This window comes from Streptomyces sp. NPDC001852 (genome assembly GCF_042891825.1).
GTDB lineage: Bacteria > Actinomycetota > Actinomycetes > Streptomycetales > Streptomycetaceae > Streptomyces.
This window is the reverse complement of record NZ_JBIATN010000004.1, coordinates 167774-225174: the sequence shown is the minus strand read 5'-3', so window position 1 is coordinate 225174 and position 57401 is coordinate 167774. Positions and strand designations below refer to the sequence as shown.

At 70.4% G+C, this 57401-nt stretch carries 51 protein-coding genes and 2 pseudogenes (2 of these 53 running past the window's edge); 13 read left to right on the top strand and 40 right to left on the bottom strand.

Features of this window, described 5'->3' with window-relative positions:
- From ACFYZB_RS08975 to ACFYZB_RS08950, 6 genes and pseudogenes are all read right to left on the bottom strand, one after another.
- Positions 1–907: the 5' portion of a phosphotransferase gene (locus tag ACFYZB_RS08975; protein WP_388756055.1), read on the bottom strand. It extends 47 nt beyond the left edge of the window; 907 of the gene's 954 nt are visible here — the first part of the coding sequence; its start codon is at positions 905–907; the stop codon falls past the left edge of the window.
- A 165-nt stretch (positions 908–1072) separates the two neighbouring features.
- Entirely contained in the window at positions 1073–2011 is a 939-nt protein-coding gene (locus ACFYZB_RS08970) for a LysR family transcriptional regulator (protein WP_388756053.1), read from the bottom strand.
- Between the two features lie 299 nt (positions 2012–2310).
- Entirely contained in the window at positions 2311–3030 is a 720-nt protein-coding gene (locus ACFYZB_RS08965; RefSeq protein ID WP_388756051.1) for a helical backbone metal receptor, read from the bottom strand.
- Positions 3030–3599, bottom strand: coding sequence for a helix-turn-helix domain-containing protein (locus ACFYZB_RS08960; RefSeq protein ID WP_351206572.1), 570 nt, complete (start codon positions 3597–3599; stop codon positions 3030–3032). The genes ACFYZB_RS08965 and ACFYZB_RS08960 overlap by 1 nt, the downstream gene beginning before the upstream one ends.
- Before the next feature lie 376 nt (positions 3600–3975).
- Positions 3976–4347, bottom strand: a pseudogene (locus ACFYZB_RS08955) (glycine betaine ABC transporter substrate-binding protein); the annotation flags it as partial.
- A gap of 5 nt (positions 4348–4352) precedes the next feature.
- Positions 4353–4706: pseudogene (locus ACFYZB_RS08950) on the bottom strand (ATP-binding cassette domain-containing protein); the annotation flags it as partial.
- A 143-nt stretch (positions 4707–4849) separates the two neighbouring features.
- Here ACFYZB_RS08950 and ACFYZB_RS08945 point away from each other — a divergent pair.
- Both ACFYZB_RS08945 and ACFYZB_RS08940 read left to right on the top strand, forming a co-directional pair.
- On the top strand, positions 4850–5788 hold the full coding sequence (locus ACFYZB_RS08945) for a 5'-3' exonuclease H3TH domain-containing protein (RefSeq protein WP_388756048.1): 939 nt from the start codon (positions 4850–4852) through the stop codon (positions 5786–5788).
- A gap of 106 nt (positions 5789–5894) precedes the next feature.
- Positions 5895–6740, top strand: a complete 846-nt coding sequence (locus ACFYZB_RS08940) for a siderophore-interacting protein (RefSeq protein WP_388756046.1) — start codon at positions 5895–5897, stop codon at positions 6738–6740.
- A gap of 13 nt (positions 6741–6753) precedes the next feature.
- Here ACFYZB_RS08940 and ACFYZB_RS08935 read toward each other — a convergent pair whose 3' ends face one another.
- The 5 genes from ACFYZB_RS08935 to ACFYZB_RS08915 form a co-directional block, all read right to left on the bottom strand.
- Positions 6754–7686, bottom strand: coding sequence for a 5'-nucleotidase (locus tag ACFYZB_RS08935; RefSeq protein WP_388756043.1), 933 nt, complete (start codon positions 7684–7686; stop codon positions 6754–6756).
- 34 nt (positions 7687–7720) lie between these two features.
- A complete protein-coding gene (locus ACFYZB_RS08930; RefSeq protein ID WP_388756041.1) occupies positions 7721–8497 on the bottom strand; it encodes an ABC transporter permease in 777 nt (258 codons plus the stop codon).
- Positions 8494–9501, bottom strand: a complete 1008-nt coding sequence (locus ACFYZB_RS08925) for an ATP-binding cassette domain-containing protein (protein ID WP_388756038.1) — start codon at positions 9499–9501, stop codon at positions 8494–8496. The genes ACFYZB_RS08930 and ACFYZB_RS08925 overlap by 4 nt, the downstream gene beginning before the upstream one ends.
- 168 nt (positions 9502–9669) lie before the next feature.
- Positions 9670–10341, bottom strand: coding sequence for a helix-turn-helix transcriptional regulator (locus ACFYZB_RS08920; RefSeq protein WP_388756035.1), 672 nt, complete (start codon positions 10339–10341; stop codon positions 9670–9672).
- A 57-nt stretch (positions 10342–10398) separates the two neighbouring features.
- The gene (locus tag ACFYZB_RS08915) at positions 10399–10980 is read right to left on the bottom strand and encodes a GNAT family N-acetyltransferase (RefSeq protein WP_388756032.1); all 582 of its coding nucleotides are present in this window, start codon (positions 10978–10980) and stop codon (positions 10399–10401) included.
- A 66-nt stretch (positions 10981–11046) separates the two neighbouring features.
- Here ACFYZB_RS08915 and ACFYZB_RS08910 point away from each other — a divergent pair, with 66 nt between their 5' ends.
- Positions 11047–12048 (top strand): RluA family pseudouridine synthase, encoded by a 1002-nt coding sequence (locus ACFYZB_RS08910; protein WP_388756029.1) that lies wholly within the window; start codon positions 11047–11049, stop codon positions 12046–12048.
- On the opposite strand, the gene ACFYZB_RS08905 is transcribed toward ACFYZB_RS08910, so the two are convergent.
- The 16 genes from ACFYZB_RS08905 to ACFYZB_RS08830 all read right to left on the bottom strand — a co-directional run bounded on the left by ACFYZB_RS08905 (position 12026) and on the right by ACFYZB_RS08830 (position 28555).
- Positions 12026–13513 carry a cytochrome P450 gene (locus tag ACFYZB_RS08905; RefSeq protein WP_388756026.1) on the bottom strand — a complete coding sequence of 496 codons (1488 nt, stop codon included), beginning with the start codon at positions 13511–13513 and terminating at the stop codon, positions 12026–12028. The two genes, ACFYZB_RS08910 and ACFYZB_RS08905, sit on opposite strands and share 23 nt — an antisense overlap.
- Positions 13514–13575: 62 nt before the next feature.
- The gene (locus tag ACFYZB_RS08900; RefSeq protein WP_388756023.1) at positions 13576–14196 is read right to left on the bottom strand and encodes an ATP/GTP-binding protein; all 621 of its coding nucleotides are present in this window, start codon (positions 14194–14196) and stop codon (positions 13576–13578) included.
- Positions 14177–14602 (bottom strand): DUF742 domain-containing protein, encoded by a 426-nt coding sequence (locus ACFYZB_RS08895; RefSeq protein WP_388756020.1) that lies wholly within the window; start codon positions 14600–14602, stop codon positions 14177–14179. The genes ACFYZB_RS08900 and ACFYZB_RS08895 overlap by 20 nt, the downstream gene beginning before the upstream one ends.
- On the bottom strand, positions 14599–15003 hold the full coding sequence (locus ACFYZB_RS08890; protein WP_351206596.1) for a roadblock/LC7 domain-containing protein: 405 nt from the start codon (positions 15001–15003) through the stop codon (positions 14599–14601). The genes ACFYZB_RS08895 and ACFYZB_RS08890 overlap by 4 nt, the downstream gene beginning before the upstream one ends.
- Positions 15000–16667 carry an ATP-binding protein gene (locus tag ACFYZB_RS08885; protein ID WP_351206598.1) on the bottom strand — a complete coding sequence of 556 codons (1668 nt, stop codon included), beginning with the start codon at positions 16665–16667 and terminating at the stop codon, positions 15000–15002. The genes ACFYZB_RS08890 and ACFYZB_RS08885 overlap by 4 nt, the downstream gene beginning before the upstream one ends.
- Positions 16668–17004: 337 nt before the next feature.
- Positions 17005–19857 carry a DEAD/DEAH box helicase gene (locus ACFYZB_RS08880; protein WP_351206600.1) on the bottom strand — a complete coding sequence of 951 codons (2853 nt, stop codon included), beginning with the start codon at positions 19855–19857 and terminating at the stop codon, positions 17005–17007.
- An 87-nt stretch (positions 19858–19944) separates the two neighbouring features.
- On the bottom strand, positions 19945–20889 hold the full coding sequence (gene tatC / locus ACFYZB_RS08875; protein ID WP_351206602.1) for a twin-arginine translocase subunit TatC: 945 nt from the start codon (positions 20887–20889) through the stop codon (positions 19945–19947).
- Between the two features lie 47 nt (positions 20890–20936).
- A complete protein-coding gene (gene tatA, locus ACFYZB_RS08870; protein WP_388756015.1) occupies positions 20937–21221 on the bottom strand; it encodes a Sec-independent protein translocase subunit TatA in 285 nt (94 codons plus the stop codon).
- Positions 21222–21460: 239 nt separating this feature from the next.
- Positions 21461–21655 carry a hypothetical protein gene (locus ACFYZB_RS08865; protein ID WP_351206606.1) on the bottom strand — a complete coding sequence of 65 codons (195 nt, stop codon included), beginning with the start codon at positions 21653–21655 and terminating at the stop codon, positions 21461–21463.
- A 10-nt stretch (positions 21656–21665) separates the two neighbouring features.
- Positions 21666–21926 (bottom strand): hypothetical protein, encoded by a 261-nt coding sequence (locus tag ACFYZB_RS08860; protein WP_228619074.1) that lies wholly within the window; start codon positions 21924–21926, stop codon positions 21666–21668.
- A gap of 182 nt (positions 21927–22108) precedes the next feature.
- The gene (locus ACFYZB_RS08855; protein ID WP_388756013.1) at positions 22109–23101 is read right to left on the bottom strand and encodes a helix-turn-helix transcriptional regulator; all 993 of its coding nucleotides are present in this window, start codon (positions 23099–23101) and stop codon (positions 22109–22111) included.
- Between the two features lie 16 nt (positions 23102–23117).
- Positions 23118–24119, bottom strand: a complete 1002-nt coding sequence (locus ACFYZB_RS08850) for a helix-turn-helix transcriptional regulator (protein WP_388756010.1) — start codon at positions 24117–24119, stop codon at positions 23118–23120.
- 179 nt (positions 24120–24298) lie between these two features.
- Positions 24299–24670 carry an FKBP-type peptidyl-prolyl cis-trans isomerase gene (locus ACFYZB_RS08845; RefSeq protein WP_351206614.1) on the bottom strand — a complete coding sequence of 124 codons (372 nt, stop codon included), beginning with the start codon at positions 24668–24670 and terminating at the stop codon, positions 24299–24301.
- A gap of 109 nt (positions 24671–24779) precedes the next feature.
- The gene (locus tag ACFYZB_RS08840; protein ID WP_388756006.1) at positions 24780–25781 is read right to left on the bottom strand and encodes an FKBP-type peptidyl-prolyl cis-trans isomerase; all 1002 of its coding nucleotides are present in this window, start codon (positions 25779–25781) and stop codon (positions 24780–24782) included.
- Between the two features lie 143 nt (positions 25782–25924).
- Complete coding sequence (pafA, locus tag ACFYZB_RS08835) at positions 25925–27286, bottom strand: Pup--protein ligase (RefSeq protein WP_351206618.1); 1362 nt, start codon at positions 27284–27286, stop codon at positions 25925–25927.
- A gap of 9 nt (positions 27287–27295) precedes the next feature.
- Positions 27296–28555 carry an MFS transporter gene (locus ACFYZB_RS08830; RefSeq protein WP_388756521.1) on the bottom strand — a complete coding sequence of 420 codons (1260 nt, stop codon included), beginning with the start codon at positions 28553–28555 and terminating at the stop codon, positions 27296–27298.
- A 94-nt stretch (positions 28556–28649) separates the two neighbouring features.
- Here ACFYZB_RS08830 and ACFYZB_RS08825 point away from each other — a divergent pair, with 94 nt between their 5' ends.
- Positions 28650–29678, top strand: a complete 1029-nt coding sequence (locus ACFYZB_RS08825) for a LacI family DNA-binding transcriptional regulator (RefSeq protein ID WP_388756004.1) — start codon at positions 28650–28652, stop codon at positions 29676–29678.
- 73 nt (positions 29679–29751) lie between these two features.
- Here ACFYZB_RS08825 and prcA read toward each other — a convergent pair whose 3' ends face one another.
- The 6 genes from prcA to arc all read right to left on the bottom strand — a co-directional run bounded on the left by prcA (position 29752) and on the right by arc (position 35787).
- Complete coding sequence (prcA, locus tag ACFYZB_RS08820; RefSeq protein WP_351206622.1) at positions 29752–30504, bottom strand: proteasome subunit alpha; 753 nt, start codon at positions 30502–30504, stop codon at positions 29752–29754.
- A 62-nt stretch (positions 30505–30566) separates the two neighbouring features.
- Positions 30567–31412, bottom strand: a complete 846-nt coding sequence (gene prcB, locus ACFYZB_RS08815; protein ID WP_351206624.1) for a proteasome subunit beta — start codon at positions 31410–31412, stop codon at positions 30567–30569.
- The gene (locus ACFYZB_RS08810) at positions 31364–31597 is read right to left on the bottom strand and encodes an endonuclease VII domain-containing protein (protein ID WP_388756519.1); all 234 of its coding nucleotides are present in this window, start codon (positions 31595–31597) and stop codon (positions 31364–31366) included. The genes prcB and ACFYZB_RS08810 overlap by 49 nt, the downstream gene beginning before the upstream one ends.
- Before the next feature lie 287 nt (positions 31598–31884).
- On the bottom strand, positions 31885–32103 hold the full coding sequence (locus tag ACFYZB_RS08805; protein ID WP_023551933.1) for a ubiquitin-like protein Pup: 219 nt from the start codon (positions 32101–32103) through the stop codon (positions 31885–31887).
- 172 nt (positions 32104–32275) lie between these two features.
- Positions 32276–33787, bottom strand: coding sequence for a depupylase/deamidase Dop (gene dop, locus ACFYZB_RS08800; protein WP_388756000.1), 1512 nt, complete (start codon positions 33785–33787; stop codon positions 32276–32278).
- A 233-nt stretch (positions 33788–34020) separates the two neighbouring features.
- Positions 34021–35787, bottom strand: coding sequence for a proteasome ATPase (gene arc, locus ACFYZB_RS08795; RefSeq protein WP_351206630.1), 1767 nt, complete (start codon positions 35785–35787; stop codon positions 34021–34023).
- Positions 35788–36298: 511 nt separating this feature from the next.
- Here arc and ACFYZB_RS08790 point away from each other — a divergent pair.
- Complete coding sequence (locus tag ACFYZB_RS08790; protein WP_069781832.1) at positions 36299–36601, top strand: ferredoxin; 303 nt, start codon at positions 36299–36301, stop codon at positions 36599–36601.
- A gap of 19 nt (positions 36602–36620) precedes the next feature.
- Here ACFYZB_RS08790 and ACFYZB_RS08785 read toward each other — a convergent pair whose 3' ends face one another.
- From ACFYZB_RS08785 to ACFYZB_RS08775, 3 genes are all read right to left on the bottom strand, one after another.
- Positions 36621–37202 (bottom strand): hypothetical protein, encoded by a 582-nt coding sequence (locus ACFYZB_RS08785; protein ID WP_388755997.1) that lies wholly within the window; start codon positions 37200–37202, stop codon positions 36621–36623.
- Positions 37203–37445: 243 nt separating this feature from the next.
- Positions 37446–38348: a tRNA (adenine-N1)-methyltransferase gene (locus tag ACFYZB_RS08780; protein ID WP_351206636.1), complete on the bottom strand. Its 903-nt coding sequence runs from the start codon at positions 38346–38348 to the stop codon at positions 37446–37448.
- A 38-nt stretch (positions 38349–38386) separates the two neighbouring features.
- Positions 38387–40090, bottom strand: coding sequence for a site-2 protease family protein (locus ACFYZB_RS08775; RefSeq protein WP_388755994.1), 1704 nt, complete (start codon positions 40088–40090; stop codon positions 38387–38389).
- Between the two features lie 263 nt (positions 40091–40353).
- Here ACFYZB_RS08775 and ACFYZB_RS08770 point away from each other — a divergent pair, with 263 nt between their 5' ends.
- Both ACFYZB_RS08770 and ACFYZB_RS08765 read left to right on the top strand, forming a co-directional pair.
- Entirely contained in the window at positions 40354–41364 is a 1011-nt protein-coding gene (locus tag ACFYZB_RS08770) for a RecB family exonuclease (RefSeq protein ID WP_388756516.1), read from the top strand.
- Between the two features lie 14 nt (positions 41365–41378).
- Positions 41379–42050 carry a response regulator transcription factor gene (locus tag ACFYZB_RS08765; RefSeq protein WP_228618649.1) on the top strand — a complete coding sequence of 224 codons (672 nt, stop codon included), beginning with the start codon at positions 41379–41381 and terminating at the stop codon, positions 42048–42050.
- 72 nt (positions 42051–42122) lie between these two features.
- On the opposite strand, the gene ACFYZB_RS08760 is transcribed toward ACFYZB_RS08765, so the two are convergent.
- The 4 genes from ACFYZB_RS08760 to metH form a co-directional block, all read right to left on the bottom strand.
- Positions 42123–43700, bottom strand: coding sequence for an ABC transporter substrate-binding protein (locus ACFYZB_RS08760; RefSeq protein ID WP_388755990.1), 1578 nt, complete (start codon positions 43698–43700; stop codon positions 42123–42125).
- A 93-nt stretch (positions 43701–43793) separates the two neighbouring features.
- A complete protein-coding gene (locus tag ACFYZB_RS08755; protein WP_388755987.1) occupies positions 43794–45398 on the bottom strand; it encodes an ABC transporter substrate-binding protein in 1605 nt (534 codons plus the stop codon).
- Positions 45399–45831: 433 nt separating this feature from the next.
- Positions 45832–46533, bottom strand: coding sequence for an HAD family phosphatase (locus tag ACFYZB_RS08750; protein WP_351206646.1), 702 nt, complete (start codon positions 46531–46533; stop codon positions 45832–45834).
- A gap of 185 nt (positions 46534–46718) precedes the next feature.
- Complete coding sequence (gene metH, locus ACFYZB_RS08745; RefSeq protein ID WP_388755983.1) at positions 46719–50234, bottom strand: methionine synthase; 3516 nt, start codon at positions 50232–50234, stop codon at positions 46719–46721.
- Between the two features lie 275 nt (positions 50235–50509).
- Between metH and ACFYZB_RS08740 the strand changes: the two genes are divergently transcribed.
- The 6 genes from ACFYZB_RS08740 to ACFYZB_RS08715 form a co-directional block, all read left to right on the top strand.
- Positions 50510–51274, top strand: a complete 765-nt coding sequence (locus tag ACFYZB_RS08740) for an IclR family transcriptional regulator (protein ID WP_351206650.1) — start codon at positions 50510–50512, stop codon at positions 51272–51274.
- A gap of 342 nt (positions 51275–51616) precedes the next feature.
- Complete coding sequence (locus ACFYZB_RS08735; RefSeq protein WP_388755979.1) at positions 51617–52411, top strand: MIP/aquaporin family protein; 795 nt, start codon at positions 51617–51619, stop codon at positions 52409–52411.
- 62 nt (positions 52412–52473) lie between these two features.
- Positions 52474–54012 carry a glycerol kinase GlpK gene (glpK, locus tag ACFYZB_RS08730; protein WP_388755977.1) on the top strand — a complete coding sequence of 513 codons (1539 nt, stop codon included), beginning with the start codon at positions 52474–52476 and terminating at the stop codon, positions 54010–54012.
- A gap of 48 nt (positions 54013–54060) precedes the next feature.
- Entirely contained in the window at positions 54061–55677 is a 1617-nt protein-coding gene (locus ACFYZB_RS08725) for an FAD-dependent oxidoreductase (RefSeq protein ID WP_388755974.1), read from the top strand.
- 330 nt (positions 55678–56007) lie between these two features.
- Entirely contained in the window at positions 56008–56679 is a 672-nt protein-coding gene (locus ACFYZB_RS08720) for a FadR/GntR family transcriptional regulator (RefSeq protein ID WP_388755972.1), read from the top strand.
- A gap of 188 nt (positions 56680–56867) precedes the next feature.
- Positions 56868–57401: the 5' portion of a PAC2 family protein gene (locus tag ACFYZB_RS08715; RefSeq protein ID WP_351206660.1), read on the top strand. 450 nt of this gene lie beyond the right edge of the window; the window shows 534 of its 984 coding nt (coding positions 1–534); the start codon lies at positions 56868–56870; its stop codon lies beyond the right edge, outside the window.

Genomic DNA, 57401 nt, shown 5'->3' with positions numbered 1-57401 from the left:
GTTGGAAGGGGCGCAGGGTGGGCAGGCCCGGCGGTGCCGGGTTCAGGGAGCTGCGCAGGAAGTAGCCGGTGAGGCCGGCCAGCGCGGCGGTCACGGCGTCCGGGTCGGCCTCCCGGCCCAGCGGGTGCGCGGTGAACACCTCCTCCGGATCGGGCCCGCCCTGCGCCCGCACGCACGGCAGCATCACGAGCAGGTCGAACCAGGGCGCGGCACGCACGGCGTGCGGCCAGTCCACGAAGGTGACGCCTCCGTCGGCCGTGAGCAGCACATTGTCCGCGCGCAGGTCGGCATGGGTCAGGGTGTCCCCCCAGGCGCCCTCGGCCCAGCCGGCCTCCAGCGCGGCGAGGTCGGCCAGATGGCCGGCGGTCCAGGCGCCGAGCCGGTCGCGCACGTCCCCGGCCTCGCCGCCGAGCAGCCGGCGCCAGCCGTCGAAGGTGCCGGCCAGCTCCTCGGCGACGGGCGGGACGTCGAGGGGGCACGGCGTGCCGGTGCGGCCGAGCGCGGTCACGGCGTCGAGCACCCGGCGCAGCTCGTCCGGCCGCCAGGGCACGTGCGGCTGGCGCCCGGCCACCTCCTCGAAGACCAGCGCCACCCAGGTGCCGTCGTCGTACGTCCCGAGCAGCCGGGGCGCGGGTACGGCGGCCGGGAGCGCGGCGGCGATCCGGGCCTCCCGGCGGTGCAGGCCGGGGCTGTGCGGATTGGCGTCGCCGCTCACCGCCTTGACGAATCCGGTGCCGCCCGCCGCGGTGCGCACCCGCGCGGCCACGCCGGGCGAGAAGCCGCCGCGCTGTGTCTGCGACCGTACGACCGGCGCCCCGAGCACCTCGCCGACGGCGTCACGGACGGCGGCCGGGAGGTCTTCCCAGGGGGCACGGACGCCTGCGGCGGGCGGGGCGGTGAGAGTCATGCGCAGCATGGTGCCGGATCGCTGCGCGGCCCGACCAAGGGTTTTCGGCGCGGGTTCGTCGTGGCGGCGGGCGGGTTGGCGCCGCAGGGGGCGTGGATCGCTGCCGGGTGCGGGCCCGTTGTGGCTGGTCGCGCCCACGCGGCGGAGCCGCATATCGGCACAGCTTCACCCCCGCGTCAGCGACAGCAACTCCCGCGCCGGGCCCGTGGGCCGGTGGCCCGTCGGCCAGACCGCGCGGAGCTCGCGGTGCAGGGAGACGCCCTCCACCGGGATGCTGACCAGGCGCCGCATCGCCAGCTCCTCCCCCACCGCCAGTTCGCTGAGGACCGAGGGGCCCGCGCCGCTGACGGCGGACGCCTTGACCGCCGTGGTGGAGGACAGCTCGATCAGGGGCCGGGCGAGCCCGCCGAGCGCCGCGTCCAGGACCTGCCGGGTGCCGGAACCGCGCTCACGCAGGATGAGCGGGGTGCCCGCCAGCTCCTGCGCCGTCACGGGGCGCCGACGGCGGGCCCAGGGGTGGCCGGGCGCGGTGACGACGATCAGGCGGTCGCGGGCGATGACGGCGGAGTCCAGCCCCGTCGGGACCGACAGACCCTCCACGAACCCGAGGTCCGCCTCCCCGGCGAGCAACAGTTCCGCGACCTTCGCCGAGTTGCCGGCGAGGAGGGACACCGCCGTGTCGGGCCGCTCGGCGTGCAGCGCGAGGAGCCAGCCCGGGAGCAGGTACTCGGCGATGGTCATGCTCGCCGCGACCCTGAGGCGCGAGTCCCGCCGGTCCCGCAGCGCCCGCGCCCCCGCGTCGAAGGCCGCCGCCGCCTCGACCACCCGGCGGGCCCAGTCCGTCACCAGGGCGCCCGCGTCCGTGAGCCGGGAGCCGCGGGGCGAGCGGTCGACGAGGGCCACGCCCAGTTGCCGTTCCATGGAGCGGATCCGGCTGCTGGCGGCGGGCTGGGTGATGCCGACCTCGCGCGCCGCCGCACCGAGACTGCCCAGCCGCGCCACCGCCAGCAGCAGCTCCAGCGCCGCCAGATCGGGCACCCGGTGCGCCAGCGACGCCGTGCGGTCCGGTTCCGTGCGCTCTCGCTGCCCCTCCACCTCACTCATAAGACCAGCTTATGCCCTGACAGAAGAGAACTCCCTGGTCAGGCGCGGACAGGGGGCAGGACCGTGGGACCACGGTCCGGGACCAGGCCCGCGCCCACCTGCTGGGCGCGGCCGCAGCCCCCCCGCTGAGCGATCCTGCAGAGCGCACAGGGTCGGAACGCGGGCAACTCCCTGCGAGGCCCATCGCCTTCTCGCCCGGCACACCGGTCCGGCGGTCCACGACGCGCCGGCCCTCGGGCTGTACACCCTGCTCGCCGTCGCCTGGGCGGCGGCCGCCACCCGCACCGTACGCGGTCTGCTCAGCGGTGAGCTGCTCGCAGCGCCTCGGACAGCACCCGGGGCGCCTCGGCCAGCGACGGGCCGTACCAGGTCAGGTGCCGCCCGCTGACCAGGGCGCAGGCCAGACCGGGGAAGGCCTCCGGGCCGTCGTCGGCGGCGAAGCGGTAGGGCTCGTCCGGCAGCACCACCAGGTCCGGGGCTGCTGCCCGCAGTTCGTCCAGGGGGACGCGGGGATAGCGGTCGGGATGACCGGCGTACACGTGGTCGACGCCGAGCCGGGCCAGGACGTCACCGGCGAACGTGTCCCGGCCGAGGACCATCCAGGGCCGGCGCCACACCGGTACGACCGCGGTCCTGCGTCCGACCGGCTCCGGCAGCGCGTCCCAGGCCGCCTGCGCCTCCTGAAGCCAGCAGGGCCGCCCCGGCGCACCACACGCGCCGAGCACCCGTGCCAGCTCGGCGAAGGCCTGCGGCACGCCGCGCACCTCGGTGACCAGCACCTCGAGGCCCGCCGCGCGCAGGGCGTCCAGGTCCGGGGCGCGGTTCTCCTCCTCGTTGGCGATCACGAGATCGGGGGCGAGGGCGAGGACGCGGTCGAGCCCGGGGTTCTTCGTCCCGCCGATCCGGGCGGCGTCGAGGCCGGCCGGGTGGGTGCACCAGTCGGTGACGCCGACGAGGACTCCGGGCAGGGTGACGGCCACGGCCTCGGTGAGGGAGGGGACCAGGGAGACGACCCGCACTAGCGGGACCGGTCCTGCACGGCCTCGATGTGCTCCGCCACGGCCACCACGATCACCCGCGTGTCCGGCACCGTCGCCCGCCACCGGTGCCGCACGCCACCCGTCAGATACAGGGTGTCGCCGCGACCGAGGCGGTACGCACGCCCCTCCGCCTCGATCTCCACCGCGCCGTCGGCGACGTACATCAGCTCGTCGTTGCGGTGCTGGAACTCACGGCCGGCATCGTGGTCGCCGGTGAACTCGGAGGCGTGCAGCTGATGGTGGCCGCGCACCAGGGAGCGGGTCCGGGGCGCGAGGTCGCCCTCGGCGGCCGGGTCGGCGCGGACGACGTCCACGCTGGCCGCCGGGTCGGCGGCGGCGAGGAGTTCGACGGCCGTCGTGCGCAGGGCGTCGGCCAGCTTCTCCAGTGAGGTACGGCTGGGACGGGCCCGGTCGTTCTCGACCTGGCTGAGGAAGGGCACTGACAGACCGCTGCGCTCGGCCACGACGGCAAGGGTCAGCTCCAGGGCACGGCGGCGCCGCCGGACGGCCGCGCCCACCCGCACGGGCTGTTCTTTGTGGTCGCCCATCGCTCCGGCTCCCTCCCTCGCTCGTCGTGCCGCTGTACGGGTGCCCGGCTCGGGGCACACCTCCTCCGATGACTTCTCTGCACCCTACGCATGTTCGGCAAACCGTTTCACGCCGCCGCCACATACCCGACATGCTGCCGAGTCCCCCACCCTCATGGTTCGCGCCAGGGTGACGGGCCTCCGGCTGGTCCTGGGCGGGTTCGGGCCAGGGTGCATATGCCGACCGGCAGGGGCGGGAGCCCAGGCCGGGGCCAAGGGTCGTCACCAAACGTGATTGGCCGGATCCTTGCCGTACCGGTGAAGTGCGCCTGAAGAACCCGAAGATACCGCGAGGGGCGGGCCAGTCGTCAGGTCACCCGGCCGCCAGGCTCCCGGCTCACCCGGTGGCCTGGCTCCCGGCGTCCTTCCCGGCGACCGGGGCCCACTTGTCGACCAGGCCGGGGTGCTCGCGCAGCCAGGCGCGGACGGCGTCCTGCTCCTTGCCCTTGCCGGCCTGCTGGATCCGCGCCTCCAGTCCGGTGAGCTGCTTCTCGGTCCTGGAGAAGCCCTTCAGCCAGCGGCCGACCTGCGGGTTGTCCCGGGCGAAGCCCTTGCGGGCCAGGGTGTGCACGCCGTCTCCGCCGCCCCAGGCCCCCCGGGGGTCCTCGAGCTTCTTCAGGTCGTAGTCGCTGTAGGCCCAGCGCGGGGACCACAGGGTGACGACGACCGGCTGCTTCCTGGCGTAGGCGCGCTTGAGCTCGGCGAACATGGGCGCACGCCCTGCACTTCCAGGCCGTAGGCGGCGTTGTCGCGGACGCTGCGGTGCGAGAACAGCGCGAAGTACTGGAAGACCATGCTGATCTTCTTCGAGCGCAGCTCGCGCAGTTCGCGGGCGGTGAGCGCGGTCAGGTCCTGGCCGTCGAATCGGACGCTGCCGGCGGTCGGCTCCAGGAGGCCGTTGAGCATGCGCAGGAAGGTGGACTTGCCGGAGCCCGACAGGCTCATGACGACGAAGATCCCGCCCGCCTCGACGCGGAAGGAGGCGTCGATCACGGCGGTGGTGGTGCCGTCGGCGCGCAGCTCCTTCCTGTCCGCGCCCTGCCGCAGGCGTTCCACCGCTCGGTCCACCTCACAGGGTGGGTGCGGCCGGCCCGGGCCCGCGTGCCGGTGACCCCGCCGGCCGGCGCGGCGCGCCTCACGGAGCGGCCACGCCGGAGGTGGCCGCTGTCGCCGACCGGGTGACTGTCGGTGCGGTGCGGCATGATGCGAACGTGACCGGACGACTCATGCTCCTCGACACCGCATCGCTGTACTTCCGCGCCTATTTCGGCGTCCCGGACTCCGTGAAGGCACCGGACGGCACGCCCGTGAACGCCGTGCGCGGGCTGCTGGACTTCATCGACCGGCTGGTCCGGGACCACCGGCCGCAGCAGCTGGTGGCCTGTATGGACGCCGACTGGCGGCCGCAGTGGCGGGTGGACCTCATCCCCACCTACAAGGCGCACCGGGTCGCCGAGGAACACGAGGGCGCGCCGGACGAGGAGGAGGTGCCGGACACCCTCTCCCCGCAGGTACCGGTCATCGAGGACGTGCTGGACGCGCTCGGCATCGCCCGGGTCGGCGTCGCGGGGTACGAGGCGGACGACGTGATCGGCACGTTCACCGCGCGCGCCGAGGGCCCGGTGGACATCGTCACCGGTGACCGGGATCTGTACCAGCTGGTGGACGACGCGCGCGGCATCCGGGTGCTCTATCCGCTGAAGGGCGTCGGCACGCTGCAGCTGACCGACGAGGCGGTGCTGCGCGAGAAGTACGGGGTCGACGGGCGGGGGTACGCGGACCTGGCGCTGCTGCGCGGCGACCCGAGCGACGGCCTGCCGGGCGTGCCCGGGATCGGCGAGAAGACGGCCGCCAAGCTGCTGGCCGAGTTCGGCGACCTGGCCGGGATCATGGCGGCGGTCGACGAGCCACGGGCCAGGCTCACGCCGTCGCAGCGCAAGCGGCTCACCGAGGCCGCCCCGTACGTCGCGGTGGCGCCGAAGGTGGTGCGGGTGGCGGACGACGTTCCGCTGCCGGACGTCGGCACGGCGGTGCCGCGCGCCCCGCGGGACCCGGCGGCGCTGGAGCAGCTGGCCGTGCGATGGGGGCTCGGCGGCTCCCTGCAGCGGCTGCTGACCACGCTCGCAGAGGGGCCGGCAGTGACCCCTTGACCGAAATATTCCGGCAAAGGGCTCTGCAGCGGGCCTCGGGAAGGAGCCGTCACCACGGAGCGGGATGCTAACTTAGGTAAACCTAACCATCTTGCTGGAGGTCGTGATGGCAGAGCGTCCGGTACGAAAGCCGCGCAAGACCCGTACCGCCCATGTGGTCCGCACCGAGCGGCTGACCCCGCACATGCAGCGCGTGGTGCTCGGCGGCGAGGGCCTGGCCGACTTCGCGGCGGACACCTGCACGGACCACTATGTGAAGCTGCTCTTCGGCCCCGAGGGCGTGACCTACCCGGAACCCTTCGACCTGGAGCGGATCCGCGCGGAGTTCCCGCGGGAGCAGTGGCCGGTGACCCGGACCTACACCGTGCGCGCCTGGAACGCCGAACAGCGGGAGCTGACCCTGGACTTCGTCGTCCACGGCGACGAGGGCCTTGCCGGCCCGTGGGCCACCCGGGTGCAGCCCGGTGAGACCGTGCGCTTCATGGGCCCGGGTGGTGCCTACGCCCCCGATCCCGCGGCCGACTGGCATCTGCTCGCCGGCGACGAGAGCGCGCTGCCCGCGATCGCCCGGTCCCTGGAGGCACTGCCCGCCGGCGCCCGCGCCCATGCCTTCGTGGAGGTCTCCGGCCCCGGGGAGGAGCAGAAGATCGACTCCGATGTGCAGGTCGTCTGGCTGCACCGCGGGGACCGGCCGGTCGGCGAGGCACTGCTGGAGGCCGTACGCGCGCTCGAGTTCCCCGAGGGCCGGGTGCACGCGTTCGTGCACGGCGAGGCGGGTTTCGTGAAGGAGCTGCGCCGGCTGCTGCGGGTCGAGCTGGACATCCCGCGCGAGGACCTGTCGATCTCCGGCTACTGGCGCCTGGGTCACAACGAGGACGGCTGGCAGGCCTCCAAGCGGGAGTGGAACGCCCGTATCGAGGCCGAGCAGGAGAGCGGCGCGGCGGCCGCCTGAGAGCGACGCCCGCTCAGGTCTCGTTGATCCTGCCGAACGGGACGTGCACGCTCGGCGTGGTCCGGGACGTGCTCTGCAGGTGTGTCACCTGGTCGTCGAAGAAGATGTGGGGTCTGAGCACCTTCATGACGGCGCCCTTCTCGATGCCTCCGAGGAAGAAGGCGCCGTTGACCGTCACGCCCCACTGCTTCAGGCTCCGCACGGCCCTCTCGTGCGCCGGCGCGGCGCGCGCGGTCACGATGGAGACGTGGACCCGGCTCGGATGGTCCGGGTCGGTCCTGCGCCGCTCCTCCTCCCGGCGCTGTATCCGGTTCACACCGGCGAGGAAGTCCCGCAGCGGTCCCGGGTCGTGCGGGGTCGCCGCGTTCCGGGTCTCGTGCGCGCGGAACTCCTCCAGCCCGCCGGACTGGTACACCTGCTCGGCGGCGTCACTGGCGAGCACCCCGTCGAAGTCGAACGCGATCCGCAGTTCCCGGTCGGCCGGGTCGTCCGCGTACGACGATCCGAGCACATGCCCGGCCGGCAGGCCGGCCGCCACCGCCTCACGCACGTCGTCGCCGTTCGCGGACAGGAACAGGGACATGTTCAGCGCGGTCATGAACGCGTACGGCGCCCTGCCCTGCATGAACACCGCCCGGCTGACCGGCAGTTCATGGGCCTCGATCGACCGCATGACCCTCAGGCCCGTGTCGGGGTCGTTGCGGGAGAGGATGATGACCTCGACGAGCGGGTCTCCCGGCTCGCCGAGGTCGTTCAGCGACAGCAGCCTGCGGATGAACGCGAACGCGACCCCGGGCCGGAGCGTGTCGTCCACGTTCTCCTCCTGGTAGGCCCGGTAGGCCTCCTCGCCCTGCTCGCGGAAGACCGCGTCCGACTCCCGCAGGTCGAACAGGGCGCTGGAGGCGACACCGACGACGAGCCGGTTCGCGAGGTCGTAGGGCGGCATCCCTCCATCATCACACCGGGCACCGCGTTCGCGTTCACACCGAGCGCTGGTACGAGCGGAAGGTGCGGATCGACAGCCAGACCGCCGCGACCGCCAGCGCGAGCAGCGCACCGCCGCGGGTGAGGACGCCACCCCAGTCGGGATGCTCGGACATCGCCGAACGGCCCGCCACCATGGCCCAGTCGAGCGGGTTGAAGTCGGCGATGTGCCGTATCCAGCGGGGCATCTGGGCGGGTGCCATGAAGGCGCTGGAGAGGAAGGTCAGCGGCAGCAGCAGGAAGGTGTTGATGCCGATGATCGACTCCCGTTCGCGCACGAGCATGCCGAGCGCGTTGGACAGGGCCCCGAAGACCGTGCCGAGCAGGACGGAGGCGAGGACCAGGATCGCGACGCCGGCGGCGCCGCCGGGGTAGTCCGCGCCGCCGAGCAGGCCGAGCAGCACGATGACCACCGACTGGAACGCCGTGACCAGACCGTTGTTGACGACGTTGCCGTTCATCAGCGCGGCCCGGCTGACCGGGGTCGTCAGGAACCGGTCCAGGGTGCCGCGCTGGATCTCCTCCAGGGTGCCCATGCCGGCCCACATGTTGGAGCTGAGCGCACTCATCACCACCACGCCCGGCACCAGGTAGTCCAGGTACGAGGTGGTGCCGAAGCCGCCCAGTTCGACGACCTTCCTGAACAGGCTGCCGAACAGGAACAGCCAGATCACCGGCTGGATCAGGGTGATGACGGCGTAGGCGGGCTGCCGGGCGAACACCCGCAGCTGACGCTGGGTCATGTACCAGGTCTGGGTGAGGGCCTGGCTCATCGCGCACCTCCGGCGGGCACGGCCGCGGTCTCGGCCTCCGCCTCCGCGTACCGGCGGCCGGCGTGGCGCAGATAGACGTCGTCCAGCGAGGGCCGGGCGACGGTGGCCGAGGAGACGGTGACCCCGGCCCGGTCCAGCGCGGCGAGCAGGGCGGGCACCGTGGCCGCGCCGTCGTCGGCGCGGACGCTGATCCGGCGCCCCTCGCACAGCGCCTCGTGCACCCCGGGCAGCGCGGTCAGGGCGCCCGTGAGCAGGGTGCGGCCGGCCTCGCCGACCGGCTCGCCCAGCTCCAGGTGGACGGCGTCGCCGCGCAGTTCGCCCTTGAGGACGTCCGGGGTGCCCTCGACCACGATCCGGCCGCGGTCGACGATCGCGATGCGTTCGGCGAGCCGGTCGGCCTCCTCCAGGTAGTGCGTGGTGAGCAGGATGGTCAGCCCCTCCTCGCCGGCCAGCCGGCCGATCTCCTCCCACATCGCGGTGCGCGCCTCCGGGTCGAGGCCGGTGGTCGGCTCGTCCAGGAAGAGCACCTCGGGCCGGTGGACCAGCCCGAGGGCGACGTCCAGGCGGCGCCGCATGCCGCCCGAGTAGCCCTTGACCGGCCGGCGGGCGGCGTCGGCGAGGGTGAACCGCTCCAGCAGTTCCTCCACCCGGCGGTTCAGCGCGTTGCCGGTCAATCCGTAGAGGCGGCCCTGGAGTTGCAGGTTCTCCCGGCCGGTCGCGACCGGGTCGGCGCCGGACTGCTGGGCGACCACGCCGATCGCGCGGCGCACCCGGTCGGGGTGGCGCAGCACGTCGTGCCCGGCGACGGTCGCGGTGCCGGAGTCGGGGCGGGCCAGGGTGGTGAGGATCTTGACGGTGGTGGACTTGCCGGCGCCGTTGGAGCCGAGGAGTCCGAAGACGGTGCCCGGTGCCACGGTGATGTCCATGCCGTTCAGTGCGGTGACGTCACCGGGATAGCTCTTGACGAGCCGGCGCGCCTCCACTGCGGGCGCACGGGTGTTCATGACGACTGCTCTCCTGCGTGTGTGAGGGATGGAAGATCCGCGTGAAGAGCGCCGGGCTATCCTGGGTGTGCCGCACCTCGATGGCCCGGAGCCGCCGCACGGCGGATCCGTTTCGGGGTTCGAGACCCCGGCGGAGCTGCTGCAACAGCCCCGCCGGGGTCGTTCTTCTCAGCTGAAGTCCGCGGGCAGCTCCCCCGTTTCATGGAAGTGCCGCCATGCCTCGACGCCCGGCAGGGAGCCCTTCCTGATCTCTTCCAGGAAGCCGCGGACCCACTCCGCCTGCGCGAGGATCATGTGCAACTGGTACTCGGTCTCGACGAGGAAGAGCCGCGGCAGCGTCTCGTACAGCTTCTCCAGCCCTCCCCGTGCACTGGCGGCCTGGACCTCCAGGGCCCTGAGCCGCTCCTGCAGCAGCCGCACCACCTCGTCGGGGTGCAGCGCGCCCATGAGGGACAGGGCGGTCTCGAAGATCGGATACTCCTTCGCGGGGACGGCGATGAGGTCCGACAACCACTCGGTCATCTCCTCACGACCGGCCGCGGTGAGCCCGTACACCGTGCGCTCGGGGCGGTTGCCCTGCCGCTCCACGTCGGTCACCTCGACGAAGCCGTGCTTTTCGAGGTTCTGCACGACCGTGTAGAGCGAGCCGTAGTTGATCTTGGTGCTGGTGTCCTTGCCCTGGCGGCGCAGGGTCTGGGCGATCTCGTACGGATGCATCGGCTTCTGCCACAGGGTCACCAGGACGGCGAGTGCCAGCGGATTGCCGAGCCTGCGGCGCTTTCCCGGCACGGCCACCACCTCGTTCCGCCACCTCGTTCTCGAATATCCGTAGCCGAACATATCGCGTCTGCTCGCGACGGTCAATGTTCACGATGTATCGCGTATGGATCACTTCGCTCAGTCGCCGCGCACACGCGCGTGCAGGTGCATGTCGTGCCAGCCGTCGGGATGGAGCAGGGCGCTGCGCCTGGTGCCCTCGGCGGCGAAACCGGCCTTGGCGGCCACACGGCAGGAGGCCTCGTTGGCGGTGGCGTGCGAGAGCTCGAGGCGGTGCAGACCGATCTCCTCGAACGCCCAGCGGGACAGCGTGGTGGTGGCCCGGACCGCGACCCCCCGGCCCCGCGCCCGTGCCACCGTCCAGTAGGCGACCTCGGCGCAGCCGTCGCCGAGCAGGATCTCGCGCAGCGCGACCCGGCCCAGCAGTTCACCGGTGTCCGCCTCCACGACGGCCCACTGGGCCTCGTGTTCGGCCTCCCAGCCGCTGCGCCACTGGATGATCCAGCCGGTGACCTCCTCCTCGGAGTCGGCCGCCTTGATGTGCCACTGGTGCATCAGCGGGTCCTGGAAGGCGGCGAACACGGCGGGCGCGTCCCGCTCCTGCCAGGGGCGCAGCAGCAGGCCGTCGCCGGTGGGAAGGCTGGGCTGAGGGATACGGGCGAGGGTGCCGGCCGGAACGACCGGGCTGGTGAGATACGGCATGCCCCGCATCCTGCCGACCGCACGGCCGTCGGCCCACCGACTTTCCGCCTCGTACCCTTGACCCCGATGAGACGCCGTACGCCACCCCCGCCCGCCCCGCTCCCCCAGCGCGACGGGGTCGACCCCGTGCGGGTGCGGCTGCCGCGCGGCGGGACGTGGGCCACCGTGCGGGAGCATCTGGTGGAGCGGCTGACGGGTGCCGCGCCCGGCATGGTCGAGGCGATGTTCGACGCCGGGCTGATCGTGGGCGCCGACGGGCGCGCGGTGGCGGCGGACGCGCCGTACGAGCCGGGGATGTTCGTGTGGTTCCATCGCGAGCTGCCCGCCGAGGTGCCGGTGCCGTTCCCGGTGGAGGTCGTGTACCGCGATGCGCACATCGTCGTCGCAGACAAGCCGCACTTCCTCGCCACGACCCCGCGCGGCAGCCATGTGGCCGAGACCGCGCTGGCCCGGCTGCGGCGCGAGCTGGACATCCCGACGCTGACCGCCGCCCACCGCCTGGACCGGCTCACGGCGGGGCTGGTGCTGTTCACCGTGCGGCCCGAGGAGCGCGGGGCGTACCAGACACTGTTCCGGGACCGCCGGGTACGCAAGGAGTACGAGGCGATCGCGCCGTACGACCCCTCGCTCGCCCTGCCCCGGACCGTGCGCAGCCGGATCGTGAAGGAGCGCGGGGTGCAGGCGGCCCGGGAGACCGAGGGCGAGCCGAACGCGGAGACGTACGTCGAGCTCGCCGGCCACCGGGGCGGCCTTGGCCACTACCGGCTCGTCCCGGCGACCGGACAGACCCATCAGCTGCGGGTGCATCTGAACGCGCTCGGCGTGCCCATCCTCGGCGACCCGCTGTATCCGGACGTGACCGACCCGGTACCGGCCGGTGACTTCCGGCGTCCGCTGCAACTGCTCGCGCGGAGGCTGGAGTTCACCGATCCGGTCACCGGAGCGGAGCACACGTTCGTCAGCGGACGCGTGCTCCGGGCCTGGGAGTCGTACGACGGCTGGGACAGCGTCCCGCGCCCCCTGGGGCGCTGCCCCGACGGTTCGGCTACTCGCCCCGCCACCAGTTGAGCAGCCGCCGCCAGATGCCCCGGGGGCGCGCCGCCGGAGCCGGAGCCGTGGGGTAGGGCTCGGGGACGACGGGACGCGGGGCGGTGGGGCGGGACTCGACGGCCGCCGGCTGCCCGGCGGGCGGCGGGAGGGGCTGCCCGGTGCGCTGCGGCGGGACGGGCACGGGCCCCGGCATGACGTTGACGTCCTGCTGCGGCTTCGGTTCGAAGCGCACGGGCAGGGACACCAGGTGCCGGGAGGCGATGGACGAACGCCAGCGCAGGTCCTCTTCGGGGCAGTCGAGCTGGATGTCGGACAGGCGGATCAGCAGCGCGTCGACGCCGACGTCGGCGATGGCGCGGCCGATGTCCTGGCCGGGGCACTCGTGCGGGCCGCCGCCGAAGGCGAGGTGGGAGCGGTTGCCCTGCATGCTCGCCGACAGGTCGGGACGGATGCGCGGGTCGAGGTTGCCCGGCGCGGGCGCGAAGAGCAGCCCGTCGCCCTTGCGGATGCGCTGCCCGCCCAGCTCGGTGTCCTGCTTGGCGTAGTAGCCGAGGACGGTGCTGAAGGGCGGCTCGTCCCACAGGGACTGCTCGATCGCCTCCGGCACGGTCATCTGGCCGCCGCTGAGCTGGGCGCGGAAGCCCGGCTCGGTGAGGACCATGCGCAGCGCGTTGGCGAGGAGGTTCGCGGTGGCCTCGTAGGCCGCGAAGAGGACGAGCCGCAGGTGTTCGCGGACCTCGTCGTCGCTGAGCCCGGCGGGGTGGGTGATGAGGTGACTGGTGAAGTCCTCCTCGGGCCGGGCGCGGCGCCGGGTGGTGAGCCGGCTGAGCGCGTCCATGACGTAGGCGTGGCTCTGGATGGCGGTCTCGGTGCCCTTCAGGGCGTCCCGGGCGGCCTGCACCATCCGGTCGTCGTACTCCTCGGGCATGCCGAGGATCTCGCACATGACGGCCATCGGCAGGTGCTCGGCGAACTGGGACACCAGGTCGGCGCGGCCGCGTTCGCAGAAGCTGTTGACCAGGCCCTGGGTGTGGCGCCCGATGTGGCGGCGCAGGGTGCGGTGGTCGATGGTGACCATGGCCGCGGTGACCGCCGCGCGCAGCCGCTCGTGCTCGTCGCCCTCGGCGTGCGAGCAGATCGGCTGCCAGGCGATGTGCGGCATGAGCGGGTGGTCGGGCTTGACCATGCCCTCCACGAGCGGGGTCCAGATCCGGCTGTCGCGGGTGAACAGGGAGGGGCTGCGCACCAGGTGCTGGTTCTCGGCGTGCCCGAGGACCACCCACATCGGTACGTCGTCGTGCAGCAGCACCGGGGCCACGGCGCCGTGCTGCTCCCGCAGGCGCTCGTAGAGGTCGTCCAGGTCCTCGGCGTCGGGGCCGTAGAGCCGGTGCAGTCCGCCGGGGCCCAGGCGGTGCGCGGGGCAGCCCGGCGGCGGTGCGGGGGTGGGGTCTGTGTCGGTCAGGGACGGGGATTCAGACGTCACGGTCTCGCTCCGGAACGAAAGGATGTGGGGGACGAAAGGGTGTGTGGGTCGGTCGGCCGGGGTCAGACGAGGGCGCGGGACAGGGCGATCGAGTGCAGGAAGCGCATCAGGGTCATCAGTACGTCCTTGCTGGAGGCCCGGCGGCGTACGTCGCACTCGATGATCGGGATCTCCGGGGTCAGGTCGAGCGCGGTGCGCAGTTCCTCGAGCGGGTAACGGGGCGCGTCCGGGAAGGAGTTGACGGCGACGACGAAGGGCACGCCGCGCTCCTCCAGGCGGCCCATGACGTCGAAGCTGACCTCCAGGCGCCGGGTGTCGATGAGGACGACCGCGCCGAGCGCGCCCTCGAACAGCCCGTTCCACAGGAACCAGAAGCGCTCCTGGCCGGGCGTGCCGAAGAGATAGAGCACCAGCTTCTCGGAGACGCTGATGCGGCCGAAGTCCATGGCCACGGTGGTGGCCGTCTTGGTCTCGGAGCCGTAGTTGTCGTCCACGCCGATGCCGGCCTGGGTCATGGTCTCCTCGGTGGTCAGCGGTCTGATGTCGCTGACGGAACCGACCATGGTGGTCTTGCCGACACCGAAGCCGCCCACGATCACGATCTTCACCGCGGTCTCGGCCGTGTGCGGCAGATGGTCCTCGGCGCGTGGTCCGGGGACGGTGTCAGAGCCGTTGAAGTCCATGCATCACCGCTTCGAGGAGTGAACGGTCGGGGAGCGCCCGGCGGACGACCGGGGCGCGCACCTGTACCAGTTCGGCCGTGATCAGCTCGGTGAGCAGGACGGTCATCGCGCTGAACGGCAGGTTCAGATAGGCCGAGAGCTCGGCCACGGACAGGGGGTTGGCACAGAGCCGCAGGACGGCGGCCTGCTCGGGTGAGGCGGCCATCTGGGGCGCGTCGCGCGCCACGATCAACGTCACGAGGTCGAGTTCGGCACGTGCGCCGTCCTCGGAACCGGCGACCGTGTAGAGCCGTTCGGGGTTCTTGGGCTCGGCCTCGCCGTCGGCCGGCTTGGGATCCGGCGTCTGTGGCCGCGGAGGCGGGGGTTCGGGCTTCGGCTCGCGCCGTTTGCGTCGTGGAGGAGTCATACGCCCTGCCCGTTCCGCCGGGGCGGACTGGTGAGATGGGCGCCGATCCGGACGACGAGGTCGCGCATCATGCCGCTCATCCGGCCCGGCTCGCAGGTCACGTCGGCGAGCACGGCGAGGTAGGCGTTGTCGCCGGCGTTCATGAGGTAGAAGTAGCCGCCGTCGATCTCGAAGACGACGACCTGCATGTCGCCGGCGCCGGGGAGTTCCTTGATGATGGCGCCGGCCAGGCTCTGCACGCCCGCGCAGGCGGCGGCCACCCGGTCGGCGGCGTCGGGGTCGCCGCCGTAGCGGGCGATGCGCAGTCCGTCCGCGGAGAGGACCACGATCATCTCGATGCCCGGCACGCCGTCGTTGAGCTGCTTGAGCATCCAGTCGATGTTGCCTCGCTGCTGGATCACTTGAGGTCCCCCTCGTCGTCGGCCACGGTGGCGCCCTCGACGGGCTCGTCCGCATAGTCGTTGAGCAGGTGCACGTACTTCTCCGGGTGCCTGGTGAAGTCGGTCAGTTCGGGACCGGTGGCGCCCTCGGGCATGCCCTTGCGCAGGCCGTTCCAGAAGTCCTCGATCCCCTGGCCGATCGGCCGCTCCATGAGCTTCTTGCGCTGGGGGTCGATCTCGGGCTCCGGTTCGGGCCTGGGCTGCGACCAGATGCTGGGCCTGCCCTCGCGTTCGGCCTGCTCGACCTCGGCCGCCTCGGCGAAGCGCTGGCTGATCGGGGTCTTCATCCGGCTGCGGCGCTGCGGCAGGCCGCCCGCGGTCCACTCGGTGACCACGGGGACGTCGTCCTCCATGGAGATCCCGGCGGGGATCTTGGGGCTGGTGGGGCGGCGCCTCTTCGGCGGGCGCTTGGGGCCCTCGACCGCGCCGAGCGCGGGGATCGGGGTGCCGGTGGCGCCGATGCCGTGGGCGGCGCCGACACCGGGCTCGGTGGTCGTCATCACGCGCGGCACGACGAGGATCGCGCGGCAGCCGCCGTAGGCGGAGGCCCGCAGCGAGATCTCCATGTCGAACATCTTGCAGAGGCGGCCGACGACGGCGAGGCCGAGGCGCGGGTTCTCGCCGAGGTTGTGGGCGTCGTCGAGGTTCTTGGCGTCCTCGATCATCTTCTCGATGCGGGCCCGGGACTCCTCGGTGAGGCTGACACCGGCGTCCTCGATCTCGATGGCGATGCCGGCCTGCACCTCGGTGGCGGTGACGTGCACCTTGGCCGTGGGCGGCGAGTAGCGGGTGGCGTTGTCGAAGAGCTCGGCGGCGGCGTGGATGACCGGCTCGACGGAGGTGCCCTTGATGTTGATGTTGACGATGGAGTTCAGCTGGATGCGGCGGTACTCCAGGATGCGCGACATGGCTCCGCGCAGCGTGCTGTAGAGGGAGACCGGCAGCGGCCACTGGCGGCCGGGACGGCCGCCGCCGAGGACGGAGATGGTGTCGGCGAGGCGGCCGATCAGCGAGGTGCCGTGGTCGATGCGCAGCAGGTCGTCGAAGACCTCGGGGTTGCGGCCGTGGTCCTCCTCCATCTCCCGCAGTTCGTTGGACTGCTGGTGGACGATGGCCTGGACGCGGCGGGCGATGCTCACGAAGGAGCGCTCGGTGGCGTCGCGCATGGTGATCTCGCGGTCGGCCCCGCGCATCGCGGCGCGGAACATCTCCCGGTAGTTGTCGGGCAGGCTGCGCAGTTCGGGGTCGACGTCGTAGCCGTTGACCATCACGTCCCGCAGCGGTTCTCCGGCCCGCAGCCGCAGATGGCCGTGGGGGATGATCTGGGTCGCGAAGCGCCCCATCAGATCGTCGTGGGCGGCGAGCCGGTGTTCCAGATACGCGGTGTGACGGGCGTGCTCGGCCCGTTCCTCGCGGAGACTGCGGCCGCGGCGGACGGCCTCCGAACCCGTGGCGAGGATCAGCAGCAGGGCCACCGCCCCGACCACGCCGACGGCGATCCGGGCCGACGCCGGCCCCATTGCTTCGGCCGCACCGGTCGCGGCGGCCATCAATATGGCCGGCGGCAACAGGACGCGGGCATAAGGACGTTCACGGCCACCGGGAGGCTTCTGAACACTCACCATGGATGCCTTCTGAGATGAATCGGCTGGGTGTCGGGGGAGCTTTTGGGGGGAAGGTTCATGGAACTGTCGGGATCTATCGCATGTTTGGGAACAGGCGCACGAATTCACCTCAACTCGGTGCGCCGCGGGCGAGCTTAGTCCGACCGGATCATCGCCGTGTCATATTCGGCAAGCACCTGAAATGGCCCGTGCGACAGGAGTACGCTCGACTCCATTTACACGCTCGGCTTCTATTCGAACACGTTCGGTCACGGCGTACGGGCATGCGAAAGTGACTCACCGTGATAAGTGAAAGGGGGGCCGAAACGGCCCCCCTGCCGGCACCGGGCGGTGCGGGTCACCCCACCGACGAGTAGGCGACAACCCCCCGCAGCAACTGATCGACCGCCTTGCGCGCAGCCTTCGCCACGGTCGAGTCCTGCGCGGGAGCCGCCGCGGAGATCTGGCCCAGCACGTCGATGACCTGCTTGCACCACCGCACGAAGTCGCCCGCGGGCATCTCCGCCTCGCGCAGCACCTCGTCGAGCCCCTTGCCCGAGGCCCACATGTACGCGGCCCAGGCGAAGCCGAGGTCCGGCTCGCGCTGCCCCACGCCCTCGGTCTGGTTGATCCGGAACTCCTCCTCCAGACCGTCCAGCCGGCCCCAGATCCGGACCATCTCGCCGAGCGCGGCCTTCGCCCTGCCCGAGGGCAGCTTGGGCGCCATCGCGTCGTCGCCGACCCGCGCCTCGTACACCAACGCCGAGGCGCAGGCGGCGAGTTCGGCCGGGTCGAGCCCCTCCCAGACCCGCTCGCGCAGGCATTCGCTGGCCAGCAGGTCGAGTTCGCCGTACAGCCTGGCCAGGCGCTTGCCGTGCTCGGTGACCTCGTTGCCGCGCAGGTAGTCCAGCTCGGTCAGCAGGGCCACGATCCGGTCGAAGGTCCGTGCGATGGTGTTCGTACGGCCCTCGATGCGCCGCTCCAGCTGCGAGGTGTCGCGCAGCAGCCGGTGGTAGCGCTCGGCCCAACGGGCGTGGTCCTCACGGTCGTTGCAGCCGTGGCAGGGATGCGCGCGGATCGCCGTGCGCAGGCGGGCGATCTCGCGGTCGTCGGCGGCCTGCGAGCGCTTCTTGCGGGCCCGCTCCGGCGGGATGTGCCCGGCCTTGGTGCGCAGCGCGGAGGCGAGGTCCCTGCGGGACTGCGGCGAGCGCGGGTTGAAGGACTTCGGAATCCGCATCCGGTCCAGCGGCTCGACCGGCACCGGGAAGTCCATCGACGCCAGCCGCTTGACCTGGCGTTCGGCGGTCAGCACCAGCGGGCGGGGTCCGTCGTAGTGATCGTAACCGCGGTGGCCGTTGGAGCGGCCGGCCGGGAGACCCGGGTCCAGTACCAGCGCCAGACCGGCGTACTTGCCGGTGGGCACGTGGATGACGTCGCCCGGCTTGAGCCTCTCCAGGGCCACGGCCGCCTCCGCCCGGCGCTGGTTGGCGCCCTGCCGGGCCAGCTCGGTCTCGCGGTCCTTCAGCTCGCGGCGCAGCCGCGCGTACTCCTCGAAGTCGCCGAGATGGCAGGTCATGGAGGCCTTGTAGCCGGCCAGGCCCTCCTCGTTGCGCTGCACCTGGCGGGAGATCCCGACGACCGACTTGTCGGCCTGGAACTGCGCGAAGGAGGTCTCCAGCAGCTCGCGGCTGCGATGCCGGCCGAACTGCTCGACCAGGTTGACCGCCATGTTGTACGACGGCTTGAAGCTGGAACGCAGCGGGTACGTGCGCGTGCCCGCGAGACCGGCGAGGTGCTCGGGACTCATACCGCGCTGCCACAGCACGACGGCGTGGCCCTCGATGTCGATGCCCCGGCGGCCGGCGCGGCCGGTGAGCTGGGTGTACTCGCCCGGTGTGATGTCGGCGTGCTGCTCGCCGTTCCACTTGACGAGCTTCTCCAGCACCACCGAGCGGGCGGGCATGTTGATGCCGAGCGCGAGGGTCTCCGTCGCGAACACCGCCTTGACCAGGCCGCGTACGAACAGCTCCTCGACGACCTCCTTGAACGTCGGCAGCATGCCCGCGTGGTGGGCGGCGATACCGCGCTCCAGGCCCTCCAGCCACTCGTAGTACCCGAGGACGTGCAGGTCCTCCGGCGCGATGTGGGCGGTGCGCTCCTCGACCAGGGCACGGACCTGTTCCCGCGCCTCCTCGTCGTTCAGTCTCAGGCCCGCGTACAGGCACTGCTGGACGGCGGCCTCGCAGGCGGCGCGGCTGAAGATGAAGGTGATGGCCGGGAGCAGGCCCTCGGAGTCGAGGCGCTCGATGACCTCGGGCCGGCCGGGCGTCCACACGCGCGAGCGCTGTCTGCGCTCGCGCTCCCGGTCGGCCTCGCGCATCGCGCGGCCGCGTCTGCGGTCCTGGTACGACGGCCGGGTCGCCTCCATGCGGGCGAGGCGGGCCAGGTCGGGGTTGACGGCCTTCTTGTGGCCCTCGCCCTCCTCGAACAGGTCGTACATCCTGCGCCCGGCGAGGACGTGCTGGAACAGGGGCACGGGCCGGTGCTCGGAGACGATCACCTCGGTGTCGCCACGGACCGTGTCCAGCCAGTCACCGAACTCCTCCGCGTTGGAGACGGTTGCCGACAGTGACACCAGCGTCACCGACTCGGGGAGGTGGATGATCACCTCTTCCCAGACGGCGCCGCGGAAGCGGTCGGAGAGGTAGTGCACCTCGTCCATGACCACGTAGCCGAGGCCGAGGAGGGTCTGGGAACCTGCGTAGAGCATGTTCCGCAGGACCTCGGTGGTCATCACGACCACCGGTGCGTCGGAGTTCACGCTGTTGTCGCCGGTGAGCAGGCCGACCTTCTGGGTGCCGTAGCGACGGCACAGGTCGGAGTACTTCTGGTTCGACAGCGCCTTGATGGGTGTCGTGTAGAAGCACTTCTTGCCCTGCTGCAGGGCGAGGTGGACGGCGAACTCGCCCACGATCGTCTTGCCCGAGCCGGTGGGGGCGGCCACCAGTACGCCCTTCCCCGCCTCGAGCGCCTGGCAGGCCTCGATCTGGAAGGGGTCGAGGCCGAAGTCGTACATCTCGCGGAAGGACGCGAGCGCGGTGGCCTGCTCGGCTGCCCGCCTGCGGGCTGCCGCGTACCGCTCGGCCGGTGAGAGGTCCTCTGTCATCGTGCTTTCGAGCGTACCGGGCCCCACTGACAACAGGACGATCATTATCCGGAACGTGGGTTGATCGGCAAAGACCGATGCCCCCGTCCCTCAGGGGCGGGGGCATCGTGCGCGGTGCGTGGGGCCGCGGGCTCAGGTCACGTCGTCGTAGCCGTTGACCCGGTCCGTGCCCGTCTGCTCGGGCAGGGCGCGGGCGGCCGGGACGGGCTCGACCTCGCCGATGTCCTCGGGGGTGAGGTCCAGCTCGGAGGCCTCGTCGTCGGCGGGACCCTCCGCCTCGCGGCGGGCCCGGCGCCGGTCGTTGAGCAGCGAGAAGGCCACGGCGATGAAGAACAGCCCCCAGATCGGCGCCGCCAGCGCCAGCATCGTGCCCGGGTCGGGGCTCGGCGTGGCCACGGCCGCGAAGGCGGCGATGCCGACGATCATGCCGCGCCACCAGCCGAGCATCCGCTGACCGGACAGGATGCCGGTCAGGTTGAGCATCACCAGGAGCAACGGCATCTCGAAGGCGAGACCGAACACCACGACCATGCGCGTGACCAGGTCGAGGAGCTCGTCCAGCGGGAGCAGGTTCTCCGTACCGGACGGCGTGAGGTCGACCAGGAACTTCGCCGTCACGGGCAGCACGTGGTAGGCGAGGTAGCCGCCGACCAGGAAGAGCGGGAAGCCGAAACCGACGAACGCGTAGGCGTACTTCTTCTCGTGCCGGTGCAGGCCCGGCGCGACGAACGCCCACAGCTGGTAGAGCCAGACCGGCGCCGCCAGCACGACACCGGCCGTCAGCGCGGTCTTCAGAGCCAGGGTGAACGGCCCCAGCAGGCCGCTGACCGTGATGTGCGCGCAGTGGGCGTTCTTGCTCTTGGCCAGTTCCCCGAAGGACTGCCCGCAGCCGACCGAGTCGAGCACCGGCCGGGTGATGAAGTTGATGATGTCCTTGTAGAAGAAGGCCGACACCACCGCGACCACGACGATCGCCAGGATGCCCTTCGCGAGCCGGTTGCGCAGCTCACGCAAGTGATCCGCGAGCGGCATCCGCCCCTCGGGATCCTTCTCCTTAACGCGGGCAGACTTGAGCAACCCACATCCTCATCTCGTGCAGCGGACCGGATGCTCCGGTCCTCCCGTCAGCGCTGGGTCGTGTCCGTCGGCTCGTTGACCGGCCGGGAGCTGGTCACGTCACCGGGCGCGGCCTGGATCGTGCGCTGAGCCGGGGTCTGCTCCTCCGCGGGCTGGGCGGGGGTGGTGGACGGCTTGCCCTCGTCCTTCATCGCCTTGGCCTCGCTCTTGAGGATGCGCGCGGACTTGCCGAGCGAGCGCGCCATGTCCGGAAGCTTCTTGGAGCCGAACACGAGGACGATCACCAGAACCAGGAGCACCAGGTGCCACGGCTCAAGTGCGTTGCGGAACATAAGTCTTCACCTTCTCACTGAGGCGGGGCGGCGGGGCTGTCCGACCGGTCGGACAAATGTCCGAGCATCGTGCTGGCAGCGATCGTATCGCCCGGGGGTGAACGTAGGACAATCCCCGTGCGTACTCCCGCTCCCTCTGCGGACCGCGCCTCGTTCTCCGGGCCGCGATCAGCAGCGTACCTGGACGGGCCGGTCGGGTGACAGGGCGAAGTGACCCAAAGCGCACGCTCCTGCAGGTATCACAGCGCATCCACGGCCCGGGCCGCGCGGCCCGCCGCCCGCTCCAGGTCCTCGGCCGCCCGGTTGATACGGCGCGCGGAGTCCGCGACCTGCAGCCCGAGACGCCGCGCCTCCAGGAAGACCCGGACGGCGAGCACCCCCAGCACCGCGAGACCGAGGAAACCCAAAGCTACCGCGCACATCGGCCAGAACATGACGTCGAGACTAGACGGTCGTGTGCAGGCGCAGCGTGCGGACCCCGCCGCCGGTGAGCAGCTCGACGATGCGCTCCCCGGCGGGCTTGCGCACGGCGGCACCGCACTCGGGGCAGGTGAACGAGTAGAACGTCGTCCGGCTGGTGGCGCCGATGGCGAGGCGCAGCGCGCTCGCGGCCAGTTCGAAGCGGCCCCGGCAGTCCGGGCAGCCCGCCTTGAACACCACGGGGACCGCTCTCCTCATCCCGGCGAAGGCGGCCGCCACCGTCATCTCACCCACACCGGACACCGGAGACTCGCTCACAGGCCTCGCTCCTTCTCGTGGTCCTTCACCGGCCGTCGATGCAACGTCGTCGGCTGCGGCGCCGTCGTGGCCGGTCGCGCCCGCGCGGCGGTAGCCGCAGGTCGATACAGTCCCCCGCCCCTGCGGGCGCTCCACAGCGCCCCGGCGGCTCATTCCGACGGCGCCGTGTCGTACGCCGCCAGCGCCTGTGCCGCCGCCCTGCGGGCGCTCTCGGCCAGCTCCGGCGGGGAGACGATCCGGCCGTCGCGGCCGAGTCGCAGCGCCAGCCGGCGCAGGGAGGCCGGATCGGGGGTGCGCAGAGTGATACGCAGCCCGCCGTCGGGAAGCTCATCGGCGGCGTCGTGCGGGTAGTACTCGGCCACCCAGCGGCCGCCCGGGCCGACCTCGACCACGACCTCCGGATCCTCGGCGGCCGGCTGCACCAGGGCCTCGGAGAGGTCGCGCAGCTCCATCTCGGGGGGCGCGGACGGCTCGTCCAGGATCCGGATCTCCGCGACCCGGTCCAGCCGGAAGGTGCGCCGCGCCTCGGAGCGCCGGCACCAGGCCTCCACATAGGTGTGGCCGACGCTGACCAGCCGGATCGGGTCGATCTCCCGCTCGGTGACCTCGTCGCGGGCCGGGGAGTAGTAGCGGATCCACAGCCGGCGGCGCTCGGAGATCGCCCGGTCGACGTCGGCGAAGACGCCGCCCTCGGACTCGAAGGTCACCGACAGCCGCGCGCTGGCGCCGGCGGCCTCACCGGCGGCGGCCTCCACCTTCGCGGTGGCCCGCAGCAGGGCCTGCCGGTCGCCCTCGCGCAGGCCCGGCAGGGTCGAGACCGCCCGGGCGGCCACCAGCAGCGCGGTGGCCTCGTCGGCGGCCAGCCGCAGTGGCTCGGCCGCCTCCTCGCCCAGCGCGGCCGGGTTGTGCCACCAGATCCGCTCCCCGTCGGTGTCGATGTCCAGCAGATCGCCGCCCCGGAAGCTGGTGCCGCACATCGGCAGCAGATCGAGGTCGGCGACCAGCTCGTCCTCGGTGATGCCGAAGGCGCGCGCGACGTCCGCGATCCGGGCGCCGGGCCGCTCCCTGAGATAGGTCACCAGGGAGAGCATCCGCCGGGTCTGGTCGATGGCGTTCACGGGCCTGACCGGTTTGCCTGCCACAGTCCTGCTCCCCCTGTCAGCCCTTGGCCACGGCACGCAGCCGGTCCACCACGTCCGCGCGCAGCTCGGCCGGCTCCACCACCACCACGTCCGGCCCGAACTCCACCAGCCAGGCGTCCAGGCCGTGCCCGTACGGAATCTCCAACTCGTCCCAGCCGTCCCCGAGTTCCCGCACCCCGATGGCCTTCGCCCGAAGGGGGTAACCAGCACCGGAACGCAGCCGGATCAGGGCCGTGCCGTCGGCGATCTCGCCCGCCCAGCTCGCCACCGTCTCGCGCACGGTGACGACGTCGGGCACGGCAGCGGTGAAGCCCGTACCGCGCGAACGCACCCGCCCGGTGATCCTGGAGAGCCGGAAGACGCGCTCGGCACCCCGGTCACGGTCGAAACCGGCCAGGTACCAGTGCCCGCGCCAGCACTCCAGCGCCCACGGCTCCACATGCCGGGGCTCGGGGCGGGCGGCTGAGGCCTTGCGGTAGTCGAAGACGACCGGGCGGCGGTCCCGGCAGGCCAGCATCAGCGGCTCGAAGGCGGCCTCGTGCACCGGGATACGGGGCTCCAGCGCGCCGTGCGCCTCGTACGGGTCGACATCCTCGGGCAGCCCCGCGGCGCGCAGCTTCTGCAGGGCGCCACTGGCCGCGCCGGCGAGACGGGCCTGCTGCCACACCTTCGCGGCGAGACCGAGCGCCGCGGCCTCCTCCGCGTCCAGCGTGATGGGAGGCAGGCGGTTGCTGTCCCGGCGGGCCAGGTAACCGACCTCGCCGTCCAGGTTCTCCACCGTCTCGATGACCAGGCCCAGCTCGCGCAGGTCGTCCTTGTCCCGCTCGAACATCCGGTTGAAGGAGTCGTCGCTGCCCGCTGCGCCCTTTTCCGGCCTGGAGGCCACGCCTCTTTCCGGCCTGGAGGCCTCCACGTAAGCCTCGATGGAATCGCGCAGCTCGCGCTTGCTGAGCGGCCGCCGTGTGCCGAGCAGACACAGCGCGAGGTTCATCAGCCGCTCGGCCTTGGCAATGGCCATCGACGCCCTTCACCTTTCCTATGGTGCTTCCGACCGATGACCGTACCGCTCCCGGGTGCGGTGGCAAAAGCCGAGGGCCCATGCCCGGACAGGCATGGGCCCCAGCTGATCGGAACCGATCGGATACGGCCGGTCGATCAGGTTGGATCACGTGCGGATCACAAGGAACCGGGCCGGGATCAGACGCCCAGCAGGTCCACCACGAAGATCAGGGTCTCGCCCGGCTTGATCGCCGGGGTCGGGCTCTGGTTGCCGTAGGCGAGGTGGGCCGGGATGGTCAGCTGGCGACGGCCACCGACCTTCATGCCCTGCACACCCTGGTCCCAGCCCGCGATGACACGGCCGGCACCCAGCGGGAAACGGAACGGAGTGCCACGGTTCCAGCTGGCGTCGAACTCCTCGCCGGTGCTGAAGGCGACACCCACGTAGTGGACGGTGACGGTCTGACCCGCCTGCGCCACCGGCCCGTCGCCCTCCCAGATGTCCTTGATCTCGAGGTCCGCCGGGGGCTCGCCACCCGGGAAGTCGATCTCGGGCTTATCGATGCTCACGTCAAAAGCTCCTGCTTGTGTACGACACGAAACGCGGACAGTCTTTCATCTCCGCACCCCCGACACCCGCCACGGACACCAGCTTCCCCACCCGCCACGGACCACCCGCTCACATTGCCGCGAGGATGTCCACCGTGTAGACGAGCGTGGAGTCCTTCTTGATGACCCCGCCGGGTGGAACGGTGGCGTAGCCCAGCGCCGGCGGCACGACGACCAGCACGCGGCTGCCCACCTTCTTGCCGGTCAGCCCCTGCGCCAGACCCTTGACCAGCTGCTCGATCTGCCCCAGCGGGAACTGGCTCAGCCGCCCCGACCCGTACGTCCGCTCGAAGGTCTTGCCGCTCTCCCAGACCAGACCCTGGAACTGGCACAGGACCGTCTGGTCCGCCCTGAGCTCCGGCCCGTCGCCCTCCAGGACGTAGGTGGACACGAGCTTCCTCGGCGGGCCGGCCTTCGGGACGGTGACCTTGGGCACCTTGCCGTCGGTGTTCGTGGCGACCTGCGGCAGCGCCGTGTCGCTCTGCGGGACCGGCTTGCCGTGCGAGGAGCTCTTGGAGTTGAAGACATCGATCAGGTCGACGACGAAGACCATCGTGTCGGTGCCCTTGATGCCCGCCTGCGGTTGCCCCGACGTGCCGTAACCCCAGGTGGGCGGCACCGCCATCAGGACGCGGCTGCCGGCCTTCCTGCCCGCCAGCCCGTACCGCCAGCCGTCGATGCTGCTGCCCTGGGCGAGCTGAATGACCAGCGGGGTCTTGCGGTCGTAGGAGTTGTCGAAGACCTTGCCCGTGTCCCAGATCTGACCCAGGTAGTTCGCCTGGACGAAGTCGTTCTCCGCGACCGTACGACCACCGCCCGCGATCACCGTCCGCACCGCCAGGTTCTTCGACGGCTCGCCCGGCCCCTTGGCCACGGTCGGCTTCTCACCGAACTTCGTGCCCGCCGTGATGGCCGGCAACGGCCCCTCCACGATCTTCGGCGGAGGCACCGTCGACACCGACGGCGACGGCGACGGCGAGACACCGGCCTTGCCGGAACCGGACTTGCCGCACCCGGCGAGCGTGACCAGTCCTGCGGGAACGGCAGCGAGAAGAAGCGAACGTCGGCGCACGGAAGAGCCTCGTAATCGGTCGATCTTGCGGATGGCGTGCGCGCAACTCTACGACGCGACACGGGCGCCGTACCGGAAACGTACGACGCCCGTGTGGCGTTCCGGCAATTCGCCCCCGAAACGCTTGACCCACCCGCTTTCGCCTACATTCCGGCGATCAGCTTCTCCACCCGGTCGTCCACCGAACGGAACGGGTCCTTGCACAACACGGTCCGCTGCGCCTGGTCGTTGAGCTTCAGATGCACCCAGTCGACCGTGAAGTCCCTGCGCTGCTCCTGCGCCCGCCGGATGAAGTCACCGCGCAACCGCGCCCGAGTGGTCTGCGGCGGAACCGACTTGCCCTCGAAGATCTTCAAGTCGTTGCAGACCCGGGCCGCCTGACCCTTCTTCTCCAGCAGGTAGTACAGACCCCGACGACGATGGATGTCGTGGTAGGCGAGGTCTATCTGCGCGACCCGCGGATGCGACATCGTCATGTTGTTCTTGGCCCGGTACCGCTCGATGAGCTTGTACTTCATCACCCAGTCGATCTCGGTGGCGATCCGGTCCAGTTCCTCGGCCTCGATCGCGTCCAGCGTACGGCCCCACAGCTCCAGGACCTGCGCGACCGTACCCGTGCGGATCCCCCGGCGGTCGCAGAAGTCCACCGCCTTGTCGAAGTACTCCCGCTGCACCTCCAGCGCCGACGCCTCCCGGCCGCTGGCCAGCCGCACCTTGCGCCGGCCCGTGATGTCATGGCTGACCTCACGGATCGCCCGGATCGGGTTCTCCAGCGTCAGGTCACGCATCACCGTGCCCGCCTCGATCATGCGCAGCACCAGGTCCGTCGCACCGACCTTCAGCAGCATCGTCGTCTCGGACATGTTCGAGTCACCCACGATGACATGCAGCCGGCGATACCGCTCGGCGTCCGCATGCGGCTCGTCACGCGTGTTGATGATCGGCCTCGAACGGGTCGTCGCCGACGACACACCCTCCCAGATGTGCTCCGCACGCTGACTCACGCAGTACACGGCACCGCGCGGCGTCTGCAGCACCTTCCCCGCACCGCACAGCAGCTGCCGGGTCACCAGGAACGGGATCAGGATGTCCGCGAGCCGCGAGAACTCCCCGTGCCGGGCCACCAGATAGTTCTCATGGCAGCCGTAGGAGTTGCCCGCGGAGTCGGTGTTGTTCTTGAACAGGTAGACGTCGCCCGCGATCCCCTCCTCGTGCAGGCGTCGCTCCGCGTCCACCAGGAGTCCTTCGAGAATGCGCTCGCCGGCCTTGTCGTGGGTGACCAGTTCGATCACGTTGTCACATTCGGGTGTCGCGTATTCCGGATGTGAGCCCACGTCGAGATAGAGCCGGGCGCCGTTTCGCAGAAAGACATTGCTGCTGCGGCCCCATGACACGACACGGCGGAAGAGGTACCGCGCCACCTCGTCAGGAGACAGGCGCCGCTGTCCCCTGAACGTGCACGTGACACCGTACTCGTTCTCCAGCCCGAAAATGCGGCGGTCCATGACTGAACATTACGCCCGATCCCCCGAGCTGAAACGGGGTTCGACAGCACGATTTGGATCATTTTCCGGTGAACACGCAACCACCCCGCCCCGCACGGGAGCTGCGAGGACCCGCCCCGCCGCGAGCAGCACCAGCAACGACACCGCCCCCGCCGCACCCGGAACCGCGAACCCCCACACCGTGCCACCGGCCTGGACCACCGGCCCCGCCACCCCCGTCCCCACCGACGCACCCACCGTGAACGTCGTCACAAGCCAGGAGAACGCCTCGGTCACCGTCCCGCCCGGCGCGTGCCGGTCCACGATGATGAACGCACAGGCGATACACGGCGCGAGAAAGACCCCCGAGACCACCGCGAGCAGCACCATCGCCACCGCCCCCGGAGTCAGCAGCAACGGCAGATAACACACCGCCAGAAGAGCCACCAGCACCCGAAGTCGCCGCTCCGGCGAACCCGCCCACCGCCGCGCCCCGTACACCGTGCCACCGGCCAACGCACCCAGACCCAGCCCCGCCATCATCCAGCCGTACACCGCGTCACCGCCATGACCATCGGCGTACGACACCGACGCCACCGTGATCGAGCCCAGCGCGATCCCCACGAACAGGAAGGCCCCCAGCAGGACCAGCAGTCCCGGCGAGCGCAGCGCACCGAGCCAGTGGGCCTCGCGCGGAGCCGACCGCCACGCACGCGACGGCGGCGAGACCACCACGGACAGCGCACCCAGCACGCCCAGCGCGTTCAGCACCAGCAGCGCCGCGCGCGCGTCCCACAGCGACACGCACAGCGTCACCAGCAGCGGCCCGACCGTGAACATGACCTCCTGCGCGATCGCGTCCATGGCGTACGCCGTGTGCACCTGCTCCTCCCGGCCCAGCACCGACGGCCACAGCGCACGCAGGCCCCCCTCCAGCGGCGGCGTGAACAGACCGGACGCCGCCACGGCCACATACGCCAGCGGCAGCCGACCGGTGCCCGAGAACGCGAAGACCGCCATGGACAGGGCCGCAAGGACCGCCGCCGGCAACTGGACGCGCGGCTGCCCGTGCAGATCCACCAGCCGGCCCAGCACCGGCTGACCCACGGCATTGGCGACGCCGTAGACCGCGGCGAGAGCACCCGCAAGGCTGTACGTGCCACCCTCGGCACGGACGAACAGCACCAGGGCGATCGCGGCCGTCGCGTTCGGCAACCGGCCCACCAGCGTGCCGGTGAGCAGCCTCAGCGCATGCCGCGCCCGGAGTATCTCCAGATAACCCGTGGCCATGAGCCGCCCTCCAGCCTCACGTTTTACGTATAACCTCGCTTCCCATACGTACCATGTGCGCTGTTCACACGTCCACACGAAGAGGCAGGCCCAGGTGGCACCCAGCAGCACGCGACCCACCAGCCGGGACGTCGCCCAGGCAGCCGGCGTCTCCCAGGCAGCCGTCTCCCTCGTCCTCGGCGACAAGTGGCGCGGCCGCGTCTCCGCCACCACCGCCGAACGGGTCCGCGACGCCGCACGCCGACTCGGCTACCGCCCCAACCTCGCCGCCCGCAACCTACGCCTCGGCCGCACCCGCACCGTCCTGCTCGTCGTGCCGGCCCTGACGACAGAGTTCTTCGCCGGCGTCTACACCGGTGCCGCGCGCGTCGCAGCCGAAAACGGCTTCGGAGTCGTCCTCTACCCCTCCCCCGAAGGCATCGGCCCCGCCCGCGACCCCTTCGCCTCCGCACAAACCGCCCTCGACGGCGTGATCGCCTCCTCCATGGCCGCCGACGCCCTCACCGCCATCCGCGGCGACCAACTCCCCCTCGTCATGCTCGACAGCGACCCCGAAGGCAGCCTCGGCGCCGCCACCGTCAACCTCGACATCACCGACGGCATCCGCCAGATCACCGAACACCTCCTGGCCCTCGGCCACCGCCGCATCCTCCACCTCGCCGCCGACGTACCCTCCTGGACCTTCGAGATCCGGGCACGGGAACTCGCAGCGCGCATGGCCGCCCTACCGGGAACCGACGTGCGGACCGCCCGGGCCCCCATCTCCATCGAAGGAGCCCTCACCGCAACCCACACCGCACTCACCGCCCCCGGCCCCCGCCCCACCGCCGTCGTCTGCGACGACGACAAACTCGCCGCCGGCGCCTACAAAGCCCTCCGCCGCCTCGGCCTGCGCGTCCCCGACGACATCTCCGTCACCGGCGTCGACGACCTCGGCCTCGCCACCGCCATCGACCCCGAACTGACCACCGTACGACTCGACGCCGAACTCTTCGGCGAACACGGCATGCGAGCCCTGCTCGCCGTCCTGGAGGGCCGGGAGCCCCCAAGCGGGGACATCCCTGTCCACCTCGTCGTCCGCGGCTCCACGGCCCCGCCACCGGCCGCGCAGGCGCCCCGCTGACGCACCAGAACGCCGTGTGCCCCGGCCAGAACACCAGCCGGGGCACACGACAGCAGGCAAACAGGGCGCCAGGTCACTCCTCCTCGGAGTCCTCCTCCTCAGAAGTCTCCGCCTCGGAGGCCGCACCTTCCGCCGCCAGCAGACGCGACAGCTGACGACCCACGATCCGCTTGAACTTCCGCTTCTGCGGCCGCGTACGGTCCAGCACCGCCACCTCCAGACGCTCCGCCGGAATCTCCCGCTCACTGCCGTTGGTGTCACGGGACAACGCCTGCACGGCCAGCTTCAGCGCCTCCGCCAACGACATGCCGTCCCGGTGACGCTGATCCAGGAAACTGCTGATCTGCTCGGCGTTGCCACCCACCGCCACCGAACCGTGCTCGTCCACGATCGACCCGTCATGCGGCAACCGATAGATCTGGTCACCCTCCGGGGTCTCCCCCACCTCCGCCACGACCAGCTCCACCTCGTACGGCTTCTCAGCCGCAGACGAGAAGATCGTGCCGAGCGTCTGGGCATAGACGTTCGCCAGACCACGAGCAGTCACATCATCACGGTCATAGGTGTAACCCCGCAGGTCCGCGTACCGCACACCACCGATCCGCAGGTTCTCGTACTCGTTGTACTTACCGGCGGCCGCGAAACCGATCCGGTCATAGATCTCGCTGAACTTGTGCAGCGCACGGGACGGGTTCTCACCGACGAACACAATGCCGTCGGCAAACTGCATGACCACCAGGCTGCGGCCACGGGCGATGCCCTTCCGGGCGTACTCCGCCCGGTCGGCCATGGCCTGCTGGGGTGAGACATAGAACGGCGTCGACACCGGTTATCCGTCCCTTTCTGTCATGATCACTGGATCACCTTCGATAAGAACCGGGCCCGCACTCAGAGCAGAGCGGCCTTCGGACCGTCCGGCTCCTCCAGGCGCTTCTGCAGCACCGCACGAGCGAGCTCGGACGACTCCTCCTCCGTCAGCCGGCGGAAACCGTCCTCGGTGATCACGGTGATGATCGGGTAGATCCGGCGGGCGACATCGGGACCACCGGTCGCCGAGTCGTCGTCAGCCGCGTCATACAGAGCCTGCACCACCAGCGTGGTCGCCTGCTCCTCGCTCAGATCGTCACGGAACAACTTCTTCATCGCACCGCGCGCGAAGATCGAGCCCGAACCCGTGGCCGCGAAGTTGTGCTCCTCACTACGGCCACCCGTGACGTCGTACGAGAAGATCCGCCCCTTCTCGCGGTCCAGGTCGTACCCGGCGAAGAGGGGGACCACGGCCAGGCCCTGCATGGCCATACCCAGGTTCGAACGGATCATCGTCGACAACCGGTTCGCCTTGCCCTCCAGCGACAACTGAGCACCCTCGACCTTCTCGAAGTGCTCCAGCTCCAGCTGGAAGAGCTTCACCATCTCCACGGCCAGACCGGCGGTGCCGGCGATACCGACCGCCGAGTACTCGTCCGCCGGGAACACCTTCTCGATGTCCCGCTGAGCGATGATGTTGCCCATGGTGGCCCGACGGTCACCGGCCAGTACGACACCACCGGGGAAGGTCACCGCCACGATGGTCGTGCCGTGCGGCGCCTCGATCACCCCCTGCGTGGGTGGCAGCTGCCGGTTGCCGGGCAACATCTCCGGCTGGTGCTCGGACAGGAAGTCCATGAAGGAGGAGGACCCTGGCGTCAGGAAGGCAGCTGGTAGACGCCCGGTGCCACGAGAGTTGGCTTCCACAAGTTTCCTTCCAGATAGGCGGCGGCTCGGCGTACGACTTCGGGGTCGTCCCTCAACAGGCCGAGGCCGGAATTGCAGTTGAAGCACAGTACGCCACGGACCCTACCCGTCTTGTGGCAGTGATCCACATGCACAGCAGGGGCAGTGAGACAGATCGGGCACAGGCCTCGCTGGGAGACGATCATCGCGTCGCGCTCGTCTTCGGTGAGGCTGTCTCCACAGCCCTGACAGTGCTTGTGACCGTCTGGGACGGCTCCGCGCGGTGGAACTGTCCTGCCCATGGCCGGCCGGCGCTTGCGGTCGGCCTCAGCCGAACACTCGCGGCAACGGTGCTGCAAGCCGTCAAGATTGCCTCGCTTGGCCGCGAAGGCTGCGCGCGGCTTGGCTTCTCCGCACCGCGCGCAGCGCTTCACTTCCGGCTCCCCCAACACACCCGATCTCCGTTCGCCTTCGATTCGAAGGAAAAAGGGCCTTACTGCCCACCCTTCTGAACGAAGGATCGCACGAAGTCCTCGGCATTCTCCTCGAGGACATCGTCGATTTCATCGAGGACGGAGTCCACGTCATCGCTCAGCTTCTCGTGCCGCTCCTTGAGGTCCTCCGAAGCCTGCGCGTCCTGCGCCTGCTCCTCGACCTCCTCGGTCGCGCGCGTGGCCTTCTGCTGACCGCCGCCGGTGTCCTTGGTTGCCATAACCCTCACCCCGCTCAGTTCGCCTGCCGATCGGTGATGATCAGACCCTACAAGCCGGGTCCGACATCGGCCCCGCAGTTTCTCCAACGTACGGGGGCCACCCCGATGATTCCCGGCGGGCCGGGTTTCCACCCTGCCCGCCGGGGCCGCACCGGGTGCCCCCCTGGCCCGCTCAGCCGCCTGACAGGACCCTGACCAGGTCTTCTGCGGTGCGGCAGCGGTCCAGCAGTTCCTTGACGTGATTTCGCGTTCCGCGTAGTGGTTCCAGGGTTGGGACGCGCTGGAGCGAGTCCCGGCCGGGGAGGTCGAAGATGACCGAGTCCCAGCTGGCCGCGGCGACGTCGTCGGCGTACTGCTCCAGGCAGCGTCCGCGGAAGTAGGCGCGGGTGTCCTCCGGCGGCGTGGTGCGGGCCTTGTCGACCTCGGACTCGTCCAGGAGGCGCTTCATGCGGCCGCGGGCCGCGAGGCGGTTGTAGAGGCCTTTCTCGGCGCGTACGTCGGCGTACTGGAGGTCGACGAGGTGGAGGCGGGCGGCGTCCCAGTCGAGGTTGTCGCGGCGGCGGTAGCCCTCCATGAGTTCGCGTTTGGCGACCCAGTCGAGTTCGCCGGCGAGGCTCATGGGGTCGTTCTCCAGCCGGGTGAGGGTGTCTTCCCAGCGGGTGAGGATGTCCTTGGTCTGTTCGTCGGCGTCGGCGCCGTAGCGTTCCTCGACGTATTTGCGTGAGAGCTCGTAGTACTCCATCTGGAGTTGCACGGCGGTCAGGGTGCGGCCGCTGCGGAGGGTGACCAGTCGCTTGAGCTTGGGGTCGTGGGAGACCTGGTGGAGGGTTCGTACCGGCTGGTCGACGGCCAGGTCCACCGCGATGAAGCCGTCCTCGATCATGGACAGGACCAGGGAGGTGGTGCCCAGTTTGAGGTAGGTGGAGATCTCGGAGAGATTGGCGTCGCCGATGATCACGTGGAGGCGGCGGTACTTTTCCGCGTCGGCGTGTGGTTCGTCCCGGGTGTTGATGATGGGGCGTTTCAGGGTCGTCTCGAGGCCGACCTCGACTTCGAAGTAGTCGGCGCGCTGGCTGATCTGGAAGCCGTGTTCGTGGCCGTCCTGGCCGATGCCGACGCGGCCGGCGCCGGCGAAGACCTGGCGGGAGACGAAGAAGGGGGTGAGGTGGCGGACGATGTCTGAGAAGGGGGTTTCCCGCTTCATCAGGTAGTTCTCGTGTGTGCCGTAGCTGGCGCCCTTGTTGTCGGTGTTGTTCTTGTAGAGGTGGATGGGCTGGGCGCCGGGGAGCTGGGCGGCTCGTTCGGCGGCCTCGGCCATGATGCGTTCGCCGGCCTTGTCCCAGAGGACGGCGTCGCGGGGGTTGGTGACTTCTGGGGCGCTGTATTCGGGGTGGGCGTGGTCGACGTAGAGTCGCGCACCGTTGGTGAGGATGACGTTGGCGAGGCCGATGTCCTCGTCGGTGAGCTGGCTGGCGTCGGCGGCCTCCCGGGCGAGGTCGAAGCCTCGCGCGTCGCGTAGCGGGTTCTCTTCCTCGAAGTCCCAGCGGGCCCGGCGGGCCCGGTGCATCGCGGCTGCGTAGGCGTTGACGATCTGGGATGAGGTGAGCATGGCATTGGCGTTGGGGTGGCCGGGGACGGAGATCCCGTACTCCGTCTCGATGCCCATTACTCGCCGTACGGTCATGCGGCCCTCCTTGCCCGGCGGCACCCTCGGTCGTGGGCGCCGCTCACGTACCGCTGGCGCTCCGGTGCGTGTGCGGTGCCCGTCCCCGCACTGCGCGTTTCGGCGGCAGGAACGAGCCTAGAACGCCTTTGCGCTGGTGGGGAGATCATTTGCGTCATTGGCTGCTCCGGTCGTGGCCTGAAAAACGCGAGGGCTGCGGGTACCCGGTGAGGGCACCCGCAGCCGCCCTGGTGTTACAGGTACTGACCGGTGTTCGCCACCGTGTCGATGGAGCGTCCGGTGTCTGCGCCCTGCTTTCCGGTGATGAGGGTGCGGATGTAGACGATCCGTTCGCCCTTCTTTCCGGAGATGCGGGCCCAGTCGTCGGGGTTGGTGGTGTTGGGGAGGTCTTCGTTCTCCTTGAACTCGTCCACACAGGCCTGGAGGAGGTGGGAGACGCGGAGGCCCTTCTGGCTCTTTTCGAGGAAGTCCTTGATCGCCATCTTCTTGGCGCGTCCGACGATGTTCTCGATCATGGCGCCGGAGTTGAAGTCCTTGAAGTAGAGGACTTCCTTGTCGCCGTTGGCGTAGGTGACTTCCAGGAAGCGGTTCTCCTCGGATTCGGCGTACATCTGCTCGACCGCCGTCTGGATCATGCTCTGGACGGTGGTGGCCTTGTCGCCGCCGTGTTCGCCGAGGTCGTCGGCGTGCAGCGGGAGGCGTTCGGTGAGGTACTTGCCGAAGATGTCCTTGGCGGCTTCGGCGTCGGGGCGCTCGATCTTGATCTTCACGTCGAGCCGGCCGGGGCGCAGGATGGCGGGGTCGATCATGTCCTCGCGGTTGGAGGCGCCGATGACGACCACGTTCTGCAGGCCTTCCACGCCGTCGATCTCGGCGAGCAGCTGGGGGACGATGGTGTTCTCCACGTCGGAGCTGACGCCGGAGCCCCGGGTGCGGAAGAGGGATTCCATCTCGTCGAAGAAGACGATGACGGGGGTGCCCTCGCTGGCCTTCTCGCGGGCTCGCTGGAAGACGAGGCGGATCTGCCGCTCGGTCTCGCCGACGTACTTGTTGAGGAGCTCGGGTCCCTTGATGTTGAGGAAGAAGCTCTTGCCGGCGGCTTGGCCGGTGACTTCGGCGACCTTCTTGGCGAGTGAGTTGGCGACGGCCTTGGCGATGAGTGTCTTGCCGCAGCCGGGGGGGCCGTAGAGCAGGACGCCCTTGGGCGGGCGCAGCTCGTGTTCCTTGAAGAGGTCGGGGTAGAGATAGGGCAGCTCGACCGCGTCGCGGATGGCTTCGATCTGGTTGCCGAGTCCGCCGATCTGGTCGTAGCCGATGTCGGGGACTTCTTCGAGGACGAGTTCTTCGACCTCGCTCTTGGGGACGACCTCGTAGACGTAGCCGGAGCGGGGTTCGAGCAGGAGGGCGTCGCCGGCGCGGATGGTGACGTCCAGCAGCGGCTCGGCGAGCCGTACCACCCGTTCCTCGTCGGTGTGGCCCAGTACGAGGGCGCGCTCGCCGTCCTCGAGGATCTCCTTGAGGGTGACGATGTCGCCGACGCGCTCGAATTCCATGGCTTCGACCACGTTGAGCGCTTCGTTGAGCATGACTTCCTGGCCGCGCCTGAGGTCGTCGAGGTCGACGCTGGGGCTGACGTTCACGCGGAGTTTGCGGCCTCCGGTGAAGATGTCGGCGGTGCCGTCCTCGTTGGCCTGCAGGAAGACGCCGAAGCCGGCGGGCGGCTGGGCGAGCCGGTCGACCTCTTCCTTGAGGGCCACGATCTGGTCGCGGGCCTCGCGGAGGGTGTTGGCCAGCCGTTCGTTCTGGGCGGACACGCCGGCCAGGTTGGTCTGCAGCTCGACGATCCGCTCTTCGAGAATCCTCGTGTGTCGCGGAGAGTCGGCGAGCTTGCGTCGCAGGACGGCGATCTCCTGCTCAAGGTAGGCGATCTGCCCGGCCGGGTCGTCGGACCCTCGTCCCGGGCGGATGCCGCGGTTCATGTCGTCGTCGTGGGCTGCCACGGTCCTCACCTCCTCCAAGGGGAGCTGGACGCTTCCAGACCCTACCTGGGTGGGTGTCGATTGAAACCCCTAGATCACAGAGACTGTCAAGGTGTGTCGTCGGTCACCCGTTGCGCTCTCCCTCGCACGGAGGGAATACCCACTCAACGTGATGCGGAAGCAGCTTGTTCCGGGCATCGGGTGGTCAAAACCCTTCAGGAGTGGCCGGAGTTGTCTGTTGCGGGTGGTCTCGCCGGGGGGATGGGCAGCCCGCAGGGCGCTCGCGCGGTCATCACGCAGAGCGACGGCGTGGGCGGCCGGTGTCACGGTCGGCGTGGCTTGAAGTGGTGGGTTTCACCTCTGTCCTGGTCGGGCGCTCGTACCCGAGGTGGTGGGGGTGGAAACCCGGTGCCGGTGGAGCGTGGCTGGAATGCGGGCGGGGGTAGGGTCGGAGGTGTTCAACGGCCGCTGGTGCGGACCCGGCTGGCCCTGGGGGTGCCGGTGCCGCTCGGCGTATTCGACGGCAGGAGAGGTGACCGTGCAGCAGGAGGCCCCGGGCGGGGAGGCGCTGGAGGTCTGGATCGACCAGGATCTGTGTACCGGTGACGGGATCTGCGCCCAGTACGCCCCTGAGGTGTTCGAGCTGGACATCGACGGGCTGGCCTATGTGAAGGGCGCGGACGAGGAGCTGCTGCAGGCTGCGGGGGCGTCGGTGCCGGTGCCGTTGCCGTTGCTGGCGGATGTGGTGGACTCGGCGCGGGAGTGTCCCGGGGAGTGCATTCATGTGCGCCGGGTTTCGGACAGGGTCGAGGTGTACGGGCCCGACGCGGAGTGAGTCCGGGCCGGGCCCGGTGTCAGACGCTGTGGGTGTCGGCGTTGGTGGTGCGGATGAACGCGTTGCCGTTCCAGTGCCACTTGGTCGGGGTTTTCAGGTCGGGGCAGCAGTCGGGGACGGCGTCGGAGGAGTAGCCGAGCAGGGTGGCGTCGAGGGTGCCGGCGTGCAGGGTGAGGCCGGTGACGGTGAGCCGGTCCTTGGGGTCGACGAGGGTGGCGACGACGCGTGGTGTGCTGCTGTCGGCGGAGCGGGTGAGGACGTAGAGGCCGTCGGGGGGTGTGCCCATGGCGGAGTCGCAGTGGACGACTGCGACGGTTTCGGGCCGGCCGTCGCCGTCGAGGTCTCCGGTGGCTTTTTTGGCGACCACGGCTTTCACGGGTCCGCAGTGCAGGGGGAAGTCCACGCCGGTGGTGCTGGGCGGTGCGACGGCCGCGGGGGCGGACGTGCTGCGGGTGTCGGTGTGGGTCTGGGCGGCCGTGGCCGATCCGGGCTGTACGACGGAGGAGAGGGCCACGACGCCGGCGACGGCTGTGGCGGTGGCGACCCAGTGGATGGGTCGGGTGTGGGTGTGGGCGAGCTCCGGAACGGCGGATTGCTGCACTAGGAGTGTCTCCTGTGAGGGCTGTGCCGGTGGGGGTGGCCTGCATGGTGCCACACGTCACAGTGCGGGGGAACGGCGGGGTCGGGATTCCTGCGGGCGGGGCTCGCGTGGGTGGCGGGCGTACGCGCCGTTGCGGGGTGGGTCCCTGGTGCCGTGTCAACGCGCGGGCGCCGTGCCCCAGTTCCCGTCGGTGTGCGGGAACTGGGGCACGGCGCCGTTGCGTTGTGCTGTGTGCGGGGTCGGTCAGCGGGCGGTGCCGCCGTCGGCGTTGGGTCCGGCGTAGTCCTCGCCGTAGGCGCCCTTGGCGGGGCGGCGGCGGCGCATGGGCGGCTCGACGCCGTCGGCGAGGCGGCGGGCGGTGAGCAGGAAGCCGGTGTGGCCGATCATGCGGTGGTCGGGGCGGACGGCCAGGCCTTCGATGTGCCAGTTGCGGATCATGGTTTCCCAGGCGGTCGGCTCGTTGAAGCAGCCGATCTCCCGGATGGACTCCACGGTCCGGGCGAGCTGGGTGGTGGTGGCCACGTAGCAGCAGAGGATGCCGCCGGGGACGAGTGCCTTGGAGACCGCTTCGAGGCATTCCCAGGGGGCGAGCATGTCGAGGATGACGCGGTCGACGTCGGTGTCGGACAGGTTGTCCTGGAGGTCGCCGACGGTGAGCTGCCAGGCGGGGTGGGGGCCGCCGAAGTAGCGTTCCACGTTCTGCTTGGCGATGTCGGCGAAGTCCTCGCGGCGCTCGTAGGAGTGCAGCATGCCCTGGTCGCCGATGGCGCGCAGCAGGAAGCTGCTGAGCGAGCCGGAGCCGACGCCGGCCTCGACGACGCGGGCGCCGGGGAAGATGTCGGCGAAGGCGAGGATCTGCCCCGCGTCCTTGGGGTAGACGACGGCTGCCCCACGGGGCATGGACAGGACGTAGTCGGGGAGCAGGGGGCGCAGCGCGAGGTAGGCGACGTTGCCGGTGGTGCGGACAACGCTGCCCTCGGGAGCGCCGATCAGTTCGTCGTGCGGGAAGGAGCCCTTGTGGGTGTGGAAGTTCTTCCCGGCTTCGAGCGTGAACGTGTAGTGGCGGCCCTTGGGGTCGGTCAGCTGTACCTGGTCCCCGACCTTGAAGGGCCCGCGCCTGCGGGCGGCACCGGTCGGTTCGGACATGTGACCAGGGTACCGGCAGCGGAGGGGGCCACCGACCACTAGCTGGGGCGGGCCATGGCCTTCACGAAGGCCCGCTCCACGTCCGCCGCCGACAGGACGCCGTAGATCTCGCCGCTCTCCTCGACCACCAGGTACTCCGTGGCGGGGGTGGCGCGCAGGACGTCCAGGAGTTCTTCTCCGGCGAGCTCGGCGGAGACGCGCATGCCGTCGGTGAGCTCCTGGGCGAGGCCGCTGACGGCGACCCAGGGGCGGCGGTGTTCGGGTACGCCGACGATGGCGGACTCGCGGACCAGGGAGAGGGGGTTGCCGTGGGCGTCGACGACGACGAGGGCGCGGGCGCCTGCGGCGTTGGCGCGGCGCAGTGCCTCCGACAGCGGAGTGTCGGTCTCCACGGGTACGGCGCGCCGGGTGAGGGTGCGGGCGCGCAGTTCGGGGAGGTGTTCGCGCAGGCGGGCCATGCGCAGGCTGTTGCCGGCGCCGGTCCAGATGATGGCGGCGAGGATGGCGGCGAGCAGGGCGTCGGTGACGGTGTCCATGCCGCCGGTGTCCTCGCTGCTGCCGCCGAGGGCGCCGGACTGGTTGAGCAGGGGCAGGCCGATCAGGACGGCGACGGCGAGGGCGCGGCCGACCCAGGCGGCGGCGACGGTGCCGCTCATGGGTTTGCCGGTGATGGCCCAGACGACGGCGCGGAGCATGCGGCCGCCGTCGAGGGGCAGGCCGGGGAGGAGGTTGAAGATCGCCACGATGAGGTTGGAGATCATCAGGCCGGCCAGCAGGACGCCGGGGACGGTGCCGGGTTCGACGGGTTTCATGGCGAGGTAGAACAGGCCGGCCAGGACGAGGGAGAGCAGGGGCCCGACGAAGGCGAGGACGAACTCGCGGCCCGGGGTCTCGGCCTCCTTCTCGATCTCGGAGACGCCGCCGAAGAACTGCAGCTGGATGCGGCGGACGGGCAGCTTGAAGCGGATCGCGGCGACGGTGTGGGCCAGTTCGTGGACCAGTACGGAGGCGTAGAAGGCGACGGCGAAGAACAGGGAGACCAGGTAGCGGGCGGCGCCCAGTTCGGGCAGTACGCGGTCGAGCTGGCCGCCGAAGACCCAGGTGATGAGGGCGGCGACGAGGAACCAGCTCGGTGCGACGTACACCGGTACGCCGAAGGGGCGGCCCATGAGGATGCCGCCGCCGGGCTCTTTGGGCCTCGGCTGGGGCGGCTCGCCCTTGGCGATTCCGGAGTGCGCCAGGGACCGGTGCTCGGGGCGGGTGTCGCGCGCGTGTCCGGTGCCGGTGCCGGGGGCGGGGGCGTTTTCGGGGCGGGTGGGGCCGCCGGGGTGTCCCTCGGTGCCGGCGTCACTCCGGTCCGTGGCTTCGGGGTGGCCGTCGGTTGCGCCGGCGTCCGAGGCGCTGGTGCCGGTTTCGCCGGTGTCGGCCGGGCCGGCGTGGGTCCGCTCGGCGTTCGCGCTGCCGGCGCCGGTGCCGGTCGTGTCGCCCGCAGGCGCGGGGGCGTCCGAACCGTCGTCGGGGTCGGTGGTGTCCGCTGCGGGCTGGGCAGGTCGTGGGGCGGTCGGGCGGTCCAAGGCGCGCCCCTTGGCGTCGGCCTCGGTCCCGCGGTGGTCCGCGGCGGGCCGGGGCTGCGGGCCCGCGGGGTCGGTGGGGCCGGTCGTCGGGGCCGTTGGGCCCGCGGGGTGCTCGGCCGGCTTGTCGTTGCCGGACCGCGGCTGCCCGCTCCCGCCGCTCACGTCCACGGTGTCCCCTCGTTCGAAGCGTCTTCCGTACCTGCCGGACGGAAGGGTCTCTGGTCGATGGTATGCGGCCGTGGTGACGCGTTTCGCCCCGGCACCCCTTGTGTTCGCCGTGCGGTCGCGGGGCCGGACGCGGGCGGCGGCTGGGTCACTGTCAGTGGTGGGCCGTAAGGTCTGTGGACATGGACAGCAGCATCGAGGACGCGGGAGCCCTGTCGGGGGGCGCCGAGCAGACGGATCCGGCCGACGCGCCGCAGCCGACGCCCATGACGGCTCCGCCGGTCCCGGTGCCGGGGCCCTCGGTGGCTGCGGGGGCGACCGTGGCCGCCGCGCCGGAGGCCGGTGCCGAGCGCACAGCCGTCCCGCCCACCTCGCTCTCCCCGTCCCGGGCCGGTGATTTCATGCAGTGCCCGCTGCTGTACCGGTTCCGGGTGATCGACCGGCTGCCGGAGAAGCCGAGCCCGGCGGCGACCCGGGGCACGCTGGTGCACGCGGTGCTGGAGCGGCTGTTCGACGCGCCCGCGGCGGAGCGGACCGCGCCCCGGGCGAAGGCGCTGATCCCGGGCCAGTGGGACCGGCTGCGGGACAGCAGGCCGGAGCTGGGCGAGCTGTTCGCCGACGATCCGGAGGGGGAGCGGCTGGCCGGGTGGCTTCAGGAGGCCGAGCGGCTGGTCGAGCGCTGGTTCACGCTGGAGGATCCGACGAGGCTGGAGCCGGCCGAGCGGGAGCTGTTCGTGGAGGCGGAGCTGGAGTCGGGGCTGCGGCTGCGCGGCATCATCGACCGGGTGGATGTGGCGCCGACCGGTGAGGTGCGGATCGTCGACTACAAGACGGGCAAGGCACCGCGGCCGGAGTACTCCGAGGGCGCGCTGTTCCAGATGAAGTTCTACGCCCTGGTGGTGTGGCGGTTGAAGGGGGTCGTGCCGCGGCGGCTGCAGCTGGTCTATCTCGGCAGCGGCGATGTGCTGACCTACGATCCCGTCCTGGCCGATCTGGAGCGGGTGGAGCGCAAGCTGCACGCGCTGTGGGAGGCCATCAGGCAGGCGACGGAGACCGGGGAGTGGCGGCCGCGTCCGACCAAGCTGTGCGGCTGGTGCGACCACCAGGCGCACTGCCCGGAGTTCGGGGGCACTCCCCCGCCGTATCCCTTGCCGGTCAGGGAGCCCGGCGGGGTATCGGCCGGGGGTCCGGGGGCTGCTCCCCGGGAGTCACAGTCGCTGCCGGTGAGGGCGCGCGAGTCCGGGAGTGTGTCGCAGGGCAGAATGGGCCCGGACTAGCGAAGGAGTGTCACGTGGCCATCCGTGTCCTACTGGTCGACGACCAGCCCCTGCTGCGTACGGGTTTCCGGATGATCCTGGAGGCCGAGCAGGACATCGCGGTCGTGGGCGAGGCCGGTGACGGCCTGCAGGCCCTCGATCAGGTGCGGGCCCTGCAGCCGGACGTGGTCCTGATGGACATCCGTATGCCGCGGATGGACGGGGTGGAGGCGACCCGGCAGATCACCGGGCCCGACCGGTCCGGCCCGGCGAAGGTGCTGGTGCTGACCACGTTCGACCTGGACGAGTACGTGGTGGAGGCGCTGCGGGCCGGGGCGAGCGGCTTTCTGCTGAAGGACGCGCCCGCGAACGAACTGGTGCAGGCGATCCGTGTGGTGGCGGCGGGTGAGGCGATGCTGGCGCCGAGCATCACGCGCCGGCTGCTGGACAAGTACGCCACGCACCTCCCCTCCGGCGAGGAGCCGGTGCCGGACACCCTGAACACCCTCACCGACCGTGAGGTGGAGGTGCTGAAGCTGGTGGCGCGGGGTCTGTCCAACGCGGAGATCGCCGCCGACCTGTTCGTCAGTGAGACCACCGTCAAGACGCACGTCGGGCATGTGCTGACCAAGCTGGGTCTCAGGGACCGGGTGCAGGCGGCGGTGTACGCGTACGAGAGCGGCCTGGTGCGTCCCGGCGCACAGTGAGCGGTTTCGTCGGTACGACGGCGAAGGGCGCCCCTCCCGTGCGGGGAGGGGCGCCCTCGGTGTCAACGGCCGTCAGCTCTTGCTGAGTTCCCAGAACCGGAAGACGGTGGAGGAGTCCAGGCAGTACTCCAGGCCGTAGACGCCGTCGCGGACGACGGCGTACTGCTTGGCCTGCCAGACGGGCAGGACGGGCAGTTCGGTGGCGACGATGTTCTGCAGCCGGCCGAAGTCCTTGTCGGTGGCGGCGCGGTCGCTCTGGGCGGCGGTGTCGGGGATGAGGGTGCCGGTGATGGTGCGGTTGCTGTAGTTGTTGTCCAGCACGTTGCCCTTGCCGAAGAAGGGTGCGGTGAAGTTGTCGGCGTCCGGGTAGTCCGGGACCCAGCCCTTGACGTAGACGCCGTACTTGCCGGCCGCGATGTCCTTCTCGTACTGGTCGAAGGCGACCGACTTGACGTCGGCGTCGAACAGGCCGCTGGCGTTGAGCTGGCCGGCTATGGCCTTCAGCTCCTCGTCGGTGGCGGGGCCGTAACGGGACGGCGTGGACCACAGGGTGAGCTTGACCTTGCCGGTGACGCCGTCTGCGCGCAGTGCGGCGGCGGCCTTGGCCTGGGAGGGGCGGGCGCCGTAGGTGTCGAAGAAGGCCGTGTTGTGGCCGACGATGCCCGCCGGGATGACCGAGTACAGCGGGGTGGCGGTGCCCTGGTACACGTTCTTGATGAGGGCGTCGCGGTCGATGAGGTAGGCCATGGCCTTGCGGACGCCGAGCTTTCCGGCGACCGGGTCGTTCATGTTGAAGACCAGGTGCTGGACTTCGGCGCTGGTGCCGTCGATGACGTCGACGCCCTTGCCCTGCTGCTGGTCGAGGCCGGCGATGTCGGAGGCGGACAGGCCTCGGTAGGCGATGTCGACGTTGCCGTCGAGGAGGGCCTTCTTCAGGGCGGTGCGGTCTCCGTGGAAGAACTTCAGGGTGACGCCGGAGTTCTTGACCTTGGCGGTGCCCTTGTAGTTGTCGTTGACGGAGAAGACGGCCTTGTCCTGGTCGAAGGAGTCCAGCTTGTAGGGGCCGGACCCAACGGCCTTGTGGTCGGTGCGCAGGCCGTTCGCGTCGTACTGGAGGTGGTCGACGATGGAGCCGGCGCCGGAGGCGAGCTTGCTGGGGAAGGTCGCGTCGGAGGACTTCAGGTGGAAGACGACCGTCTTGGCGTCCGGGGTGTCGATGCTGCCGAGCATCGGGAACATGATCGCGGGCCCCGAGGGGTCGTTGATCTTCAGCATGCGGTCGAAGGAGAACTTCACGTCCTTCGAGGTGAGGGCGTCACCGTTGCTGAACTTCAGGCCGTCTCTGAGCGTGCACCGGTAGACCGTGGCCCGGGAGTCGGTGAAGGTGCACTCCTTGGCGAGTTCCGGCTGGGGTTCGGTGGCGCCCTTGGGGAAGCTGAGCAGTGACTGGAAGACGTTGTCGAACAACAGCCAGGAGCCGGGGTCGTAGCCGGAGGCCGGGTCCGTGGCGAGGACGTCGTCGGACATCCCCATCACCACGGAGGAGCCGGTACCCCCGGAATCACCGCTCCCCGAGCCGCAGCCGGTCAACAGGCCGGAGGCCAGCCCCGCCACGACGGGCAGGACTGGCCACTGGTTGCGCATGTTCACTTGATATTGCCTTGTCGTCGGTTCGTCACCCCGGGGCCACGGTGCCCGGCCCCGGGTACCGGGGCGTCCGTCCATGCCCCGGTGAGAGAGCCGTCAGCCGCTCACACCGCGGCCGAGCTCCCACAGCTGGAGCGTAGAGGAGGAGTTGAGGGCGTAGGCGACGCCCGTGATGTCGTCCCGTGCGGCGACGTACTGCTTGCCCTGCCACAGCGGCAGGACCGGGACGTCCTCGGCGACGATGTCCTGGATCGCCGTCAGGCTCTTGGCGGCGTTGATCCGGTCGGCCTCGCGCCGGGACTCCGGGATCAGGGTGCGCTGGATGGTGCCGTTGGAGTACGGCGAGCCGAGGAAGTTGTCCTTGTCGAGGAAGGGCGCGAGGAAGTTGTCGGCGTCCGGGAAGTCGGGGAACCAGCCCATGCCGTAGACGTCGTACTGGCCCTTCTGCTCCGCCGGGCGGAAGGTGTCCCAGGTGTGGCCCTGGAGGGAGACGTCGAACAGGCCGCTGTCGTTGAGCTGCTGCTGCAGGACCTCGAACTCCTTCTGGGTGGCGGAGCCGTAGTGGTCGGTGGTGTAGTGCAGGGTCAGCTTGACCGGGGTGGCGATGCCGGCCTGGGTGAGCAGGGTCTTGGCCTTGGCGACGCTGGGGTTGCCGTACTTGTTGAAGAACGAGTTGGAGTGGCCGGTGACCGTGGCGGGGACGAGCGAGTACAGCGGCTCGGCCTGGGTGCCGTAGACCTTGGAGACCAGGGCCGCGCGGTCGATGATCTGGGCCATCGCCTGGCGTACGGCCTTGGACTTCACGCTGCTGGCGTTGGTGTTGAAGGCGAGGTAGCGGATCTCCAGGCCCGGCATGTCGACCAGGTCGACCTTGTTGGCGCTGCCGGCGTCCAGCTTCTGGATCTGGGCGGGCGACATGGTGCGGGTCATGACGTCGATGTCACCCTTGTCGATGGCGGCGCCCATGGCGTCGGCGTCGCTGAAGGAGCGCAGGACGACCTTGTCGTTGTTCACCTTCACGGCACCCTTGTAGTTGGGGTTCTTGGTGAAGGTGGCGGCGCTCATGGTGTTGCCGCTGACGTCGGCCTGGAAGGTGTAGGGGCCCGAACCGTCGACCTCGAAGCCGTCGCGCAGCTTGCCGTTCTGGTAGTCCTTCGGGTTGATGATGCCCGCGACCGGGGTGGACAGCTTGTACGGGAAGGTGGCGTCGGCGGTCTTGAGGTGGAAGATGACCTCGCGGTCGCCCTGGGTCTCGATGGTGTCGATGGTGTTCAGCAGGGAGGAGACACCGCTGCTGGACTTGATGCGCAGGGCGCGCTCGATGGAGTACTTGACGTCCTGGGCGGTGACCGGGTCGCCGCCGGCGAACTTCAGGCCGTCGCGGAGCTTGCAGGCGTAGCGTTCGCTGCCGCTGTCGGTGAAGGAGCAGCTCTCGGCGGCGTCCGGGACGGGGTCGCCCTCGCCCTTGGGCTGCGCCATCAGGGTCTGCACGGTCTGGCGCAGGATGTTCCAGGTGCCGACGTCGTAGGCGTAGGCCGGGTCGAGGGGCGCCGGGGCGTCGCTGGTGGTGGTGAACCGGTCCGTGGTGCCGACGACGATGGCGTCTCCGCTCTTGCTCCCGCTGCCGGATCCGCCGCACGCGGCGAGAACCGGGGTGAGCAGGCCGGCCACCGCCGGCAGCACCAAAGTCTTGCGGTTCATGCGGGGGTTTCTCCAGAGCTGTTCGGGTCCGTGTATCCGACATGCATGGGTGGTGCGGCGGATCACGGGGGGATGCGGCGATGTTCTCGCGATGAGATTAGTCCGCGCCCGCAGGAGGGTTCACAGCCGCGTGAGTTGACCCGCCATCACGCAGTGAAACCGGGTGCGGACAGACCGAAAACCCGACAGCGGCAGGATTAGTGCAGCATCCCATCAATCGGGACACAAAGACCCGTCGTTCCGGGCCCAACGGGGTCGTTCAGCACAGTCGGTCCGGGTTGTCGAGGGTCGTCGGAGTGGGGAACGTCACACTTCCAACTGTGCGGCGAGTCAGTGGAATTCGGCCGGACGGCCGGTCGTGAATTCCACTTCGGTGTACTTCCCCGGAAATTTGTCCAGCCGGGCCAATGGACTTTGCACGCTGGGTGAACAGCTAGAGCATTTCCGTCATCAGGCCGCGCAGAAATGCCAGGTCGACCTCTTCCAGAGAGGTCACCACGGTGCGTCCGGCGGCCGGGCCGATGGGGGCGACGGAGGGTACGGCGACGACGCGGCAGCCCGCGGCCTCGGCGGCGGCGACACCGGTCGCGGTGTCCTCCACCACCGCGCATCTGTCCGGCCGGGCGCCGAGCCCCGCCGCGGCGAGCAGGTAGGGGTCGGGGAAGGGCTTGGTGCGTGAGACCTCGTCGCCTGCGACGGACAGGGCGAAGTGGTGGGCGCCGAGGATGCCCAGCACGCGGTCGATGATGCGCCGGTGGGAGGCGGAGACCAGGGCCGTCGGGATGGCGTGCTCGTGGAGTTCGGCGAGCAGGCGGGCGGCGCCCGGCATCAGCGGCAGGGCACGGTCGATACGGTCCTCGAAGCCCTCGTTGAGCAGCACGGTGAGTTCGGCGAGGGTGATGTCGGCGCCGGTGGCCTCGATGAGGAAGCCGGCGCTGCGGGTCATGGGCCCGCCGACGACGACGTGCCGCCAGGACTCGTCCAGGGTGTGACCGAGGGCGGCGAAGACCTCCACCTCGACGTCCCACCAGAAACCCTCGGTGTCCACCAGGGTGCCGTCCATGTCGAGGAGCACCGCCTGCAGGGCGGAGCCTTCGGCCGTAAGGGTTCCGAGCGCGGGGACCGTGCTGGTCATCCGGGCGCACCTCCTTGAGGGACGATCAGGCCGGTTCCCGGACAGGGAACCGGCCTGCAGTGGACCGACCAGTGTACGTCTCCGGCGCCGGAAGCGCCTCGTTTGAACGGCGTGTGCCGGGGCACACCCCGACTACCGCCGGGGGTGGCCCTGACGTGCGCCTTCCACGGCTCGACGCGCCGGGTTCACCGCGCGTTGAAGTACTTCGCCTCCGGGTGGTGGATCACGATCGCGTCCGTGGACTGCTCGGGATGCAGCTGGAACTCCTCGGACAGGTGGACACCGATGCGCTCCGGCCGGAGCAGGTCCGCGATCTTGGCGCGGTCCTCCAGGTCGGGGCAGGCGCCGTAGCCGAGGGAGAAGCGGGCACCCCGGTACTTCAGGGCGAACATGTCCTCCATGGCGGCCGGGTCCTCGCCGCCGAAGCCGAGTTCGGCGCGGACGCGTGCGTGCCAGTACTCGGCGAGCGCCTCGGCCAACTGGACGGACAGGCCGTGCAGTTCGAGGTAGTCGCGGTAGGAGTTGGCCTCGAAGAGCTTCGCGGTCTCCTCGCCGATCTTCGAGCCGACGGTGACGACCTGGAGGCCGACGACGTCCGTCTCCCCCGACTCCTCCGGGCGGAAGAAGTCGGCCAGGCACAGCCGGCGGCCGCGGCGCTGGCGCGGGAAGGTGAAGCGGGTGCGCTCGTTGCCCTGCTCGTCCAGGATGATCAGGTCGTCGTCCTTGGACACGCAGGGGAAGTAGCCGTAGACGACGGCCGCTTCCAGCAGGTTCTCCGTCTGGAGGCGGTCCAGCAGGCCGCGCAGCCGGGGCCGGCCCTCGCTCTCCGCCAGTTCCTCGTACGACGGTCCCTCGCCGGTGCGGGCCTGCTTCAGACCCCACTGGCCCTTGAACAGTGCGCCCTCGTCCAGCCAGGACGCGTACTCCTTGAGCTGGATGCCCTTGACGATCCGGGTGTCCCAGAACGGCGGGGTGGGCACCGGGTTGTCGGTGGCCACGTCGGAGCGGACGTGCCCCTCCTCGGGGCGCTCCTCGACCTCGACGGAGGCCGTGGCGCGGACCCGGCGCTGCCGCAGTTCGGGCAGCTTCGCCCCCGGCACTCCCCGCTTGACCCCGATGAGGGCGTCCATCAGGCGCAGGCCCTCGAAGGCGTCGCGGGCGTAGCGGACCTCGCCCTCGTAGATCTCGTGCAGGTCCTGCTCGACGTAGGCGCGGGTGAGGGCGGCGCCGCCGAGGATGACCGGGAAGCGGGCGGCCAGGCCGCGCTGGTTGAGCTCCTCCAGGTTCTCCTTCATGATCACCGTGGACTTCACCAGCAGCCCGGACATGCCGATGACGTCGGCCCGGTGTTCCTCGGCGGCCTCCAGGATCGCGGAGACCGGCTGCTTGATGCCCAGGTTGACCACGTTGTAGCCGTTGTTGGACAGGATGATGTCGACGAGGTTCTTGCCGATGTCGTGGACGTCGCCGCGCACGGTCGCCAGCACGATGGTGCCCTTGCCCTCGGCGTCGGACTTCTCCATGTGCGGTTCGAGGTAGGCGACGGCGGCCTTCATGACCTCGGCGGACTGCAGGACGAACGGCAGCTGCATCTGGCCGGAGCCGAACAGGTCACCGACGACCTTCATGCCGTCCAGCAGGGTCTCGTTGACGATGTCCAGCGCCGGACGCCCGGCCAGGGCAAGGTCCAGGTCGGCTTCCAGGCCGTTGCGCTCGCCGTCGATGATGCGGCGCTTGAGGCGCTCCTCCAGCGGCAGCGCGGCCAGTTCCTCCGCCTTGCCCGCCTTCAGCGACTTGGCGGTGGCGCCCTCGAAGAGCTGCATGAGCTTCTGCAGCGGGTCGTAGCCCTCGCCGCGGCGGTCGTAGATCAGATCGAGGGCGGTGGTGACCTCTTCCTCGCTGAACCGGGCGATCGGAAGGATCTTGCTCGCGTGCACGATCGCCGAGTCCAGGCCCGCCTTCACACACTCGTCCAGGAAGACGGAGTTCAGCAGGATCCGGGCCGCCGGGTTCAGGCCGAAGGAGATGTTCGACAGGCCCAGGGTGGTCTGGACGGCCGGGTGGCGCCTCTTCAGCTCGCGGATCGCCTCGATGGTGGCGAGGCCGTCCCTGCGGGACTCCTCCTGACCGGTGCAGATGGTGAAGGTCAGGGTGTCGATGAGGATGTCGTCCTCGCGGATGCCCCAGTTCCCCGTCAGGTCCGCGATCAGCCGTTCGGCGATCTCGACCTTCTTCTCGGGGGTGCGGGCCTGGCCCTCCTCGTCGATGGTGAGCGCGATCAGGGCGGCGCCGTGCTCCTGGGCCAGCCGGGTGACCTTGGCGAAGCGGGAGTCGGGGCCGGCGCCGTCCTCGTAGTTCACCGAGTTGATCACCGCACGGCCGCCCAGCTTCTCCAGGCCCGCCTGGATGACGTCGACCTCGGTGGAGTCCAGCACGATCGGCAGGGTGGAGGCGGTGGCGAAACGGCCGGCGAGTTCCTCCATGTCGGCGACGCCGTCGCGGCCGACGTAGTCCACGCACAGGTCCAGCATGTGCGCGCCCTCGCGGATCTGCTCCCGGGCCATCTCCACACAGTCGTCCCAGCGGCCCTCGAGCATGGCCTCACGGAACTTCTTCGAGCCGTTGGCGTTCGTGCGCTCGCCGATGGCCAGGTAGGAGGTGTCCTGCCGGAACGGCACCGTCTGGTACAGGGAGGCCGCACCCGGCTCGGGGCGCGGGTCGCGGGCCGGCGGGGTGAGGCCCTGGACGCGCTCGACGACCCGGCGCAGGTGCTCGGGCGTCGTACCGCAGCAGCCGCCGACCAGGGACAGGCCGTACTCGCGGACGAAGGTCTCCTGCGCGTCCGCCAGCTCCGGCGCGGTCAGCGGGTAGTGGGCGCCGTCCTTGCCGAGGACGGGCAGGCCCGCGTTCGGCATGCAGGACAGGGGGATGCGGGCGTTGCGGGCGAGGTAGCGCAGGTGCTCGCTCATCTCGGCCGGGCCGGTGGCGCAGTTCAGGCCGATCATGTCGATGCCGAGCGGTTCCAGCGCGGTGAGCGCGGCGCCGATCTCGGAGCCGAGGAGCATGGTGCCGGTGGTCTCGACGGTCACCGACACGATCACCGGCAGGTCCAGGCCGAGGGCGGTGAGGCCACGGCGGGCGCCGAGGACGGCGGCCTTGGTCTGCAGCAGGTCCTGGGTGGTCTCCACGAGCAGGGCGTCGGCGCCGCCCGTGACCAGGCCTTCGGCGTTGCGCTGATAGGCGTCGCGCAGGGTGGTGTACGGGGCGTGGCCGAGGGTCGGCAGCTTGGTGCCGGGGCCGATGGAGCCGAGGACCCAGCGGGGGCGGCCGTCCTTGGCGGTGAACTCGTCGGCGGCCTCGCGGGCCACCCGGGCGCCGGCCTCGGACAGCTCGTACACGCGCTCGGAGATGTCGTACTCGCCGAGGGCGGAGTGGTTGGCCCCGAAGGTGTTGGTCTCGACGCAGTCGACGCCCACGGCGAAGTAGGCCTCGTGGACGGAGCGGACGATGTCGGGGCGGGTGAGGTTGAGGATCTCGTTGCAGCCCTCGAGCTGCTGGAAGTCCTCGAGCGTGGGTTCCTGGGCCTGGAGCATGGTGCCCATGGCTCCGTCGGCGACCACCACGCGGGTGACGAGCGCCTGTCGGAGCGCGGACGCGCGGGTCCGGCTGTCGGCGGAAGGGGACGGTGGCAACGAGGCCATGAAGGGGCTCCCTAGATGCGACGGCTGTCGGCTTTGCGGTGTCCCGGACAGGCGGGGAGGCCGCACGGCGCCAGGGTAACCGGGAGTCGGGTTGGATGGGCACCGGCGTCCACGAGGCGGACGCCGGTGGCGGGTGCGCCACGGCCAGGTCACGTGTGATGTAACAAGTGCCGACCGACCGTTAGCGGTAGGTCGGCATGGACCGGTAGTGTTCGACATTGCCGAACGGAGTTGAATACCGGTCGGCAGTCGAAGGGGACGGAGGCAGGACGGCGATGGCACGGAACATCCAGTCGCTCGAACGGGCGGCCGCGATGCTGCGGTTGCTGGCGGGCGGCGAGCGGCGGCTGGGCCTGTCGGACATCGCCTCGTCACTGGGCCTCGCCAAGGGCACCGCCCACGGCATTCTGCGCACCCTCCAGCAGGAGGGCTTCGTGGAGCAGGACGACGTCTCCGGGCGCTACCAGCTGGGTGCGGAGCTGCTGCGCCTGGGCACCACGTATCTGGATGTGCACGAGCTGCGGGCCAGGGCCCTGGTGTGGACCGACGACCTGGCCCGCTCCAGCGGGGAGAGCGTGTACCTGGGGGTCCTGCACCAGCAGGGCGTGCTGATCGTGCACCACGTCTTCCGGCCGGACGACAGCCGGCAGGTGCTGGAGATCGGCGCCATGCAGCCGCTGCACTCCACGGCGCTCGGCAAGGTGCTCTCCGCCTACGACCCGGTGGCGCACAGCGAGGCGCTGGAGGCCGACCGCAAGCCCTTCACCGACCGCACCGTGTGCGAGATCGAGGACTTCGAGCACCTTCTCGACATGACACGCGCGCGTGGGTACGCGGCCGACGTCGAGGAGACCTGGGAGGGCGTGGCGTCTCTCGCCGCGCCCATCCACGACCGGCGCCGCATGCCCGTGGGGGCGGTCGGCATCACCGGGGCCGTGGAACGGCTGCGCCGGGACGGCGAGCTGCGTCCCGAGCTGATCGCGGCGGTGCGCGACTGCGCCCGCGCGGTGTCGAGGGACCTGGGCGCGGGACGGTTCTGACCGGTCGGCGCCCTTTTTCGGGGTGAACCGGAACGCCGGGCGGCGTTCCGGTTCTCGCCATACCCTAAAACCGACATATGGGCGCAACACATACGTCAGTGCGCGAAGAGTGATAACCCGCAGCGATCAATAACGATCCTGTTTTCGATAACAGAACCCTTGACGCATGCGTAAGGCCGAAGCAAGACTCCCGTCCATCGGTCGGCATTGTCGAACACCTACCGGCAATACGCGCTAGAGTGTGACAACGCCAAGGGCCGGCATCGCTCTCACCCCCGAGGGCGCCAGAACCCCGGCGGGACCCGGGGTTCGGCCCCTGGACGAAGGACAAAGGAGTCGCGGGTGTCCAGCTCCGACATCTTCATCGGCGAGACCATCGGTACCGCCATACTCATCCTGCTCGGCGGCGGCGTCTGCGCGGCCGTCACGCTGAAGGCCTCCAAGGCCCGTAACGCCGGTTGGCTCGCCATCACCTTCGGGTGGGGCTTCGCCGTGCTGACGGCCGTGTACATCTCCGGACCGCTGTCCGGTGCCCACCTCAACCCGGCTGTCACGGTGGCTCTCGCCATCAAGAACAGCGACTGGAGCAACGTCCCGGTCTACCTCGCCGGCCAGCTGCTCGGTGCCATGATCGGTGCGACCCTGGTGTGGGTCGCCTACTACGGCCAGTTCCACGCCCACCTGACCGACAAGGAGATCGTCGGCGGTCCGGGCGCGCAGGCCACCGCGGCCAAGGCGGTCGAGGCCCAGGAGAAGGGCGCCGGCCCGGTCCTCGGCATCTTCTCCACCGGTCCGGAGATCCGCAACGCGGCGCAGAACCTCGCCACGGAGATCATCGGCACGGTCGTGCTGATCCTCGCGGTCCTCACCCAGGGCCTGAACGACAAGGGCAACGGCCTCGGCGTCCTCGGCGGTCTGATCACCGCGCTCGTGGTGGTGTCGATCGGTCTGTCCCTCGGCGGCCCGACGGGCTACGCGATCAACCCGGCCCGTGACCTCGGCCCGCGCATCGTGCACGCCCTGCTGCCGCTGCCCAACAAGGGCGGTTCCGACTGGGCGTACGCCTGGATCCCGATCGTCGGTCCGCTGATCGGCGGCGCCATCGCCGCAGGCATATACAACGTCGCCTTCGCTTAGACGACGCCTCGAAGCACGCGCCGTACGGACAGCCCCTTTACCAAGGATTTCAGGAGCACACAGTGACCGACGCCCACACCGCAGGCCCCTTCATCGCCGCGATCGACCAGGGCACGACCTCCAGCCGCTGCATCGTCTTCGACCGGGACGGCCGTATCGTCTCCGTCGACCAGAAGGAGCACGAGCAGATCTTCCCCAAGCCGGGCTGGGTCGAGCACAACGCCAACGAGATCTGGACCAACGTCCAGGAGGTCGTCGCCGGGGCCATCGCCAAGGCCGGCATCACCCGTGACGACATCAAGGCCATCGGCATCACCAACCAGCGCGAGACCACCGTGCTGTGGGACAAGAACACCGGTGAGCCCGTCTACAACGCCCTTGTCTGGCAGGACACCCGCACCGACGCCCTGTGCCGGGAGCTCGGCCGCAACGTCGGCCAGGACCGCTTCCGCCGCGAGACGGGCCTGCCGCTGGCCTCGTACTTCTCCGGGCCCAAGGCCCGCTGGCTGCTCGACAACGTCGACGGCCTGAAGGAGCGCGCCGAGGCCGGCGACATCCTCTTCGGCACCATGGACACCTGGGTCATCTGGAACCTGACCGGCGGTGTCAACGGCGGCAAGCACGTCACCGACGTCACCAACGCCTCCCGCACCATGCTGATGAACCTGCACACGATGCAGTGGGACGAGAAGATCGCCGAGTCCATCGGCGTGCCGCTGGCGATCCTGCCGGAGATCCGCTCCTCCGCCGAGGTCTACGGCGAGGTCACCGGCGGCAAGCTCGGCGAGGTGCTCGGCGGCATCCCGGTCGCCTCCGCGCTCGGCGACCAGCAGGCGGCCCTGTTCGGCCAGACCTGTTTCTCCGAGGGCGAGACCAAGTCCACCTACGGCACCGGCACCTTCATGGTGATGAACACCGGTGACAAGATCATCAACTCCTACGCCGGTCTGCTGACCACGGTCGGTTACAAGATCGGCGACCAGCCGACGGTCTACGCCCTGGAGGGCTCGATCGCCGTCACCGGCTCGCTGGTGCAGTGGATGCGCGACCAGATGGGCCTGATCTCCACCGCCGCCGAGATCGAGACGCTCGCGCTCTCGGTCGAGGACAACGGCGGCGCCTACTTCGTGCCGGCCTTCTCCGGTCTGTTCGCCCCGCACTGGCGTTCCGACGCCCGCGGTGTGATCGCCGGTCTGACCCGGTACGTCACCAAGGCGCACCTCGCGCGCGCCGTCCTGGAGGCCACCGCCTGGCAGACCCGGGAGATCGCCGACGCCATGGTCAAGGACTCCGGCGACGAGCTGGTGGCCCTGAAGGTGGACGGCGGCATGACCTCCAACAACCTGCTGATGCAGACCCTCGCCGACGTTCTGGACGCACCGGTGGTGCGCCCGATGGTCGCCGAGACCACCTGCCTCGGCGCCGCCTACGCCGCCGGTCTCGCCGTCGGCTTCTGGTCCAGCACCGACGAACTGCGCGCCAACTGGCGCCGGGCCGCCGAATGGACCCCCCAGATGGACGCGGACACCCGCGACCGTGAGTACAAGAACTGGCTCAAGGCCGTCGACCGGACCATGGGCTGGATCGAGGACGAGAGCTGAGCGGCCCGCACCGGCTCAGACATCTCTGACGAGGAGTAAGTACCCGACATGACCAGTCAGTCCACCCTGCAGTCCGTGCCTGCCCTCGGGACGCACCCGGCCTCCGGCTCCAACCCGAGCCGGGCCGAGACCAGGGAGCAACTCTCCAAGGCGTCGTACGACCTTCTGGTGATCGGCGGCGGCATCCTGGGCATCTCCACCGCCTGGCACGCCGCGCAGTCCGGCCTGAGGGTGGCACTGGTCGACGCCGGCGACTTCGCCGGTGCCACCTCCTCCGCCTCCTCCAAGCTGCTCCACGGCGGTCTGCGCTATCTGCAGACCGGCGCGGTGAAGCTGGTGGCGGAGAACCACTTCGAGCGCCGTGCGGTCTCCCGCCAGGTGGCCCCCCACCTGGCGAACCCGCTCACCTTCTACCTCCCCGTGTACAAGGGCGGGCCGCACGGCGCGGCGAAGCTCGGCGCGGGCGTCTTCGCCTACTCCGCGCTCTCCGCGTTCGGTGACGGCGTCGGCCACCTGCTCTCCCCCGCCAAGGCGGCGCAGGACGTGCCCGAGCTGCGCACCGAGAACCTCAAGGCCGTGGCCGTGTACGGCGACGACCAGATGAACGACGCGCGCATGGCGCTGATGACGGTCCGCGCGGCCGTCGAGGCGGGCGCGGTCGTCCTCAACCACGCCGAGGTCACGGGCCTGCGCTTCACGAGGGGCCGGGTCACCGGTGCCGACCTCAGGGACCGGGTCTCCGGCGAGGAGTTCGGCGTCAACGCCCGCCTGGTGCTGAACGCGACCGGCCCCTGGGTCGACCACCTGCGCCGGATGGAGGACCCGAACGCGGCGCCGTCCATCCGTCTGTCCAAGGGCGCTCACCTGGTCCTGAAGCGGACCTCTCCGTGGAAGGCCGCGCTGGCCACCCCGATCGACAAGTACCGCATCACCTTCGCCCTCCCCTGGGAGGACATGCTGCTGCTCGGCACCACCGACGAGGAGTTCGAGGGCGACCCGGCGGACGTGTCCGTCACCGAGAAGGACATAGCCCAGATCCTGGACGAGGCCGCGTTCTCCGTCCGGGACCAGCAGCTCCAGCGCGACCTCATCACCTACGCCTTCGCCGGCCTGCGGGTGCTGCCGGGCGGTCCCGGTGACACCGCCAAGGCCAAGCGCGAGACCGTGGTGACCGAGGGCAAGGGCGGCATGCTGTCCGTCGCGGGCGGCAAGTGGACCACCTTCCGGCACATCGGCCGTACGGTCATGCAGAAGCTGGAGGCGTTGCCGGGCCACCCGCTCGGCGACGACTTCGAGCCCATCTCCTCGCTGCCGAAGAAGCTGCCGCTGCCCGGTGTCGCCAACCCGCGCGCCGTCGCCCACCGCCTGCTGGTGGACCGCCCGGCTCCGGGTCCGCGCATGGCCGCCGACACCGCCAGGCACCTGGCCACCCACTACGGCTCCCTGGCCTTCGACATCGCCCGCCTGGCGAACGACAACCCGGAGCTGGCCGAGCGTGTCCACCCCGACGCGCCGGAGATCTGGGCGCAGGTCGTCTGGGCCCGCGACCACGAGTGGGCCGAGACGCCGGACGACGTGCTGCGCCGCCGCACCACGCTGACCATCCGGGGCCTGGCCACGGACGAGGTCCGCGCGAAGGTGCAGGACCTGCTCGGCAAGAAGTAGACCCCGGTGACGGCCGGTCCGCCCCCTGACCGGGACCGGCCGCCGCCGCAGCGCCGGACCGCCGCACCGGGTCCGGACCACCGAGAGGGGCGACCCCACGCCGATGGGGCCGCCCCTCTCGCCTTGCCCGGGGGGATGGTCAGTGCCGGACGCTTCCATGGGACGAAGGGACGGTGTACCGCCCGTGGTCTTACGCAAGGTCCACGGACCTGACTTCCCGCCGGCCCGGCGGTGGACCCGGCCGACAGGAAGTGGTCCGACGCGCCGCCCGCATAATGTGCTGAGACATCCGATGTCTGAGGCGTGGGGCGGGCGGCAGGAGGCCGGATCATGGCAGTCACCGACGAGGCGATCGAGAAGATCAAGGGCATGATCGTCTCCGGTGCGCTGCGGCCCGGGGACCGGTTGCCCAAGGAGAGCGAGCTGGCCGCCGAGCTGGGGCTGTCGCGCAACTCGCTGCGGGAGGCCGTACGGGCGCTGTCGCTGATCCGGATCCTGGACGTGCGGCAGGGCGACGGTACGTACGTCACCAGCCTCGATCCGCAACTGCTGCTGGAGGCGCTGAGCTTCGTCGTGGACTTCCACCGCGACGACACCGTCCTGGAGTTCCTCGCGGTGCGCCGGATCCTGGAGCCGGCCGCGACCGCGATGGCCGCGTTCCGGATCAGCGAGCAGCAACTGGACGCGCTGTCGGCGCAGTTGGACGCCCTCGGTGACGAACCCTCGGTGGAGGAGCTGGTCGCCGCCGACCTGGATTTCCATCGCGGCATCGTGCGCGGCGCCGGCAACTCGGTGCTGTGCTCGCTGCTGGACGGGCTGTCGGGGCCGACGACGCGGGCCCGGATCTGGCGGGGCCTCACCCAGGAGGACGCGGTCGGCTGGACCCTGCGCGAGCACCGGGCGATCCTGGCCGCGCTGCGCGACCGGGACGCGGAGGCGGCCCGGTCCTGGGCGACCGTGCACATCGCGAGCGTGGAGCAGTGGCTGCGCAGCACGCTGTGACGCAGCACCTGGTGACAGCGGGGAAACACCCGTGCGGATGCGTCCGGATCCCGGTTGACAGGGGTGTTCGACGGTGGCGATCGGGGCAGTGATCCGGTCACTGGCCCACGCAAGGGGGCTGCGGGCGCCCCCGCCGGACGCCGTAAGGTTGGTGAGTCAAGCGAGGGCACGTCGGAAGGAGGCACTGGGTGATCGAGCTGGAGGGGGTTCCCGAGCTGATCGACCCAGTCATGGTGGCCGCGTTCGAGGGCTGGAACGATGCCGGCGACGCCGCCTCCACGGCGGTCGCGCATCTGGAACGCGAGTGGAAGGGCGAGGTGTTCGCGGCGCTGGACGCCGAGGACTACTACGACTTCCAGGTGAACCGGCCCACGGTGTTCATGGACGCCGGAGTGCGCAAGATCACCTGGCCGACGACGAGGTTGTCGGTGGTGCGGGTCGGCGGCGAGAAGCCGCGCGACCTGGTGCTGGTCCGCGGCATCGAACCGTCGATGCGCTGGCGCTCGTTCTGCAACGAGCTGCTCGGCTTCGCGCACGAGCTCGGCGTGGAGCTGGTGGTCATCCTGGGCGCCCTGCTCGGTGACACCCCGCACACGCGTCCCGTCCCGGTCAGCGGGGTGACGTCCGACCCGGACCTGGCCCAGCGGATGGACCTGGAGGAGACCAAGTACGAGGGCCCGACGGGCATCGTCGGCGTCCTGCAGGAGGCGTGCACGCACGCC

What these genes read in the sequence shown, in the direction of transcription:
- ACFYZB_RS08850 (WP_388756010.1), bottom strand. Translation starts at nt 24,119, where the DNA reads ATGGCCATTGCCAAGGCCGAGCGGCTGATGAACCTCGCGCTGTGTCTG.
- ACFYZB_RS08915 (WP_388756032.1), bottom strand. Translation starts at nt 10,980, where the DNA reads ATGCCGTATCTCACCAGCCCGGTCGTTCCGGCCGGCACCCTCGCCCGT.
- ACFYZB_RS08770 (WP_388756516.1), top strand. Translation starts at nt 40,354, where the DNA reads ATGACGGCTCCGCCGGTCCCGGTGCCGGGGCCCTCGGTGGCTGCGGGG.
- ACFYZB_RS08720 (WP_388755972.1), top strand. Translation starts at nt 56,008, where the DNA reads ATGGCAGTCACCGACGAGGCGATCGAGAAGATCAAGGGCATGATCGTC.
- ACFYZB_RS08810 (WP_388756519.1), bottom strand. Translation starts at nt 31,597, where the DNA reads ATGATCGTCTCCCAGCGAGGCCTGTGCCCGATCTGTCTCACTGCCCCT.
- ACFYZB_RS08935 (WP_388756043.1), bottom strand. Translation starts at nt 7,686, where the DNA reads ATGCCGCCCTACGACCTCGCGAACCGGCTCGTCGTCGGTGTCGCCTCC.
- ACFYZB_RS08930 (WP_388756041.1), bottom strand. Translation starts at nt 8,497, where the DNA reads ATGAGCCAGGCCCTCACCCAGACCTGGTACATGACCCAGCGTCAGCTG.
- metH (WP_388755983.1), bottom strand. Translation starts at nt 50,234, where the DNA reads ATGGCCTCGTTGCCACCGTCCCCTTCCGCCGACAGCCGGACCCGCGCG.
- ACFYZB_RS08960 (WP_351206572.1), bottom strand. Translation starts at nt 3,599, where the DNA reads ATGGGCGACCACAAAGAACAGCCCGTGCGGGTGGGCGCGGCCGTCCGG.
- ACFYZB_RS08865 (WP_351206606.1), bottom strand. Translation starts at nt 21,655, where the DNA reads ATGTTCTGGCCGATGTGCGCGGTAGCTTTGGGTTTCCTCGGTCTCGCG.
- ACFYZB_RS08925 (WP_388756038.1), bottom strand. Translation starts at nt 9,501, where the DNA reads ATGAACACCCGTGCGCCCGCAGTGGAGGCGCGCCGGCTCGTCAAGAGC.
- ACFYZB_RS08880 (WP_351206600.1), bottom strand. Translation starts at nt 19,857, where the DNA reads ATGATCGTCCTGTTGTCAGTGGGGCCCGGTACGCTCGAAAGCACGATG.
- ACFYZB_RS08755 (WP_388755987.1), bottom strand. Translation starts at nt 45,398, where the DNA reads ATGAACCGCAAGACTTTGGTGCTGCCGGCGGTGGCCGGCCTGCTCACC.
- ACFYZB_RS08910 (WP_388756029.1), top strand. Translation starts at nt 11,047, where the DNA reads ATGAGACGCCGTACGCCACCCCCGCCCGCCCCGCTCCCCCAGCGCGAC.
- ACFYZB_RS08885 (WP_351206598.1), bottom strand. Translation starts at nt 16,667, where the DNA reads ATGGTGAGTGTTCAGAAGCCTCCCGGTGGCCGTGAACGTCCTTATGCC.
- ACFYZB_RS08895 (WP_388756020.1), bottom strand. Translation starts at nt 14,602, where the DNA reads ATGACTCCTCCACGACGCAAACGGCGCGAGCCGAAGCCCGAACCCCCG.
- pafA (WP_351206618.1), bottom strand. Translation starts at nt 27,286, where the DNA reads ATGGACCGCCGCATTTTCGGGCTGGAGAACGAGTACGGTGTCACGTGC.
- ACFYZB_RS08920 (WP_388756035.1), bottom strand. Translation starts at nt 10,341, where the DNA reads ATGTTCGGCTACGGATATTCGAGAACGAGGTGGCGGAACGAGGTGGTG.
- ACFYZB_RS08740 (WP_351206650.1), top strand. Translation starts at nt 50,510, where the DNA reads ATGGCACGGAACATCCAGTCGCTCGAACGGGCGGCCGCGATGCTGCGG.
- ACFYZB_RS08900 (WP_388756023.1), bottom strand. Translation starts at nt 14,196, where the DNA reads ATGGACTTCAACGGCTCTGACACCGTCCCCGGACCACGCGCCGAGGAC.
- ACFYZB_RS08780 (WP_351206636.1), bottom strand. Translation starts at nt 38,348, where the DNA reads ATGTCCGAACCGACCGGTGCCGCCCGCAGGCGCGGGCCCTTCAAGGTC.
- tatA (WP_388756015.1), bottom strand. Translation starts at nt 21,221, where the DNA reads ATGTTCCGCAACGCACTTGAGCCGTGGCACCTGGTGCTCCTGGTTCTG.
- dop (WP_388756000.1), bottom strand. Translation starts at nt 33,787, where the DNA reads ATGACCGTACGGCGAGTAATGGGCATCGAGACGGAGTACGGGATCTCC.
- ACFYZB_RS08750 (WP_351206646.1), bottom strand. Translation starts at nt 46,533, where the DNA reads ATGACCAGCACGGTCCCCGCGCTCGGAACCCTTACGGCCGAAGGCTCC.
- ACFYZB_RS08970 (WP_388756053.1), bottom strand. Translation starts at nt 2,011, where the DNA reads ATGAGTGAGGTGGAGGGGCAGCGAGAGCGCACGGAACCGGACCGCACG.
- ACFYZB_RS08830 (WP_388756521.1), bottom strand. Translation starts at nt 28,555, where the DNA reads ATGGCCACGGGTTATCTGGAGATACTCCGGGCGCGGCATGCGCTGAGG.
- ACFYZB_RS08940 (WP_388756046.1), top strand. Translation starts at nt 5,895, where the DNA reads ATGGCAGAGCGTCCGGTACGAAAGCCGCGCAAGACCCGTACCGCCCAT.
- ACFYZB_RS08805 (WP_023551933.1), bottom strand. Translation starts at nt 32,103, where the DNA reads ATGGCAACCAAGGACACCGGCGGCGGTCAGCAGAAGGCCACGCGCGCG.
- ACFYZB_RS08860 (WP_228619074.1), bottom strand. Translation starts at nt 21,926, where the DNA reads ATGACGGTGGCGGCCGCCTTCGCCGGGATGAGGAGAGCGGTCCCCGTG.
- ACFYZB_RS08725 (WP_388755974.1), top strand. Translation starts at nt 54,061, where the DNA reads ATGACCAGTCAGTCCACCCTGCAGTCCGTGCCTGCCCTCGGGACGCAC.